The sequence below is a fragment of the Streptomyces sp. NPDC041122 genome, assembly GCF_055592445.1.
In genome coordinates this window covers 1153757-1210467 of the sequence record NZ_JBVIYQ010000002.1, presented here as the reverse complement: position 1 = coordinate 1210467, position 56711 = coordinate 1153757, and the positions used below count along the sequence as shown (strand labels likewise).

Sequence of the window (56711 nt, the reverse complement as noted above, 5' to 3'; positions counted from 1 at the left end):
CAAGATGATCACCGGGATCGGCGGCGCGATGGACCTGGTGCACGGAGCGCGGACGGTCATCGCCGTCATGACGCACACCGCGAAGGACGGCTCGCCGAAGATCGTGAAGGAGTGCTCGCTGCCGCTGACCGGCAGGGGCTGCGTCGACCGCGTCATCACCGACCTCGGCGTCCTGGCGGTGACCGGCCACGGCCTGGAGCTGGTCGAGACGGCGCCGGGCGTCACCGCCGCCGAGATCACCGCCAGGACGGCCGCGAAGGTGCACGTACCGGCTGGGTTCTCGCCGGGACACGCGGCCGGGACACGCGAAGGAAACGCGCCGGGAGACGCGTAGGAAGACCGCCCTGACCGACTCCTCCGAGGTTCGAACGGAGCCCGCAGACATGCCCCTCAGCACCGAACCCCCCGCCACCGGCCCGCTGCCCGACGGCCTCACCCAGGACGCGATCGACGCCGAGATCGCGAAGGCGCACACCGCGGCGGCCGGCGGACACCATCCGCCGCGCGACTACCCGCCGTACCGCAGCAGCCGGCTGCGCCATCCGAAGCGGCCGCTCGTGCCGGTGCGCGATCCGGAGGCGGTGGAGCTGACCGGGCCCGCCTTCGGTGCCACCGACGTCACCGCGCTGGACAGCGACCTGACCTGCCGGCATCCGGGCGAGCCGCTCGGCGAGCGCATCACGGTGACCGGCCGGGTCCTGGATCGCCGGGGCCGGCCCGTGCGAGGCCAGTTGATGGAGCTGTGGCAGGCCAACGCCTCGGGCCGGTACGCCCACCAGGTGGACCGGCACCCGGCGCCCCTCGACCCCAACTTCACCGGCTTCGGGCGCTGCCTGACCGACGACGACGGCGCGTACCGCTTCACCACCATCAAGCCGGGCGCCTACCCCTGGCGCAACCACGTCAACGCCTGGCGCCCGGCGCACCTGCACTTCTCGCTCTTCGGAACGGCGTTCACCCAGCGCCTGGTGACGCAGATGTACTTCCCCGGCGACCCGCTCTTCCCGTACGACCCGGTGCTGCGCTCGGTGACCGACGAGGCGGCGCGGCAGCGGCTCGTCTGCGCCTACGACCACACCCTGTCCGTTCCGGAGTGGTCGCTGGGCCACCGCTGGGACATCGTCCTGGACGGCCCGTCCGCGACGCTCTTCGAGGAGGACGAGCACCACTGATGCCTGCCACTCCGACGCCCCCGCGCCCGAGGCCCGCTCCGCCCGGTGCCACGGATTCCCCCACGTCCCCGCCCGGTCGGGCCCCCACGCCCTCCCAGACCGTCGGCCCCTTCTACGGGTACGCGCTGCCCTTCCCGCGCGGCGGCGAGGTGGCCCCGGCCGGACACCCTGAGACGATCACCCTGCACGGGTACGTGTTCGACGGCGCCGGGCAGCCCGTTCCGGACGCCCTGATAGAAACCTGGCAGCCCGCGCCCGACGGTTCGCGCGCGGGTGTGCCGGGGTCGCTGCGGCAGGATCCCGTGACGGGGCGGGTGGTGGGGCGCGACGGCGTCGCGTTCACCGGGTTCGGCCGGGTCCCGACCGACGCGGACGGCCACTGGGCCGTGCGGACGCTGCCGCCCGGCGGCGTCTCGTACCTCTCGATCGCGGTCTTCGCGCGCGGCCTGCTCCACCACCTGTACACCCGCGCGTACTTGGTGGACGAGCCCGGCGACGCGCTGCTCGGCTCCCTCGACCCGGAGCGGCGCGCCACGCTGCTCGCCCGGGGCGAGTCCTCGCACACCTACCGGTTCGACATCCGTCTGCAGGGCGCGGACGAGACGGTCTTCCTGGAATTCCCCGCGGAGCGCTCGTGAGCGGCCTGTTCTCGCCGGGGTCGGCCGGGTCCCCGGCCGAAGAGGCCACCTCCGACGAGGCCTTCCTCGCGGCGATGCTTCGGGCGGAGGCCGCGCTGACCCGCGCGCAGGCCGCGGTGGGCATGAGCCCGCGGGAGGCGGCGACGGCGGTGACGGCGGCGGCCGCGGACCCCGGCAGGTTCGACGCCCGGGAGATCGCACTGTGCGCACGGGACGGCGGGAATCCGGTGATCCCACTGGTGGCGCGGTTGACGGCGGCCGTGCCGGACGAGGCGGCGCCGTACGTCCACCGGGGTGCGACGAGCCAGGACATCCTGGACACGGCCCTGATGCTGCTCGCCGCCCGGACGTGCGACCTGATCCTGGACGAACTGGCGCGCACGGAGCGGGCGTTGGCCCGGCTCGCCGCCACACACCGGGACACCGCGATGCCGGGCCGCACGCTCACCCAGCACGCGGTGCCGACGACGTTCGGCCTGAAGGCGGCGGGCTGGCGGTCCCTGGTCCTCGACGCACGGGACCGGGTGGCGAGTGCCCGGGCCCAACTTCCGGTGCAACTGGGCGGCGCGGCAGGGACATTGGCCGCCTTCGAGGCGTACGGGGCCGATGAGGGAGCCTCCCGTGCCGAGGGCGGGCACGGGCTACCGGAAGCGGGACGGGAACCACCCGGCCAGTCCCTGGTCGCAGCGTTCGCCCACCAACTCGACTTGCTCGCACCCGTGTTGCCCTGGCACACCCTGCGCACCCCGGTCGCCGATCTCGCCTCCGCCCTCGCCTTCACCGCCGGAGCGCTCGGCAAGGCGGCGGCCGACGTGCTCACGCTGTCCCGTACCGAGATCGCCGAGGTCTCCGAGGGTGCGGGCGGCGGGTCGTCCGCGATGCCGCACAAGGCCAATCCCGTCCGCGCCACCCTGATAGCGGCGGCCGCCCGGCGTGCGCCGGCCCTCGCGGCGACCCTCTACGGTTCGCTGGCCGCCGAGGACGAGCGGCCCGCGGGCGCCTGGCACGCCGAGTGGGAGCCGCTGCGCGACCTGCTGCGGCTGACCGGCGGGGCCGCGCGGGACGCGGCGGAGCTCGCCGAGAGCTTGCGCGTACACCCGGAGGCGATGCGTGAACACCTGACCCTCACCGGCGGGTTGATCGTCTCCGAACGGCTGGTGGCCGCGCTCGCTCCGCTGCTCGGGCGGGCCCGCGCGAAGGAGGCGCTGACCTCGGCGGCCCGGCGCACCCGGGAGGAGGCGGGGCGGACGCTCGCGACGGTGCTCGGGGAGATCCTCACGGAGCTCGGCGTCGACGAACCCGCCCTGAAGGCCATCGACCTCACCGAACTCACCGATCCCGCCCGCTACACCGGCGCCGCCGCCGCACTCACCGACCGCGCCTTGGAGCGACGTTGACCACCGCACCGAGCGGCAGGATGCCGCACCACACCGACGAGGGCGCCACCACCGCTCCCCCACTCCTCCTCGGCCCCTCGCTCGGCACCTCCACCGCCCTGTGGGACGCCGTCGCGCCCGAACTCGCCACCACCCACCGCGTCGTGCGCTGGGACCTTCCCGGCCACGGCCGCTCCCCCGCCGACCTGATCGGCCCCGGCGCCACGGTCGACGACCTCGGTGCGCTCGTCCTCACCCTCGCCGACGCCCTCGGCATCGACCGCTTCGCGCACGCGGGGGTGTCGCTCGGCGGCGCCGTCGGGCTGTGGCTCGCGGCCCGGCACCCCGACCGGGTGACGTCCCTCGGCGTGGTCTGCTCCTCGGCCCACTTCGGTGGCGCCGAGCCGTGGCGGGAGCGGGCCGCGCTGGTGCGGCGCGAAGGACTCGCCGGGCTCGTGGAGTCGGCGCCGGGCCGGTGGTTCACGCCCGGCTTCACCGTGCCCGGCCTGGTCGCGGACCTCCGGGCCGCCGATCCAGGGGCGTACGCCGCGTGCTGCGACGCGCTGGCCGCGTACGACCTGCGGGAGGCGCTGGCGTCGATCGTGGCACCCACGCTGGTCGTCGCCGGGCGCGAGGACCCGGCGACACCGCCCGCCCACGCGCGGGAGATCGCCGACGCCGTGCCGGGCGCCTCGCTCCTGGAGCTGGCCGGCGCCTCGCATCTGGCGCCCGCCGAACGCCCCGAGGCGGTCGCGACGGCGCTGCGGGGCCACTTCGCCGGCACCGCCCCGGCGAGCGGCACGGCCGTACGGCGGGCCGTGCTCGGGGACGCGCACGTGGACCGCGCGCAGGCGAAGACGACGCCCTTCACCGCGCGCTTCCAGGACTTCATCTCCCGCTACGCGTGGGGCGAGATCTGGACCGACCCGACGCTGGCGCACCGAGAGCGCAGCATGATCACGCTGACCGCGCTGGTCGCCCACGGCCACCTCGACGAGCTGGCCCTGCACGTCCGCGCAGCGCGCCGCAACGGACTCACTCCGCAGGAGATCGGCGCGGTCCTGTTGCAGACGGCGGTCTACTGCGGGGTCCCCGCGGCCAACGCGGCGTTCGCGGTCGCGCAGCGTGTACTCGCCGAGGAGGACGCCGCCGCGGGGCCCGCGAGGTCCTAGAGCCCCGCGCGCGCCCTGAAGAGGGACCGCAGGTGGGCCAGGCCGCGCTCGGCCAGCGGTCGCAGGGCCGGGGCGACGGCGCGGGCGTCGGCCGCCAGCCGGTCCGTGGCGCCGGGGCCGAGCGCCTCGGCCGCCTCCGTGGCGAAGGACGGCTCGGCGAGCCAGTCGTCCAGCAGGCCGGGGGTGACCTCCAGGTGGAACTGCAGCCCCCAGGCCGCCGGCCCGGCCCGGAACGCCTGGCACTCGGTCGTGTCGGTGCGGGCGAGCACCTGGACACCGGCGGCGGGCGCGATGCGGTCGCCGTGCCAGTGGAGGACCGCGGGGGCGTCGGCCAGTGGACCGACGACGGGGTCGTCCCGGTCCACGTCGCGCAGCGGGGCCCAGCCGATCTCCTCGGCCTGCCCGAGCTCGGCGCCGGTCCGGACGGCCAGGCCCTGGGCGCGGGCCAGCAGTTGGGCGCCGAGGCACACGCCCAGGGTCGGGACGCCGGCCCGCAGCGCGTCGGCGAGCAGGTCGCGCTCCAGCTTCAGCGCCGGGTGGCCGGTGAGGTCGTCGGCGTTCATGGGGCCGCCCATCACGACGAGTCCCGCCAGGTCGGCCACGGGCGGCAGGTCGCGCGGCGATGCGCTCGGGGCGTCGAGCAGGTTCCGGATGTCGACGTCGAGCCCGCTGCCCTCCAGCGCCTCCAGGATCAGGCCGGGCTTCTCGACCTCGACGTGCTGGAGGATCAGGACGGTACGCGGCGCGGGCATGGCGGGGACTCCTCGGCGGGACGGATGCGGCCCTCCACACTAACCGCAGGTCACAGCGGCTCCGGAGCTCCCTGGCGAAGTCACCGGTGGACGGCACCGCGACCGCAGCGCCGGGCCGTCAGCGCGCCCCGTACACCGGCCGCGGCGGCTCCGCGTCGGCGAGCAGTTTCAGCGCGGCCTCCCCGGCCTCCGCAGGCGACCAACGGGCCCCCTTGTCCGCCGTCGGGCCCGCCCGCCAGCCCTCCATGACGGTGATCCGGCCCGCCTCCGCCTCGAAGACGCGGCCCGTGACCCCGGCGGATGCGGTGGAGCCGAGCCAGACCACGAGCGGTGACACGTTCTCCGGAGCCATCGCGTCGAAGCCGCCGCCCTCGGGTGCGGCCATGGTGTCGGCGAAGGTCTGTTCGGTCATGCGCGTGCGGGCGGCGGGGGCGATGGCGTTGACCCGCACTCCGTAGGAGCCGAGTTCGGCGGCCGCCACGAAGGTGAGGCCGAGGATTCCGGCCTTGGCGGCGCTGTAGTTGCCCTGCCCGACGCTGCCGAGGAGTCCCGCTCCCGAGCTGGTGTTGACCACGCACGCGTGCGGGGCGCGGCCGGCCTTCGCCTCGGCGCGCCAGTGCGCGCCCGCGTGCTTGAGGGGGAGGAAGTGCCCCTTGAGGTGCACGCGCATCACGGCGTCCCAGTCGTCCTCCCCCAGGTTGACGAGCATGCGGTCCCGCAGGAAGCCCGCGTTGTTGACGAGGGTGTCGAGGCGTCCGTACGCGTCGAGGGCGGTCCGCACCAGCGAGGCGGCGCCCTCGGACGTGGCGATGTCGCCGCCGTGCGCGACGGCTCGCCCACCCGCCGCGCGGATCTCCTCGACCACGTCGTGCGCGGGTCCGCCGGACTCCCCCGCTCCGTCGGGGCCCACGCCGAGGTCGTTGACGACGACCCGGGCGCCTTCGGCCGCGTACGCGCGCGCGTGCGCCCGGCCGAGGCCGCGTCCCGCGCCGGTGACGATCACGACCCGGCCCTCGCAGAGCCCGGACCCGGCAGCAGCTGACGTCATGACAGAGCTCCTAAGTGTGTGCGTGGTTGACGGGTGCCGCGGCCAGGAACGCGGGGCGTTCACCGCCGCCGTGCAGGCGGAGCGCGGCACCACTGATGTACCGCGCGCGGTCGGACGCGAGGAACACGCAGGCGTCGCCGACGTCGGCGGGCTCGGCGAGGCGACCGAGCGGGACGGTGCGGGCGACCTGTGCGACGCCGTCCTCGTCGCCGTAGTGCAGGTGGGCGCTCTCGGTGCGGGCAAGGCCGAGGACGACCGTGTTGACGCGGATGGCCGGGGCCCACTCGACCGCCATGGTGCCGGCGAGGTTCTCCAGGCCGGCCTTAGCCGCTCCGTACGCGCCGCTGCCGGGCGAGGGACGGGTACCGCTGACGCTGCCGATCATCGTGATGCTGCCGCCGCTCTCCTGACGGCACATCACCTCGTAGGCGGCGAGTGAGGCGTACAGCGGCGCGAGCAGGTTCAGCTCGACGATCTTGGCCTGGCGGGCCGGGGCGGTGTCGGCGAGCAGCCCGAAGGGGGTGCCGCCCGCGTTGTTCACGAGGGCGTCCACCGTGCCGTGGTCCGCGGCCACTTCGGCGAAGAAGGCACGGGTCGCCTCCGCGTCGCGCAGGTCGAGGGGCCTGAACTCGGCGGTGGCGCCCGCCGCTTCGACGGGTTCGGCCGGTGGCCTGCGGGCGCAGACGACGACACGGGCCCCGGCCGCGAGGAAGCTCCGGGCGATTCCGGCACCGACGCCACGGGTGCCGCCGGTCACCACGACCACCTGCCGACCGTCAGTCATCGCTCTGTCGTGTGTCAGTCATCGCTGCTACCTTTCCAACTAACAAATGTTTGGTTGAAGGCGTGTGGTCGAAAGGTAGCGGATCCTCTGATGTCTGTCTCCACCTCCGCCCCGGACAAGGGCGTCGCCGTCGTCACCGTCGACCACCCGCCGGTCAACGCCCTGCCCGTTCAGGGGTGGTTCGACCTGGCGGACGCGGTGCGCGCGGCCGGGCGCGACCCCGCGATCCGCTGTGTCGTGCTGGCCGCCGAGGGCCGCGGGTTCAACGCGGGCGTGGACATCAAGGAAATGCAGCGCGACACCGGCCACACCGCGCTGATCGGCGCCAACCGCGGGTGTTACGCGGCGTTCTCGGCGGTGTACGAGTGCGAGGTCCCCGTCGTCGCGGCGGTGCACGGCTTCTGTCTGGGCGGCGGCATCGGCCTGGTGGGCAACGCGGACGCGATCGTGGCGAGCGAGGACGCCACCTTCGGCCTGCCCGAGCTGGACCGCGGCGCGCTCGGCGCGGCCACCCATCTGGCGCGGCTCGTGCCGCAGCATCTGATGCGCGCCCTCTACTACACCTCGCGCACGGCGACCGCCGCCGAGCTGCACGCGCACGGCTCGGTGTGGCGGGTCGTCCCGCGCGAGGAACTGCGCGGGGCGGCAATGGAGTTGGCACGGGAGATCGCCCGCAAGGACGGCACGCTGCTGCGCTTCGCCAAGGCCGCGATCAACGGCATCGACCCCGTCGACGTGCACCGCAGCTACCGCTTCGAGCAGGGCTTCACCTTCGAGGCGAACCTCAGCGGCCTGGCCGACCGCATCCGCGAGGACTTCGGAACGCGAGAGGCGTCCGCGACGCACAGGGAGGGCGGGGCATGAGCGGCAGGACCGACAAGAGGATGACGCCGGACGAGATCGTGGGGCGCCTGGCGAGCGGCATGACGCTCGGCATCGGCGGCTGGGGATCGCGCCGCAAGCCGATGGCGCTGGTGCGCGCGCTGCTGCGGTCCGATGTCACGGACCTGACCGTCGTCTCGTACGGCGGCCCCGACATCGGCCTGCTCGCCGCGGCCGGCCGGATCCGCAAACTGGTCACCGCCTTCGTCACCCTCGACTCGATCCCCCTGGAGCCGCACTTCCGGGCGGCACGCGAGCGCGGCGCCTTCGAACTCGTCGAACTGGACGAGGCGATGTTCATGCAGGGGCTCACCGCGGGCGCCCAGCGGCTGCCGTTCCTGCCGATCCGCGCGGGCCTCGGCTCGGACGTCCTGCGGGTCAACCCCCGGCTGCGGACAGTCACTTCGCCGTACGAGGACGGGGAGGAGCTCGTCGCCGTGCCCGCCCTGCGGATGGACGCGGCGCTGGTCCACATGAACCGCGCCGACCCCGCGGGCAACGGACAGTACCTGGGCCCCGACCCGTACTTCGACGACCTGTTCTGCGAGGCCGCCGACACCGCGTACGTCTCGTGCGAGCGCGTCGTCGGTCCCGAGGAGCTCACCGCGCATGCCGCGCCGCAGACGATGCTGGTCTCCCGGCACGCCGTGACGGGGGTGGCCGAGACGCCCGGCGGGGCGCACTTCACCTCCTGCGTGCCCGACTACGGCCGCGACGAGCCCTTCCAGAAGGAGTACGCCACCGCGGCGGCGGACCCGGCGGCCTGGGACGCCTTCCGGGCCCGCTTCCTCTCCGGCGACGAGCGCGACTACCACCTGGCCGTCCGGACCTGGCACAAGGAGCAGCGATGACGTCCACCACCGCGCGGGCCGTCACCCGCGCCGAGTACTGCGTGATCGCCTGCGCGGAGGCCTGGCGCGGCGACGGCGAGATCCTCGCCTCCCCGATGGGCACGGTCCCGTCGGTCGCGGCCCGCCTCGCCAAACTCACCTTCTCCCCCGACCTGTTGCTCACGGACGGCGAGGCGCTGCTCATCGGCGACGTCCCGGCCGTCGGAGCCGCCTCGTCGGTGACCGAGGGCTGGCTGCCGTACCGCAGGCATCTGACGATGGTCATGGGCGGCCGGCGGCACGTGATGATGGGCGCGAGCCAGATCGACCGCCACGGCAACCAGAACATCTCGTGCATCGGCGACTGGGAGCGCCCCAGGCGCCAGCTGCTGGGGGTGCGCGGCGCCCCGGTCAACACGCTCAACAATCCGGTGAGTTACTGGGTGCCGAGGCACTCGACCCGGGTCTTCGTCGAGAAGGTCGACATGATCAGCGGGGTCGGGTACGACAGCGCGGCGGCGGCCGGGCCCTCCGCGACCCGCTTCCACGACCTGCGCCGGGTCGTCTCCGATCTGGGCGTCTTCGACTTCGGGACGCCCGACCGCTCCTTGCGCGTCGCCTCGCTGCACCCGGGCGTCACCCTCGACCAGGTACGCGAGGCCACCGGGTTCGCCCTGGCCGTGCCGGACGACGTGCCGTACACCCGTGAGCCGACGGCCGAGGAGCTGCGGCTGATCCGCGAGGTGGTGGACCCGCGCGGCCTGCGCGAGAGCGAGGTGCGCGCGTGACGCGAGAACCACCGGACCCGCTGTCCGGGACCCCCGTCCTGGAGACGGCGCTGACCCGGCTGGTCGGCGTCCGGCACCCGATCGTGCAGACCGGCATGGGCTGGGTGGCCGGGCCCCGCCTCGTCTCGGCGACCGCCGAGGCGGGGGCGCTCGGCATCCTCGCCTCCGCCACGATGACGGTCGACCAGCTGCGCGCCGCCGTGCGCGAGGTCAAGTCGCGTACGACGGCGCCCTTCGGGGTCAATCTGCGTGCCGACGCGGGTGACGCGCGGGAGCGTGTGCGGATCGTCGTCGAGGAGGGCGTGCGGGTCGCGTCGTTCGCGCTCGCGCCGTCCAGGGAGCTGATCGCCGAGCTCAGGGACGCGGGCGTGGTGGTCATCCCCTCCGTCGGAGCGCGCCGGCACGCGGAGAAGGTCGCCGCGTGGGGCGCGGACGCCGTGCTCGTGCAGGGCGGTGAGGGCGGCGGCCACACCGGCGAGGTCGCCACGACCGTGCTGCTCCCGCAGGTCGTCGACGCGGTGGACCTGCCGGTGATCGCGGCGGGCGGCTTCTACGACGGGCGCGGCCTGGTCGCCGCGCTCGCGTACGGGGCGGCGGGCGTGGCCATGGGCACCCGCTTCCTGCTCACCTCGGACTCGACGGTGCCGGACGCGGTCAAGGCCCGCTATCTGGCCGCCACCGTCAAGGACGTCACGGTCACCACGCGCGTGGACGGCCTCCCGCACCGGATGCTGCGCACGGAGCTGGTGGCGGACCTGGAGAGTTCGGGCCGGGTCACGTCACTGGCGCGCGCGGTGCGGCACGCGGCGGCGTTCCGGAAGATCTCCGGCATGGGCTGGCGCCAACTGGCCCGCGACGGCCTGGCGATGCGGCACGGCAAGGACCTGACGTGGAGCCAGGTCGTGCTGGCGGCGAACACCCCCATGATGCTCAAGTCGGCGATGGTGGACGGCCGTCCGGAGGTGGGGGTGATGGCCTCGGGCCAGATCGCGGGCCTCATAGCGGACCTGCCGTCGTGCGCGGAGCTGGTGGAGCGGGTGATGGCGGAGGCGGGGGAGGTACTGGGGCGCCTGAAGCGGGTGTGACGCACCCTGACGGCGGAGCAGGCCTGTTGCGCGTGACCTGGCGCGCGTGGCCTGGTGCGGGGGCCTCATGCAGGTGGCTGCGGGTGGCTGCAGCTGGCTTGACGCGGGTGGCGTACTCGGAACGCTCCCCGCCGCCCTCGCGGCCTCTCAGCCTCCCGAGGATCCCCCGGGCCGTGTCCCTGCCCGTTCCCCCTGAACTCCCCTAGCCCCTCCTCGCTCCGGACCACCCCTTGCCGCCCCACGGCCCCCGTCTCAGCGCCTGACCAGCGGCAAGTGGTCCAGCGCCCGGTCGGCGAGGCCGTCGGCGCCACATGAGCGGGCCAGGGTCAGGCCCCGTTCCAGCTCGGCCGCGGAGTCCGCGGCGATGCCGTACTCGACGCGGGCCACGGCGTGCTCGTACGCGCAGGGCGAGGCCTCCAGATAGCCGGCGGCCTGCCGGTACAGGGCGACGGAGCGCGGGCCGGTCTCCAGCGCCGCCGCGCACCGCAGGGCCTCACCGATCGCCGTGTCCGTGCCGAACCGCTCGGCCTGCCTGCGGGCGTCCGCGACCAGGTCGACCGCGCGCCGGGGGTCCTCGGTGGCCAGCGCGCGGGCGAGGTCGTACGCCCACGGGGCGAGCACGGTGTTGTACTGGCCGCGCGCGGTCAGCGCCTTCGCGGTCGCCTCCAGTACGTTCAGCCCCTCCTCCGCCCGTCCGAGGGCGAGCAGGAGCCTGCCGCGGACGGACGGCGCGTCCGGCACGTAGATCGTGGAGGCGGACGGCGGGGCGAAGCCGTACCGGTCGGCGACGGCGCCCGCCTCCTCGATGTGGCCGCGCGCCAGGAGCGTGTCGATGAGCATGCTGGCCGCCTCCCAGTGCATCGGCAGCCCCTCGCCGACGCGGTCGGCCAGCCGCAGGCTCTCGCGCAGCGAGCGCTCGGCGTCGGTCAGCCGGCCGCGCCTGCGGTACACATAGCCGAGGAAGGCGTGCGAGAGGGCGAGGTGCCCGCCGCTCCAGCCCGCGGTCTCGTAGGCGCGCACGGCCTCGGTGAACAGGCTCTCCGCGCGGTCGAGCCGGTCGGAGAAGGCGTACGACCCGCCGAGCATCAGCCGGAGTTCGAAGCTCCACTCGGGGTCGGTCCAGCCGAGGCCGGGCGCGAGACGGCCGTTGACGAGGGCGCGGTCGCAGAGCTCGACGACGAGTTCGGCGCTCTCTCCCCGGGTCATGGCGTCGAAGGCGCGCAGGATCAGCAGGGCGCGCTCGGAGTTGTCGCGGCCCCGGAGCGGACCGGCGAGCGCGGCGAGCCGCCGCGACCGGCCGGGCGAGTCCTCCTCACCCGCGTGAATGCCCTCCCACATGTAGTGCACGGCCTGGAGCCGCAGCCGCGCGGGCCCCTCGTCGAGCCGCCCCGCCTCCTCGACGATGACCCGCAGGCCCTCTTCGAGCTGGTCGTTGTGGACCAGGGCCTGGGAGAGGCGGCAGACCGCGTCGACCCGCAGCTCCTGGTCGAGGCCGGGCATGGAGAGCGCCTCGCGCAGATGGCCGATGGTGGTGACGGGCGAGGTGAGCAGGGTGGCGCAGCCCAGTTCGTAGCGCACGCGCGCGTGGATCTCGGGCAGCGGGGGTTCGGCGAGGGCGCGCTCCAGGCACCGGCGGGCCGCGTCGGGCGCGCCGACGGCCAGGTGTTCGGCGGCGGCCCGGCGCAGCTGCTCCACCAGCTCGGGGTCGTCGTCGGGGTGGACCTCCAGGAGGTGCCGGGAGGCGGCCGCGGCGCCACGGCCGTCGTGGGCGACGACGGAGGCGGCCTGGCCGTGCATCGCGGTGCGGGTGGCGGCCGGGATGGAGCGGTAGACCGTGGTGGCGATCAGCGGGTGGACGAACTCCATGCCGTCGTCGCCGTCGATCAGGATGCGCGCGGTGCACAGGCGCTCGGCGCACCGTTCGGCCTTCTCCGTGGTCATGCCGGCGAGCGAGGCGGCCAGTTCGACGGAGATGGCGCTGCCGAGGATGGCGGCGGCCCAGGCGAACCGGGTGGCGTCGGTGCCGAGCCCTTCGAGGCGGGCGACGAGGCCGCGGCCGCGGGCCGTGCGGTTGAGGGCGCGCAGCTCGTCGGCGGAGCTCTCCACCGGGTCGAGCTCGCTGTCCTGCACCTTGGCGAGGAGCTCCACGGATTCGTAGGGATTGCCGCCGGTGACCGCCCAGACCTCGCGGCAGAACGGGGAGTCGGCGTGCTCGCCGAGCGTGGCGCGGGTCAGGCCCGCCGCGGCGTCCGGGGTGAGCGCGCGCAGGGTGGTGAACGAGCGGGCCTTGGCGGTGACGGCGGTCAGGTGGCGGGCGCTCTCGCCGGTGGCCTCGCCGGGCCTGCGGGCGATCACGACGAGGACGGGCAGTTCGTCCAGGCGCTGGGCGAACGTGGCGAGCCAGTGCAGGGTCTCCTGGTCGGCCCAGTGCGCGTCGTCGATGAGCAGGACGAGCGGCCAGTGCAGCCGGGCGAGCCGGGAGACGGCCTCGACGAGGCCGTCGCAGACGCCTTGCGGATCCGGCTGGCGGCCGCCGGGCTCGGCTATGCCGAGGGCGGGGCCCGCGATCTCGTAGCAGTCGCCGAAGTACTCGCGGGCATCGTCGGGGGTGAGGTGGACGAGGGCCGGCTGCAGGAGCTGGCGCACGACGTTGAAGGGGACGGAGGTGACGGTCTCGCCGCCACGCGCCGACCAGACCGTGGCGCGGCCCTCCGCGAGACGGCGCACCTCGGCCAGGAGCGCCGTCTTTCCGATGCCCGCCTCGCCGCTGAAGGCGATGAGTCCGCCCGCGGTCGTCGCGTCGGCGCAGAGGTCCTCGACGGCCCGGGTCGCCGCGGCGAGTTCGTCGTCGCGCTCCCACAACGGGGTCCCGGCAGCTCCTCCGGGCCGTGCCTGCGTCATCGCGCTACCTCCCGGGGTCGCTCAATCGACGTACAGAAGTCGAGACTAGCCGGGTCGGGGCCGCGATGGAGCGCGGTCGGGGCAGGTACTCCCGCAAGGGGTGAGGAAGCGTCCAGTTCCCGGACGGACGACGGGAGTCCGGGGGTGCGTGCGCGAGGCGTCCGGGGGGGCCGCGCAGATCGTTCAGAGGCGTTCGATGATCGTCACGTTGGCCTGGCCGCCGCCCTCGCACATCGTCTGGAGTCCGAACCGGCCGCCGGTGCGCTCCAGTTCGTGCAGGAGGGTGGTCATGAGTTTCACGCCGGTCGCGCCCAGGGGGTGGCCGAGGGCGATCGCACCGCCGTTGACGTTGACCTTCTCCGGGTCGGCGCCGGTCTCCTTCAGCCAGGCCAGGACGACCGGCGCGAACGCCTCGTTGATCTCGACGAGGTCGATGTCGCCGATGCTCATGCCGGTCTTCTTGAGGGCGTGGGCGGTGGCGGGGATCGGCGCGGAGAGCATCCGGATGGGGTCCTCGCCGCGTACGGAGAGGTGGTGGATCCGGGCGCGGGGCGTCAACCCGTGGTCCCGGACGGCCTGTTCGCCCGCGATGAGCAGTGCCGCCGCGCCGTCGGACACCTGGGAGGAGCAGGCGGCGGTGATCGTGCCGCCGTCGAGGACGGGCTTGAGGCCGGCCATCTTCTCCAGCGTGGTGTCGCGCCGCGGCCCCTCGTCGGTGCGCACGCCCCGGCAGGTGGTCAGTTCGCGGTCGAAGCGGCCCTCGTCGATGGCGCGGACCGCCCGACGGTGCGAGCGGAGTGCGAACTCCTCCATGTCACGGCGGGATATCCCCCACTTCTCGGCGATCAACTGGGCGCCGTGGAACTGGTTCACGGGACGGTCGCCGTAGCGGGAGCGCCAGCCCTCGCTGCCCGCGTAGGGGCCCTGGGTGAGGCCGAGGGGTTCGGCGGCCTGCCGGGAGGCGAAGGCGATGGGGATCATCGACATGTTCTGGGTGCCGCCGGCGACGACGAGGTCCTGGGTACCGGAAAGCACGCCTTGTGCGGCGAAGTGCACGGCCTGCTGCGACGATCCGCACTGCCGGTCGATCGTCACGCCGGGCACCTCCTCGGGCAGTCCGGCCGCCAGCCAGCTGGTGCGGGCGATGTCGCCGGCCTGCGGTCCGACCGTGTCCAGGCAGCCGAAGACGACGTCCTCGACGGCGGCGGGGTCGACGCCGGTCCGCTCGACGAGCGCCTTCAGGACGTGGGCGCCCAGGTCGGCGGGGTGGACCTCGCTCAGTCCTCCGCCGCGCCTGCCGACGGGGGTGCGGACCGCTTCGACGATGTAGGCCTCGGCCATGGCTGCGTACTCCTCACTCGTGCGGCGCCGTCCGACGACGCGCCGCTCAGGTACGTACGGAGATGCCGTCCAGGACCATCGACAGGTACTGACGGGCGATCTCCTCGGGGCTGTGGCCGCCGCCGGGGCGGTACCAGGACGCGGCGACCCAGACGGTGTCGCGCACGAAGCGGTAGGCGAGCCGGATGTCCAGGTCGTCGCGGAAGGCGCCTTCCGCGACGCCGCGCTCCAGCGTGGTGAGCCAGGCCTTCTCGAAGCGCTGCTGCGAGTCCGACAGGTACTGGAAGCGCTGCTGGGCGACGAGGTGCCGGGACTCCTTCTGGTAGATCGCGACGGCGGCGCGGTGCCGGTCGATCTCCCGGAAGGACTCGGTGACGAGGGCCTCAAGGGTTTCCCGGGGGCCGAGCTGGGCCTGGAGCACGTGGTCGTACCCGTCCCAGAGCTCGGTGAGGAAGGTGCGGAGGATCTCTTCGAGCATCGACTCCTTGGAGTCGAAGTGGTAGTAGAGGCTGCCGGCGAGCATGCCCGCGGCGTCCGCGATCTTGCGGACCGTGGTGGCGTTGTACCCCTGTTCGGCGAAGACGTCGGCGGCGATGGCGAGGAGTTCACGGCGCCGCTCGGGTGACGGGCTCACCTGGGACTTCTTCGCGGCGCCCGCAGGGTTGCGCGGTGCGGCGCCGGACGGCTTCTGCCCCGCGCCCCCGTCCGGTGCCTTCCGTGCGGGTCCGGCCGTCTTGCTGGTGTTCTGGTTCGGTTTCGACACACGGTCATTCTCCGCCTAGGCGTGCTGGCTGCTGACCGAGACCGTCTCGCCCGTCATGTACGAGGAGTAGTCGCCGGCCAGGAAGACGATGACGTTGGCGATCTCCCAGGGCTGTGCGTACCGCCCGAACGCCTCGCGGGCGGTGAGCTCTTCGAGGAGCTCGGGCGAGGTGACCTTGGCGAGGTGGGGGTGCATGGCGAGACTCGGCGCGACCGCGTTGATCCGTATGCCGTGCGGGGCCGCCTCGAGCGCGGCGCAGCGGGTGAGGGCCATGACGCCCGCCTTCGCCGCGGCGTAGTGCGCCTGGCCGGCCTGGGCGCGCCAGCCGAGCACCGAGGCGTTGTTGACGATCACGCCGCCCCGGCCCGCCGCGCGCAGCCGGCGCAGGGCGGCGCGGGTCGAGCGGAACGTGCCGTTCAAGGTGACGTCGATGACCTTGTCCCACTGTTCGTCGGTCATCTCGGTGAGCTCGGCGGTCCCGCCGAGGCCGGCGTTGTTCACCACGATGTCGAGGTGGCCGTGGCACCGCTCGGCCAGGTCGAACAGGGCGTCGATCTGGGCCGGTTCGGTGACGTCGCACGGGATCCCGTCGACCCGCTCCGCGCCGAACTCCGCGGCGAGCTCCGCCACCGACTCCTTGGTCCGGCGCGCGTGGGCGTCGCCGATCACGATCCGGGCGCCTTCCTGCAGGAAGCGGCGCGCGGTGGCGCCGCCGATGCCGGCCCCCGCGGCGGCCGTGATGACGGCGGTGCGGCCCGCGAGCAGGTCGTGCGCGGGCACATGGGCGGGTGCGTCCATGGGCTGTCCCCCGATTCCGGCTCCGGGCCCTCGACTCGTCGGCTCCTCTCAGGTTAATCTACCAAACACTTGTTAGGGAAGGGTGGGCCACTGATGGACCTCGACTTCACCCCCGAGGAGGGGGATTTCAGACAGCGGGCGCGCGACTGGCTCGCCGCGCACGTGCCGACCGCTCCGCTCCCCTCCCTGGAGACGGCGGAGGGCTTCGCCGCGCACCGCGCGTGGGAGCGCACCCTCGCGGCGGACCGCTGGTCGGTGGTCTCCTGGCCGAAGGAGTACGGCGGGCAGGGCGTCGACATCGTCAAGTGGCTGGTGTTCGAGGAGGAGTACTACGCGGCGGGCGCGCCGGGCCGGGTCACGCAGAACGGCATCAATCTCCTCGCGCCCACCCTGTTCGACTTCGGCACCGAGGAGCAGCGGGCGCGCGTGCTGCCGTCCATGGCGACCGGCGAGGTCGTCTGGGCCCAGGCCTGGTCGGAGCCGGAGTCGGGGTCCGACCTGGCGTCCTTGCGCTCCACCGCCCGCCGTACGGACGGCGGCTGGCTGATCAGCGGGCAGAAGACCTGGTCGTCCCGGGCCGCGTTCGCCGACCGCGCGTTCGGCCTCTTCCGCAGCGGGTCGCCGGGGGGCGGTGACGGGCGGCCGGGCAAGCCGCACCAGGGCCTGACGTATCTGATGTTCCCGCTCGACGCGGACGGCGTGACGGTCCGTCCCGTGGGCCGCCTGGACGGCAAGCCCGCCTTCGCCGAACTCTTCCTGGACGACGTCTTCGTGCCGGACGAGGACGTGATCGGCGAGCCGGGCCAGGGCTGGCGCATCGCGATGTCCACCACGGGCAACGAACGCGGCCTCACCCTGCGCTCCCCCGGCCGTTTCCTCGCCTCCGCGGACCGCCTGGCCCGTCAGTGGCGCACCCGCGCGGACCCGGCCGACACCGCGCTGCGCGACCGCGTCGCCGATGCCGTCATCGGCGCCCGCGCGTACGCCCTGTTCACCTGGGCCAACGCCTCGCGGTTCCTGTCCGGCGAGACCATCGGCGCCGAGTCCAGCCTCAACAAGGTCTTCTGGTCGGAGTACGACATCGCCCTGCACGAGACGGCGCTCGATCTGCTCGGCCCGGACGGCGAGTTGGCCGACGGCCCGCCCACGGACGGCCCCGACTGGGCGGAGGGGTACGTGTTCTCGCTCGCCGGCCCGATCTACGCGGGCACCAACGAGATCCAGCGCGACATCATCGCCGAGCGGCTGCTCGGTCTGCCGAAGGGACGCCGCTGATGCCGAAGGGACGCCGCTGATGAGGTTCCTCCTCGACGACGAGCAGCGGGAGTTCGCCCGCTCCCTGGACGCGATGCTGACGGCGGCCGACACGGTGGCGGCCACGCGCGCGTGGGGGGCCGGTGATCCCGCGCCCGGGCGCGCGGTGTGGGCGCGCCTCGCGGACGCGGGCGTCTTCGCGCTGGCGGTGCCCGAGGAGTACGAGGGGGTGGGTCCGCTGCCCGTCGAAACGGCCGTCGCCTTCCTGGAGTTGGGGCGGCACGCCGTGCCGGGTCCGGTCGTCGAGACGGTGGCGGCGGCCACGCTCCTGGCGCGTCTCGCCGAGAAGGGCGAGCGGGGGCCCGCCAAACGCCTGCTGCCCGCCCTGGCCGCGGGGACAGCGAGCGCGACCCTGACCCTGCCGGACGGCGGCCCGCACGCCGTGGACGCGGACACCGCGGACCTCGTCCTGGTCGTGACGGACGAGACCGTGCGGCTCGCGCCCGGGCACGCGCGCGTGCGGCGGTCCCTGGACCCCGCGCGGCGCCTCGCCGCGCCGCTGCCCGGCGGCGAGTTGCTCGCCTCGGGCGCCGCCGTGGCCGCGGCCGCGCGGCACGCGACGCGATGGGCGGCCCTCGCCACCGCCGCGCAGGCTCTGGGCGTCGGTCTTGCGCTGCTCGAGCGGACCGTGGCGTACGCGAAGCAGCGCACCCAGTTCGGGGTGCCGATCGGGTCGTTCCAGGCGGTCAAGCACCGGCTGGCGGACGTCCTGGTAGGCCTGGAGTTCGCCCGGCCGCTGGTGTTCGGCGCGGCGACGACGCTGGCGCAGGCCGACGTGGCCGCCGCCAAGGTGGCGGCGTCCGAAGCCGCGTACGGGGCGGCCCGCGCCGCGCTCCAACTGCACGGGGCGATCGGGTACACGGCGGAGTGCGACCTGTCCCTGTGGCTCACGAAGGCACGGGCGCTGCGGAGCGCGTGGGGGGACCCGGGGGTGTGGCGGGAGAGGGCGCTCGCGGCGTACGGGGGAGGCGTGCGGGGCGGGTGAGGGGGGCGGCCGGACGGCCGGGGCGCGAAGATCTCGCCGAAGCGCACCGGGCGCGGGGCCGCGCCCGACGAGCCAAAGATGAGCCCGGGGTGCGGAGCCGCACCCCGGGCGCGCAGAACGCGCGAAGCACGCGGGCGGGCGCCCGGCGTGCGCCGCGCGCAACTGACGGACGCCCGCCGCGAGACGCACCCCCGGCGGCCCCCCGGAAGCCGAGGCTGACGGCCGCGCGGCAAGGCGTCAGGGCCGCGTTCACGGCCGCACAGCGGGACACCGGGCGCGCCTCACGGATACGCGACACAGCAGACCGTGAACGCGGCCGGCCGGACCCGAAGGGTGCGAAGGCGACCCGCAGGCGTCGGGCCCAGGAGCCGGCGAGCCACCGGCACGCCGGAGAACCCGCGCGCCCCCCGAACCGAAAACCGGCCAGCCGACCTCGCACCCCGTGCCGCTTTCCAGGAAGCCCGGCCGCCCGCGAGCCGCGGGATGCAATGATCAAGCGCAAGGGTGAGCCGACCGGGAAGGAGGCCCCACGTGCGCGTGATCGGGCTGATGTCAGGGACCTCGTACGACGCGATCGACGCGGCAGCCGCCGATCTGACCCTCGACGGCGACCGGCTGACCCTCACTCCCCTCGGCCTGATCAGCCGGGGCTACGACGCGGGCCTGCGCGCCGGCCTCGCCGCCGCGCTGCCACCCGCCGCCACCACCCTCGCCGAGGTCTGCCGGCTCGACACCCGGATCGGCCGGGCCTTCGCCGCCGCCGCGGTCGAGGCCGACCGTGAACTGTGCGAGGGCCGGGCCGAACTGGTCGCCTCGCACGGCCAGACCGTCTACCACTGGGTGGCGGACGGCCAGGTGCACGGCACCCTGCAGATCGGCGGGCCCGCCTGGATCGCCGAGGCGACGGGCCTGCCGGTGGTCGCCGACTTCCGCCCCCGGGACATCGCGGCGGGCGGCCAGGGCGCGCCGCTGGTCAGCCTGGTGGACCGGATGTGGCTGCGCGGCCGCCCCGGCGCCCCTGCCGCGCTGAACCTCGGCGGCATCGCCAACATCACGGCCGCCGACGGCACCGCCTTCGACACCGGCCCCGCCAACGCCCTGATCGACGCCGCCGTCCACGCGGCGACGGACGGGCGCCTCGCCTACGACCTGGACGGTGAGCTGGCGGCGCGCGGCACGGTCGACGAGGGGCTGCTCGCCCGGCTCCTCGCCGAGCCGTACTACGCCCTGCCCGCGCCGAAGACGACGGGCAAGGAACTCTTCCATCTGCCGTATCTGCGGACGGCGTTGCGGGGGTACGAGAAGCTGCCCGCCGAGGACGTCGTCGCCACGCTCACCCGGCTCACCGCCCGCACGGTCGCCGACGCGGTCCGTTCCGTCGGCGCCTCGGAGGTCCTCGTCTCGGGAGGGGGGACACGCAATCCGGCGCTGATGGCCGCCCTGCGCGCGGAGTTGGGCGCGGGCATCCCGGTGCGCGCCTCCGACGAGCTCGGCCTGCCCTCCGCGGCGAAGGAGGCGTACGCCTTCGCCGTCCTCGGCTTCCTGACCCTGCACGGGCTGCCGGGCACCGTCCCCGCGAGCACCGGGGCGCGGCACGCGAGCGTGCTGGGGTCGATCACCCCGGGGCGCCCGGGGACGCCGTGGCCGCGGACAGTGGCCGGCGCGGGCCCGTCGCAGCTCGTCATCAACGGCTACGGGAGCGGGAGTTGGCCCGCGGGCCGAGGCTGATCGCGGACGCCCTGGCGGAAGGCGCACGAAAGGGGCAGAACACGGGGAACCGGTTCATCACCGGGGGGCCCTCTCATCCCCCTTTCACGCGGGGCTCCTACGCTGGCGGCCATGACCCAGATGACTCCCCCAGGCTGGTACCCCGATCCCGGCCGGACCGCCGGCGGTCCTCCCACCGAGCGCTGGTGGGACGGGACCGTGTGGACGGACCAGGTGCGCGCCGCCGCGGGCACCGCGGCACACCCGACGCAGCCGGCGTTCCCGGCCTACCCCGGGCAGCCGCCCGCCCCCGCCCCGCGGCGCCGGCTGCGCATCGCGATAGCCGCCGGCGTGGTCCTCGTCGTCCTCGCCGGGATAGGCGGCGGCGTATACGCCCTGACCTCCGACGGCGACGGGGACGACGGCGTCTCCACGGCCAAGGAGCCCTCGGCCGGCGGCCCGCGCGAGCCCGGTCCGTCCGAGTCGCCGCGGTCGCCGGACGAGCGCGGCGGGCCGCAGGCGCCGGAGCAGGACCCGGGCTTCGCCGGCGATGTGGTGAACGGCCTCAAGATCCCGGTCCCGGACGGCTGGAAGGGCGGCAGCACGCAGTACGGCGCCGGGGTGCAGACCGACCCCATCCCCTGCCCCGGCAACACCTCGGAGCAGTGCACGCGCGGGAGCGCGTTCTCCCAGTCGGCCGAGCAGTTGAAGGTCGACGCGACGACGCCCGAGGCAGCCGCGAAGGCGGACATCGCGAAGAACGCCAAGTCGGGGTACGGCGGCAAGACCTACGGCAGGATCACCTCGCACAAGGTGCTGGCCTCGGAGCCGGTCACGGTCGCGGGGCAGAAGGGCTACCGCGTCCGCTGGAAGGCGGTCACGGAGAAGAGCGACGACGGCTACGTGGAGTCGCTCGCCTTCCCCTCCCCCGCCGACTCGTCGAAGATCGTCATCGTCCGGATGGGCATCGACGTCAACAAGGACGCCCCCTCGCAGTCCGCGATGGACAAGATCGCCGAGGGCATCAAGGCCGGTCCGGTCGGCGGTGGCGGCGCGGGCAAGAACGTATAGCCGCCGAGCCGCACCGGCGGATCCGGCAGCACCGCCGCACCCCGTGACGCAGCGGACCGAGCGGGGTTCCTCGCCGCTCAGGAGGAACCCCGTCCGGTCCGGGGGTGCGCGCCGCCCCCGTCCCCACGGTGCGGCGCGGGCAGGCCCGGGTCAGCCATCCAACAGCCCCGGGCCCACGATCAGGTGAGGCCGAGTGCGGGCAGCACGCAGGCCTCGACGAAACGGGTCAGATACTCCTCGTCGGCGTAGCTGCCCTCCAGGATCGGCCGGGCGCGCAGCACGCCGAAGAGCTGCACCGAGAGGAACTCCACCGCCGGGTGGCCCTCGACGATCTCGCCGCGCTCCACGCCGCGCCGGATGATCGCGGCCATGGCCCGGCGCTCCGGCTCGACCAGCGTCTCGCGCAGCGCCCGCCGCAGCTCCTCGTCCTGCAAAACCGCGTGGCTGAGCGCCTGGACCAGCATCGTGTCCCGCCCGGACTGCTCGCCGGCCGCCCGGGCCGCCTCCCGCAGGTCCCCGGCGAGGCTGCCGGTGTCGATGCCGGCGAATCGCACACAGCGGTTGGCGCGCAGCGCCGCGGCCACGAACTGGGGCTTCGTCTTCCACTGACGGTAGAGCGTGGACTTGCTGCACCGGGTGCGGGCGGCCACGCCCTCCATGGTCAGCGACTCGTAGCCGCACGCGCGGAGCTGGTCGAGGACGGCGTCGTAGAACTCCTGCTCACGCTCGGGCGTGATCTTCGAGCGGTTCGACGTCGACGTCATGGCTCTTCTCCTCGGTACGGCGGCCGACCGGCTGCGTCGACCCCTTTCGATACGCCAGTGTACCGGTACGCCTCCGTATCGGTACACTGGCGTATCGATGAGTGGGGCGATCCTCCGCTCAGCACCGCACCACCCAGTCGTCACGTAAAGGGGCCGGGGGATGGAATCCCGAACCGAGCCTGCCGAACGGGAGCCGGACATACGGGGCCGGGAGCCGGGCGCGACCGCCGTCCGGAAGCCGGACACATCTGCCCGACCGCCCCTCGTCCGCGAGCTCCTCCTCGTCGCAGGACTCTTCCTCGTCTACAAGTTCGGCAGGCAGCTCGCCAACGGCCACACCGGCGAGGCCTTCCGTAACGCACACCGTGTCTGGGACGCCGAGCGCGTCCTGCACCTGCCCGGCGAGGGCTCCGTGCAGCACGCCCTGCTCGGCAGTGAGACGCTGGTCCACATCGCGAACACCTACTACGCGACCGTGCACTTCCCGGCGACGCTGCTGTTCCTGGTCTGGCTGTATCTGCGCCGCCCCCGGCACTACGTGTGGACGCGCCGGGTGCTCGCCGCGCTGACCGCGACCGCCCTCGTGCTGCACCTCGGGTTCCCGCTCGCGCCGCCGCGCCTGCTGGACGCGGCGCACCTCGTGGACACCGCGCAGGTCTACGGGCCCTCGGTGTACGCCGCGAAGCCCGCCACCGACACCATGGCCAACCAGTTCGCGGCCATGCCCTCGCTGCACTTCGGCTGGGCCCTGATGCTCGCCGTCGGCATGATCGTCGCCACCTCGACCCGATGGCGCTGGCTGTGGCTGCTGCACCCGCTGCTGACCCTGCTCGTCGTGGTCGGCACCGCCAACCACTACTGGCTCGACGCGCTCGTCGCGACCGCGCTGCTCGGCATCGCCCTCGCGGTGATCCGGCTGCCCCGCGCAGGCCGGTCGCGCGTGGTACGCCGCTCGACGCCGGCACCGGCCCCGGCACCGGCCGCCGCGCCCGTACCCGCCGCACCGTCGGAACTGATCACCTCGGGGGCGGCCCGATGAGCGCCACACTTCTCGCCGTCGCCCTCTCGCTGGTCTCCGCCGCCGCGTACGCCGCCGCCGCGGTCGCCCAGGAGCGGCTCGCCTCGCGGGTCACCGAGGGCGAGAGCGGCGTGCTGCGCATGCTCGGCAGCGGGGTGTGGTGGTCCTCGGTCGGGCTGAACGCGTCAGCGGCGCTGTTGCACGTGGCGGCCCTGAAGTACGGGCCGCTCACCCTGGTCCAGCCGCTCGGCGCGCTCACCCTGGTCGCCGCCGTGCCCCTCGGCGCCCGGCTCGCGGGCCGCCGGGTGACGCGGCTGGAGTGGCGCGGCACCGGCCTGACCCTCATCGGTCTCGGCGCGCTGCTCCTGACCGCTTCGGGGCCCGCGCCCGACGACACGCTGACGGTGCCGGAGGCGCTGGTCGTGGCCGCGTCGACGATGGCGGTCATCGGTGTCCTGTCGCGGCCCGGCGCCCGGCCGGGGCTGCGCCACGCCACCGCGTCCGGCTTCGCCTCCGGGGTCGCGTCGGCCCTCACCCAGACCGTGACGGTCGCGGTGACGGACCGCTCGGGTCCGCTGTTCACCCCGCAGGTGGTGATCGTGGCGGTGCTGGTCGCGGCCTTCGCCGCCGGCGGCCTGCTGCTCTCCCAGACCGCCTACCGCGGCGGCCTCGGCGCACCGCTCGCCGTGGTGACCCTGACCAACCCGGTCGCCGCCTCGGTGATCGGCGTCGCGCTGCTCGGCGAGCGGCTCCAGGGCGGGGCCGGCGGAATCCTCCTGGCCGTGGCGGGCGCGGCGGTGGCGGCGTACGGCGTCGTGGTCCTCACGCGGTCGCCGCGCACCGTCCCGGTCGTGGCCCCGGTCACGGTGGAGACCGCGCCGGACTTCCTGCCGTCGATCCCCGGCCAGCCCGTGGAACCCGCCGCGTTCCATCTCTCGCGGCCCTAGGAAAGCCAGCCCGGGATCAGCCCTCCGCCGCTCCCGCCCCCGCCCTGCGGACATGCAGCACGCTCCCGTCCAGGGGCAGCGGGGAGCGGTCCACCAGGGTGAGGCCCGCTTCGGTGAAGAGCCGGGCGTAGTGGTCGGCGCGGCGTTCGCGGCCGCCCACGTTGCACATCATGTGCAGGTCCCAGGCCGTGGCCAGGGAGGCGGAGCCGTCGGCGGGCAGGACCCGTTCGACGACGAGCAGGTCGGCGGTGGGGGACATCGCGCGGGCGCAGTGCCGCAGGATCTCGCGGCAGCGGTCGTCGTCCCAGTCGTGCAGGACGCGGGACAGGACGTAGATGTCGGCGCCCGCGGGCACGTCCGCGAAGTCGCCCGCGCGGAAGGTGCACCGCCCCGCGTGCCCGGCCGCGCCGAGAAGGTGCCGGGCGGCCTCCACGGTGTGCGGGCGCTCCAGGAGGAGGCCCCGCAGCCGGGGGTGCGCGGAGAGGATGCGGCCGAGCAGTTCCCCGTTGCCGCCCGCGACGTCGGCCACGGTGGCGCCGGCCGCCGCCGCGGTGAGGACGGGATGGGCGGGCAGCGGGTCGAACATCCGCGACCCCGCGGCCATCGACCGGTCGAAGAGACCGGCGAGTTCGGGATCGCGCGCGAAGTGGTCGAAGTGGTTCTCGCCGAAGCGCCGCTCGAAGGCGACCTGCCCCGTGCGCACGGTGTGGTCGAGCCCGGCGAAGGACTCGTAGAACGGCCCCCCGTACATCAGCGCCAGTGACCGCATCGACCCTTCGGCGTCCGCGCGCAGCAGCACGCCGGTCTCCGTGAGCCGGAACCCGTCGCGGTTCTCGCGCACCACGCCGAGCATGGCGAGGTAGCGCAGCAGGGTGGCCAGGTTGGGCTCCAAGGCGCCCACGGCGCGCGCCAGTTCGGCGACTCCGGTAGCGCGCTCCACATCCATCGCGTCGGCCGCCTCCAGCCGCGCGAACGCGGCCAGGGCCTGTGTCGTCCACGCCCCGGTCAGCAGCCGCAGCAGCGTCTCGGCGGGCTGCCGCGCGCGGTGCGCGTCGAGGTGTCCCGCGAGGATGTCGCGGTGGTCGCCGGGGACGTACAACTCCACGCGCCGGTAACCGGCCTTGGCCGCGGCGGGTGCCGTGAGGTAGAACACCGTCCCGTTCTCGTGCGGGTTGTAGCCACCGCCGTCGGGGGCGGCGCCGTACCGCTCGAAGGCGGCGCAGAGCCCGCGCAGTACGAGCGGGTCGGGCGCCTCGACCTCGAAGGCGACGTGCGCCTCGTGCTGCCGCTCCCGCTCGTGCGCGGCGAGCGGAGCGAGGTCCGACCCCGGGGGCACGGTCAGCGCGAACACCTCCACCATGCGCCGCGCCCCGTCCCGGCACCGCACCGCGGGGCGCAGAATGCCGACGTCGAGATCCGCCGCGCACCGCCGGTGCCGCAGCGCGAGACGCTCGCGCACGACGACGCTCGGTCCCGGCGGCGCGTCCACGACGAGCCCGCAGTCGGCGAGCGCCCCGTGCAGCGCCGCCGCGTCGGGCGGGAAGACGAGCAGCGCGGCGTGCGAGAAGGCGCAGCACTCGGTCAGGGCCCGCAGCTCCGGTCCGTCGAGGCCGGGGAGCAGGAGCGGGAGAAGCGTGGCGGTGTCCTGGTCCTTGACGAAGTCGACCGTCGCGCGCAGACGGGACATATCGCCCGACAATGCCGTGATCATCGCGGGTGGTTCCTCATTCCGGGGTTTCAGGGGTATGCGGGGGAAGGCTCGGAGGTACGCGTGGCATCGGGAGGGGCACGCGTGGATTGGGGGGGGGCACGCACGAGCGTGGAGTCACGCGTGCGGTGGGATGCGTCCGCGTACGGAGGTACGCGGAGGGCGCTCGGGAGGGGGCTGGTTACACGCCGACGTAGTGCTCGGCGAACCAGTCCTGCCGGCTGCGCGATGTGCGCAGCGAGGCGAGGCGGGCGCGGCGCAGGGAGTTGTGGAAGAGCGTCTCGCCGTCCGTGCCGGTCGGGCCGTGCAGCAGCCCGATCATCCAGTGCGAGAACTCCTGCGCACGCCAGATGTGCGTCAGACAGCGTGCCGAATAGCCGTCGAGCCCTTCGGTGTTCCCGGTGGTGAGTTCGTCGATCAGGGCGCGCGCGAGGAGTTCGGCCTCCAGGACGGCGAGGTTGGCGCCCTTCGCGGCGGACGGGCTGATCAGGCCCGCGGCGTCGCCCGCGAGGAACAACGCGCCGTGGCGCAGCGGTTCGAGCACGTCGGACTCCAGCTCGACGACGGAGCGCTGGAGGATGCGGCCGCGGTTCAGCGGGCCGTACTTCCCCGCCCCCATCCGCAGTTCCAGCTCGTCCCAGATCCGCTCGTCGGACCAGGCGTCGGGCGGGGTGCCGGGCTCGCACTGGAGGTAGTAGCGGGTGACGTCGCTGGTGCGGGCCATGTGGCCGGCGAAGCCGCGCTCGTGCACCGCGTATCCGACGGCGTCCATGCTGGGCGGGGCCTCGGCGAGCAGCCCGAGCCAGGTGATGTCGAGGTCACGGTGGTGGCGGGTCGTGCCGGGCGGCAGCGAACGCCGGGCCGCGCCGTGCCGCCCGTCGCAGCCGGCCACGTACCGGGCCCGCCACCGGCCGGGCCGCCCGTCGGGCTCGCGCACGGCCACCTCGGGCCGCTCGCCGTCGGCGCCGCGCACCGCCAGGGCCTCGGTGCCGAAGCGGATCTGCCCGCCGCGCTCCAGGAACCGCGTCACGAGGTCGGTCACCAGGGCCTGTTGCGGATAGACGGTGTGCCGCTCACCCAGGCCGAGTCCGCTGTAGTCCAGCCGGAACCGGCCGTCCTCGGTGCGGAACTCGCAGGTGTGGTGGGTCTGTCCGTTCCGGAGCAGCCCGTCGGCGAGGCCGTGCCGCTCCAGGACGCGCACGGTGTTGGCGGCGAGGAACCCGGCGCGCGCCCGGGTCTGCACGTGCGCGCGCCCGGCCCGCTCCAGGACGACGCAGTCGATGCCCCGGTCCACCAGGATGTTGCCGAGCACGAGGCCGGCGGGGCCGGCCCCGAGGACGACCACATCGGTCACATGGTCGGCCGGCGTTCGCCGGTTCTTCCCGTCTGTCACGGAACGAGATCCTAAGGAGCACGGAATCCCGGACGTACCCGAATCACCTGAATGCCCGGTTCGAACGGTGTAGCGATCACCCCGGACCGGGGGAAACGATCATCCAAGGCCGCGGGAGTCCTGCTTCAGCGCCGTGTCGACCGTGAGGGCCGTCGCGACGACGAGGCTCAGCAGGGGCTCGGGCAGCTGGTAGTGGATCTGCAGGACGTAGTTGTCCGCGGTGGTGAACATGGTCTTGGCCAGGCCCTCCCACGTCTTCGTGATGCGGGCGACCTCGTTGTCGGCGTGGTCGACGATCGAGAAGTTCCAGGCGCGCCAGTTCTCCGCCTTGATCGCGCCGACCTGCTGGCCGTTCACCATCATCCCGAAGTTGATCTTGCCGATCATGTTCTGCTGGACGATCTCGCCGATCTGCTGGCCGTCCGGCCGCTCGACGATGACCCGCGACTTCATGAACTTGCGCGGGCGCGTCAGCAGCATCTGCGGCTGGCCGTACGCGTCACGGATCTCCAGCTTGTGCGTCATGAACTGGTCGACGCTGGAGACGAAGCGCGCGACCTTCTTCAGCGTGCTCTGACCGACCTGGACGACCGTGCCGAGCATGGTGCCCGCCTGGTCCATGACGCTGTACTCGTTCGTCAGCTCGATGAGCTTGGCCTTCTGGTTCACGACCAGGACCGGCTCCGTGAACAGCGTGCCGCCGCCCTGCGCGGACGGCGCGACGCCTGCCTGCTTCTGCACCTGGCGCTGCACCTTGGCCGGGTCGACCGCGGGCGCGGACTGCGCCTGCGGCTGGCCGAACTGACCCTGCTGCTGGGCGAAGTGGCCCTGCTGCTGGGGCTGCCCCTGGGCCTGCGGGTAGCCGTACTGCCCCTGCTGCTGCGCGGCGTGGGCCTGCTGGGCCTGGGCCTGCGGCTGCCCGAACTGACCCTGCTGCTGGCCCGCCGCGGCCTGGGCCGGCTGCTGCTGCTGCGCGGGCTGCGCCTGCTGCGGGACCTGCTGGGCCTGCTGGGCCTGGCCCTGCGCGGCCTGGCCCTGCGCGGCCTGGTCCTGGCCCGGGCTGGTGTGCTGGGTCCACTGGGAGCCGTCCCACCAGCGAAGGAGTTGGGGCGTGCCCTGGGGGTCCGGGTACCAGCCTGCAGGAGTGTTCGAATGCGTGGTCACCCGGGTGACCCTACCCCCCGTCCCTGGGCCGTCCGCCAGCCCCGTGCGAGGGTGTGACGTCCGACTCATTCCGGCGTCCGGAACTCCGCCCCGACCCGGACCGGAGCTCCACCTCGACCCGGAAGGGACCGTCCGCCTCGCGCAGTTCGACGGCGGCGACGCGCCCCGCCGCCCGCACGTCCCCCTCCGCCGCGGCGAGCAGGCCGAGGGTGGGGCGCGGGGCCGCGACGGTCATCCGGACCACCTCGGCCCGCATCGAGAGCCGCGCCCGTGACTTGGCCCCGCGGATCGCGGCGATGGCCTTCGCGGCCGCGCCGAGGACCGCCGCGTCGTCCGCCCGCTCCCGCAGCTCCCCGGCGACCGGCCAGGCCGCCCGGTGCACCGAGCCCTCGCGCCACCACGACCAGACCTCCTCCGTGACGAACGGCAGGACCGGGGCGAAGAGCCGCAGCAGGACGTCGAGGGCCGTGCGCAGCCCCGCCCGCGCCGATCCGGTCGCGGCCGCGTCGCCGTGGTCGCCGTACGCGCGGGCCTTGACCAGCTCGACGTAGTCGTCGCAGAACCGCCAGAAGAGCTGCTCGGTGCGCTCCAGGGCGCGTGCGTAGTCGAAGGATTCGAAGGCCCGCGTCGCCTCTTCGACGGTCGACGCCAGCTCGGCGAGGAGGGCGCGGTCGAGTGGTTCGGTGACGGCCGCGTCCGGCTCCGCCGCGCCGAGGCTCAGGACGAATCTGCCGACGTTCAGCAGCTTCGTGGCGAGGCGCCGGCCGACCTTCATCTGGCCGACGTCGAACGCCGTGTCCGTGCCGGGGCGTCCGCTCGCCGCCCAGTACCGGACCGCGTCCGAGCCGTGCCGGACCAGCAGGTCGTCCGGGGTGACGGCGTTGCCCTTGCTCTTCGCCATCTTCTTGCGGTCGGGGTCGAGGATCCAGCCCGAGATCGCCGCGTGCCGCCAGGGCAGCGCGTCGTGCTCGCCGTGGGCGCGGACGACCGTGGAGAACAGCCAGGTGCGGATGATCTCGTGGGCCTGCGGGCGCAGGTCCATGGGGAAGACCCGCGCGAACAGGTCCGGGTCGGCGAGCCAGCCGCCGGCGATCTGCGGGGTGAGCGAGGAGGTCGCCCAGGTGTCCATGACGTCGGGGTCGCCGATGAAGCCGTGCGGTGCGCCGCGCTGGTCCGCGTCGTAGCCGGGCGGGGTCTCGGCGCTCGGGTCGACGGGCAGGGCGGCGCGGTCGGGGACGATCGGACGGGCGTGGTCGGGCCGGCCGGAGCCGTCCAGCGGGTACCAGACGGGGATCGGGACGCCGAAGAACCGCTGACGGCTGATCAGCCAGTCGCCGTTGAGACCACCGACCCAGTCGTCGTAGCGGACCCGCATGTGCGGCGGGTGCCAGGTCAGTTCCGCGCCCCGGGCCAGCAGCCGCTCCCGCAGCCCGGCGTCCCGGCCGCCGTTGCGGACGTACCACTGACGCGTCGTGACGATCTCCAGCGGCTTGTCGCCCTTCTCGAAGAACTTCACCGCGTGCGTGCCGGTGCGCGGCTCGCCCCGCAGGTCGCCGCTCTCCTCGAGCATCTCGACGACGCGTTCTCGCGCGGTGTGCGCGGTGGCGCCGGCCAGCCGGGCGTACGCGGCGACGGCCGCCGGTGCGCGGACGCCGTCCGGCGGCCCGGCGAGGAGGCGTCCGTCCCAGCCGATCACCGGCCGGGTGGCGAGCCGCAGCTCCCGCCACCACGTCACGTCGGTGGTGTCGCCGAACGTGCAGACCATGGCGATGCCGGTGCCCTTGTCCGGCGTCGCGAGGCGGTGCGCGACGACGGGGACCTCGACGTCGAAGAGCGGGGTGCGGACCGTGGTGCCGATCAGGTCCCGGTGGCGCTCGTCGTCGGGGTGGGCGACGAGCGCGACGCAGGCGGGGAGCAGTTCGGGCCGGGTCGTCTCGATCAGGACGGTCCGGCCGGCGGGGCCGTGGAAGGCCAGCCGGTGGTGGGCGGCGGCCCGCTCGCGGTCCTCCAGTTCGGCCTGGGCGACGGCCGTGCGGAACGTGACGTCCCACAGCGTGGGCGCCTCGGCGACGTACGCCTCACCGCGCGCGAGGTTGTTGAGGAAGGCCAGCTGCGAGGCGGCACGGGCGTCCGCGCCGATGGTCCGGTAGGTGTGGGACCAGTCGACCGAGAGGCCGAGCCGCCGCCAGAGGTCCTCGAAGGCCCGCTCGTCGTCGGCGGTGAGCCGCTCGCACAGCTCGATGAAGTTCCGCCGGGAGATGGCGAGTTGCCGCCTTCCCGGCTCGGCCGGGGGCTCGAAGTCCGGGTCGTACGGCAGGGCCGGGTCGCACCGGACGCCGAAGTGGTTCTGGACGCGCCGCTCGGTCGGCAGGCCGTTGTCGTCCCACCCCATGGGGTAGAAGACTTCCTTGCCGCGCATGCGCTGGTAGCGGGCAACGGCGTCGGTGTGGGTGTACGAGAAGACGTGGCCGACGTGGAGCGAGCCGCTGACGGTGGGCGGCGGGGTGTCGACGGAGAAGACCTCCTCGCGCGTCCTCGTACGGTCGAAGGCGTACACACCCGACTCGTCCCATCGCCGGGACCACTTCTCTTCGAGCCCGTCGAGGACGGGCTTCCCGGGGATGCCTGCACGGCGATGGGTGGGTGCCATGCCTCTGGATGCTATCCAGTCGGCCCCGCCCCCGGCCTCCTCTTTTCCGGCGCGCACGGCCGCCCGCCCCCCGTGCCGGACGTGGCACGGGGGGGGCGGGTGACCAGGCCTGCGGCCGGGCGAGAGGTGGGGGTCAGCGCGTGATGATCGCCGGGTCGCTGACGCCCGCCGCGCCGGTCTCCACATGGCCCGCGAGGCGCCGCAGGAACCCGGAGTCCGCGTCGGACTTCACGCTCAGGTCGTACCAGCGCTTGCTCGCCCGCAGGTCGACGGTGTGCTGCACGGAGGCGCCCGCCTTGACCTTGAAGGTCTGGCTCGCGCCGCCGTAGGCGTTGGTCACCGTGAGGTTCACATCGGCGCTGCCCGCGTTCTTCAGGGTCAGCTGAATGTTGCCGCTCGTGGCGTCGTGGCGGGCGACGACCTCGGGGCCCGCCTTCTTGCCGGGGCTCTTGAAGGTGCGCAGGAAGCCGTTGGGGCCGAACACCGACAGGTCGTGCGCGCCGCCCGAGTACGCGGAGTTCCAGGCGTCGACGAGTGTCTTGCCCGCCTCCGTCGTGTACGTCCAGGGGCCGTCGGTGCGGTTGCCGGACCGGACGTGGAAGCAGACGCCGGCCTTGGCGCCGCCGCCGAAGGTGAGCGTGATCTTCCCGGTGGCGGGGTCCACGGCGCCGTCCACCACCGGGGCGTACGGCAGCGCGCGGGCGGGCCGGGAGCCGGACTCCTGCTTGGGCAGTGCCGGGTTCGCGGGGGCCTTCGGGACGTAGTCGGGGTGGCGCTCGTGGTCCGGCGGCTCGTAGCCGGCGGTGTCGGGGAGCTTCGCCGGGTCGGTGTCCTTGCCCGCGAAGTCGAAGGCGGAGGTGAGGTCGCCGCAGACCGCCCGGCGCCAGGGCGAGATGTTGGGCTCCTTGACACCGAAGCGCCGCTCCATGAACCGGATGATCGAGGTGTGGTCGAAGACCTCGGAGTTCACGTAGCCGCCGGTGCTCCACGGCGAGACGACGAGCATCGGGACGCGCTGGCCGAGGCCGTAGTGGCCGGCCGCGTAGGAGGCGTTGCCGGGGAAGTGGTCCAGCGTGGTGTCCACGGTCGACTTGCCTTGGTTGGCGTCCTTGGGGACGTACGGCGGCACGATGTGGTCGAAGTAGCCGTCGTTCTCGTCGTAGGTGATGAACACCGCCGTCTTCGCCCATACCTCCGGGTTGGAGGTGAGCGCGTCCAGGACCTGCGCGATGTACCAGGCGCCGTAGTTCACCGGCCAGTTGGGGTGCTCGCAGAAGGCCTCGGGGGCGGCGATGTAGGAGACCTGCGGGAGCCTGTCCGCCTTGACGTCGGCCTTGAGGATGTCGAAGTAACCGTCTCCCGCCTTGGCGTTGGTGCCGGTGCGGGCCTTGTCGTACAGCGGGTCGCCGGGCTTGGCGTTGCGGTACTTGTTGAAGTAGAGCAGCGAGTTGTCGCCGTAGTTGCCGCGGTACGCGTCGTCTATCCAGCCCCAGTGGCCGGCCTTGTCCAGGCCGTCGCCGATGTCCTGGTACACCTTCCAGGACACGCCCGCCTGCTCCAGGCGCTCGGCGTACGTCGTCCAGTCGTAGCCCGCCTCCTGGTTGCCGAGGACCGGGCCGCCGCCCTTGCCGTCGTTGCCCACGTGGCCGGTCAGCATGTAGTAGCGGTTGGGGTCGGTGGCCCCCATGAACGAACAGTGGTAGTCGTCGCAGACCGTGAAGGCGTCGGCGAGGGCGTAGTGGAAGGGGATGTCGTCCCGTTCGAGGTACGCCATCGTCCGCTCGCTCTTCGCGGGGATCCACTGGTCGTAGGCGCCGTTGTTGAAGGCCCTGTGGCCGCCCGCCCAGTCGTGGTCGAGGCCCGCGATGAACTGCATGCCGAGGTTCTCGGCGTCCGGGTGGAAGGGCAGGACCTCCTTGGCGCCGTTCGGCTGGTGCCAGACCGGCTTGCCGTTGGGCAGCGTCACGGGGCGCGGGTCGCCGAAGCCGCGCACGCCCTTGAGGGTGCCGAAGTAGTGGTCGAAGGAACGGTTCTCCTGCATGAGCACGACCACGTGCTCGACGTCCTTGATGGTGCCGGTGGCGCGGCTGGCCGGCAGCGAGGCGGCCCGGGCGATGCTCTCGTTGAGCACGGCGAAGGCCGCGGTGCCGCCGGCCAGTTGCATGAAGCGGCGCCGATTGAGTTCAGGCATGTGTGATCCGACCTCGTGGAGTGGGGGACGCGAGCGGGTGAAGTGTGCCAAGGGGAGCAAGCGTTAAGGAAGAGCCGGTGACCGGCGTGTGAAGAGAAGTCCAACCCCTGATGGGCGGGACACAAGGCCCGGACATTCCGGGACCAAGGTCCCATATTTGACAGATCGCACCGCGCGTGTCTGACTTGGCCGTGCGCCGGTCTGTGGCGTGTTCTTCGAGTTCCGCGACGGCAAGGAGGTGTTCGGGATGAGTCCCGAAGGAAGTCCTCGCGTCAGCGGTGCCCTTCGCTGAGGCCGCTCTCCGCCGCCTCTCCTTTCCCCCGCCGCCCCGTCCGGCACGGACGTCGCGGCACCTCGCGCCGTACCGCCATCGCGGCGTTCTTCGCTCGCCGCGCCGACACCTCGGCGCCCCGGGCCGCGCTGACGCCTCGGCAGCTCTCGCGGCACTGACACCGCGAGGGTCACGTCCGCCGCGCCGCCGGCTCTCCGCTCCGGCGCGTTCCGGGCTGCTTTCACAGCACTTTCACACCACATCTACGTCCTCGTGCGCGGCCTCGCTTCGTCGTGTCCGCGCACGGAGGGAGGTCTGCCATGAACAAGCTGATTCCCCGCGTACGCCTGGCCCCGCCAGGCGAGAACCCCACGCCCCGTCCGGCCCCGCGCGCCCGCAGGGCCGCCGAGCTGGACGCCCGCACCCGTGAAGTCGGCGCCAGGCTCGCCGAGTTCAGCGCCCGGCCCGCCCAGGACGTCCTGCGCGACCTCGGCACGTCCACCCGCGGACTGCGTCAGGACCAGGTCCTGGAGCGCGTCGAGCGGTACGGCGAGAACACCGTCGCCCGCGAGCGCGCTCCGCACTGGACCGCGACGCTCGCCAAGTCCTTCCGCAACCCCTTCATCGGCGTGCTCGTCGTGCTCGCCGCGGTCATGTACTGGCAGGACCCGGCCGACCCCGGCGTCTACATCCTCACCTCGATGGTGCTGATCAGCGCGCTCCTGCGGTTCTGGCAGGAGTTCCGCTCGACCCGGTCGGCCGAGGCGCTGCGGGCCCTGGTCACCACCTCCTGCGCGGTCCGGCGGCGCTGGAGCGAGACCGCGGCCACCGAGGAGATCCCGATGGAGCAGGTCGTCCCCGGCGACCTGGTCACGCTGGCCGCCGGCGACCTGGTCCCGGCCGACCTGCGACTCCTCACCGCCAAGGACCTGATGGTCGGTCAGGCTGCGCTGTCCGGCGAGTCGTTGCCGGTGGCCAAGGCCGATACCCGCGCCCACGACCTCGGGCAGCGGTCCACCACGGACCCCGTCGAGGCCGACAACCTCTGTCTGATGGGCACCACGGTGACCTCGGGCACGGCGACCGGCGTGGTCGTGGCGACCGGATCCCGCACGTACTTCGGCTCGATGGCGGGCGCCCTGACCGGCGACCGTCCGCAGACCGCGTTCGACCTCGGCGTGCGCCGGGTCAGCTTCCTGCTGATCCGCTTCATGCTGGTGATGGTCCCCGTCGTCTTCGCGCTCAACGGCCTCACCAAGGGCGACTGGGACCAGGCCCTGCTCTTCTCGGTCTCCGTGGCCGTCGGGCTCACGCCCGAGATGCTGCCGATGGTGGTCTCCGCCAACCTCGCGCGCGGCGCCGTCGCCATGTCGAGGCGCCAGGTCGTCGTCAAGCGGCTCAACGCGATCCAGAACCTCGGCGCGATGGACGTGCTGTGCACCGACAAGACGGGCACCCTCACCGAGGACCGCGTCGTCCTGGACCGCTTCCTCGGCACGCGCGGCGAGGAGAACCGCGAGGTCCTCGAATACGCCTACCTCAACGCCCACTTCCAGACCGGTCTGCGCAACCTCATGGACCGGGCGGTCATCGACCGGGTGGACGAGGCCGAGGAGGTCGTCGTCGACCACCTCTTCACCCTGGTCGACGAGATCCCCTTCGACTTCGCCCGGCGCCGGATGTCCGTGGTGCTGCGCCGCAACGAGCTCGCCGGGCCCGTCGCCGAGCACACGCTCATCACCAAGGGCGCCGTCGAGGAGGTCCTCGACCGGTGCGGCCACCTGATGGACCGGGGCGAGCGCGTCGAGCTCACCGACGAGCTGCGTGACCGGGTGGCGCGCCTGGGCGAGCGGCACAACCGGGCGGGCCTGCGGGTCCTCGCGGTGGCGACCCGGACGTTCCCCCTCACCCCCGGCGCACCGGAGCGCCGCACCTACTCCGTGGCCGACGAGACGGAGCTGACGCTGGTCGGCTTCCTCGCCTTCCTCGACCCGCCGAAGCGGGACGCGGCCGACGCCCTGCGCGCGCTCGCCGGGAACGGCGTCGCCGTCAAGGTCGTCACCGGCGACAACGAACTCGTCGCCGCGCGCGTCTGCGCAGACGTGGGCCTGGACGCCGGGGAGCTGATCACCGGCGCGACCGTCGACCTCGTCGACGACGCGGAGCTGGCCCGACTGGCCCGTACGACAACGGTGTTCGCGAAGGTCAACCCGGTCCAGAAGGCGCGGATCGTGCGCGCCCTGAAGGCCGGCGGCCACACGGTCGGCTTCCTCGGGGACGGCATCAACGACGCGGCGGCGCTGCGCGAGGCGGACGTGGGCGTCTCCGTCGACACGGCCGTCGACATCGCCAAGGAGTCCGCGGACATCATCCTCCTGAAGAAGGACCTGATGGTCCTGGAGCAGGGTGTGCTGACGGGGCGTCAGACCTTCGGCAACACCGTCAAGTACATCAAGATGACGGCGTCGTCGAACTTCGGCAACGTCTTCTCGGTCCTGGTGGCCTCGGCGTTCATCCCCTTCCAGCCGATGCTCGCCATCCACCTCCTGGTGCAGAACCTCTGCTACGACATCAGCCAGCTGGCGATCCCCTGGGACCGCATGGACGAGGAGTACCTGAAGAAGCCGCGCACCTGGGACGCCCGGGGCATCGGCCGCTTCATGGTCCGGATCGGGCCGATCAGCTCGCTCTTCGACATCACCACCTTCCTGGTCCTGTGGCACGTCTTCCACGCCGACACCCCCGCGGAGCAGACCCTGTTCCAGACGGGCTGGTTCGTGGAGGGACTGCTCTCGCAGACCCTCGTCGTGCACATGATCCGCACCCGGAAGATCCCGTTCATCCAGTCGCGGGCCTCGGTGCCGGTGCTGGTGATGACGGGAGCGGTGATGGTGTTCGGCCTCTGGCTGCCGTTCTCGCCGCTGGCCGCGGCGCTGTCGATGGAGCCGCTGCCGATGAGCTACTTCCCGTGGCTGTTCGGCACGCTGCTCGCGTACTGCGCGCTCACCCAGGCCGTGAAGGGCTGGTACATCCGGCGGTATCACGGCTGGCTGTAGCGGGCGTGGGGCGGCCGGGCCCCTTGCAAAGGTAGGTGCCGTGGGCAACCATGCGCGGAGGTGGGTCACCACCCTCCCCTTCCGCCCCCGAGGAGAGTCATGACTGTGCGCGTCCACGGCACCTGCGCCCCCGGATTCGAGGGCGTGCGCGAGGAGTTCGAGCGGAGCTTCGCCGAGCGGGACGAGCTCGGCGCGGCCGTCGCGGCCACGCTCGGCGGCGAGGCCGTCGTCGACCTGTGGGGCGGCGACGCGGACCGCTCCGGCACCCGCCGCTGGGAGCGGGACACGCTGGTCAACGTCTACTCCACGACCAAGGGCATGACCGCGCTCTGCGCCCATCTGCTGGCCGACCGGGGCGAGTTGGACCTGGACGCGCCGGTCGCGCGGTACTGGCCGCAATTCGCGCAGGCGGGCAAGGGCGACATCCCGGTGCGCTGGCTGCTGAGCCACCGGGCCGGTCTGATCGCGCCGGGCGAGCCGCTGGCGCCGGGCGCGGCGTACGACTGGGAGAAGGTGACCGAGGCGCTGGCGGCGACGGCGCCCTGGTGGCGGCCGGGCACGGCGCAGGGCTACCACGCGGTGACCTTCGGCTTCCTCGTCGGCGAGGTGGTCCGCCGGGTCAGCGGGCTCTCGCTCGGGGAGTTCCTGCGCGCCGAGGTGACCGGGCCGCTGGGCGCCGACGTCCACGTGGGCACGCCGGAGAGCGAGCACGGGCGGTGTGCGGACCTGGCACCGCCCGTCTCCGCCACCGGCGGGCCGGGGGCGGCCCGCAGCACGTTCGGGGACGCGCCGAAGCCCCCGGTCGGCGGCCTGAGCGCACACCCGATGGCCCCGGTCACGCTGGCCCTGCACTACGTGCCGCTCGGCGACGTGAACAGCGCGGCCTACCGCAGCGCGGAGCTCCCCGCCGCCAACGGCCACGCCACCGCGCGCGGTCTTGCCGCGGTCTACGCCGAGCTGGCCTGCGGGCGGCTCCTCTCCCCCGGCGCGCTGGAGCGGCTGCGCACCCGGCAGAGCGAGGAGGACGAGCCGGACCTGGTGCTGCGGGCGGGCACGCCGCTCGCCGAGACCTGGCCGTGGGGGCTCGGCTACATGCTCAACCAGTACGGGCAGGCCGGCCCCAACCCGCGGGCGTTCGGGCACGGCGGCATGGGCGGGTCGTACGCCTTCGCCGACCCGGAGAACGGCGTCTCGTACGCGTACACGATGAACCGGATGGGCGCCGGGACGTCGGGCGAGGATCTGCGCAGCGTCCACCTGGTCGGAGCGCTGTACCGGGCGCTGCGGGAGCAGGGCGCGGTCCCGGAACAGCCGTGACGCGCCCGCGTCAGCCGCGCGGGTGCTCTCCCGGCCCCCGGCCGTGGTCGGCGAGCTTGCTCGGCGACAGGTCCGTGGGGTCCTCGCCCGGCTCCAGGAGCGTGTTGGCGGCGCCGATGATCAACGGGTCCGCCTTGCCCACCGCTTCGGCGTCCTTGGCCTCGTAGTCGACCTGGAGCAGCAGGTGGCGCATGGCCTCGAGACGGCCGCGCCGCTTGTCGTTGGTCTTCACGACGGTCCAGGGGGCGTACGGGGTGTCCGTGGCGCGGAACATCTCCACCTTCGCGTACGTGTAGGCGTCCCACAGGTCGAGCGAGGCGATGTCGGTGGAGGACAGTTTCCACTGGCGGACCGGGTCGACCTGGCGGATCGCGAAGCGGGTGCGCTGCTCGGCCCGGGAGACGGAGAACCAGAACTTGATGAGCAGGATGCCGTCATCGGTGATCATCTTCTCGAAGAGCGGCGCCTGCTCCAGGAAGTGCTGGTGCTGGCGCGGGGTGCAGAAGCCCATCACCGGCTCGACGCCGGCGCGGTTGTACCAGGACCGGTCGAAGAAGACGATCTCGCCCGCCGACGGCAACTGGGCCACGTACCGCTGGAAGTACCACTGGCCCGCCTCCTGCTCGTTCGGCTTGTCCAGCGCCACGGTGCGCGCGCCGCGCGGGTTGAGGCGCTCGGTGAACCGCTTGATGGTGCCGCCCTTGCCGGCCGCGTCCCGCCCCTCGCACAGCACGACGACGCGCCGCCCCTGGTCGCGGACGGTCTTCTGCAGCTTCAGGAGCTCGATCTGCAGGATCCGCTTCTGCCGCTCGTACGTGGACCGGCTCAGCTTCGAGGCGTACGGATAGTTCTCCCGCCAGGTCCGCAGGGGCCGCCCCTCCTCGTCGAGGAGCACTGGGCGCTCCGGCCGGGAGTCGTCCACCGACAGCCCTGCCAGCAGGTCGTCCTCGTTCCCGTCGCTCGGCACCACCGCGCAGCCCTCTCCTTCGCCCGTCGTCTCTTCCGTCAGCTTGCCCCGGAGATCGCGGGTCAGCACCTGTGGTCCGTACGGAAGCCACAGACATCGTTCGTCACGGCCTTGTGAACACCGCGTGGGCCCGGGAACAGCAGGGCGATCTTGACCGTCGTCCCCTATGGAAGGCCACAGTCGACGGAAGGTCGACCTGAGCGAGGGAGCGGCCAGATGCCGAAGGCGTACGTATTCACCGAACACGGCGGTCCGGAGGTCGAGGCCTTACTCGACCTGGCGAAGCCCGAGCCGGGCCCGGGGCAGCTGCTCGTCGCGGTCCGTGCGGCCGGGGTCAATCCGGTCGACTGGAAGCTGCGCGCGGGCAAGCGCCGGCCCGGTCAGGCGCCCCTGGCCGGCCACGAGGTGCTCGGCAGCGAGATCGCCGGTGTCGTGGAGCGGGTCGGGCCCGGCGTGACGGGGTTCGCGGCCGGGGACGCGGTCTTCGGCAACCCGGTGACCGGCGGGTACGCGGAGTTCACGCTGCTCCCGGCCGACATCGCCGCGCACAAGCCGGACGCCCTCTCCTACCCGGACGCGGCGGTGCTGCCGGTCGCGGCGGCGACGGCGTACGACGGGCTGCGCCAGCTCGGCCTGCCCGCCGGGGCGACGCTGCTCATCACCGGGGCGGGCGGCGGGGTCGGCGTGGCCGCGACGCAGCTGGCCCGGCATTTCGGGCTCCACGTGGTGGGCACGGCGAGCGCCGGAAAGAAGGAGTTCGTCGAGTCGCAGGGCGCCTTCCACGTGCCGCCCGGCCCCCGCCTCGCCGAGCGCGTCCGGGAGGCGGCGCCGGAGCACCGTATCGACGCGGTCTTCGACCTGGTCGGGGGCGCGGACCTGGTGGAGGTCGCGGAACTCCTGACCGACCGCGGGAAGCTGATCACGGCGGCGGCCAAGGAGACCGTGGCCGAACTGGGCGGCGCCCCGGTCGCCCGGGCCCGCACGTCGGCGGTCCTCGACGAGGTGGCGCTCCTTGCCGCGGCGGGCGTGCTGCGTCCGCACGTGACGGCGACGTACCCGCTGGACCGCGCGGACGAGGCGCTCCGCGCGGTGGAGAGCGGTCACGTCCGCGGGAAGGTCGTGATCGAGGTGAAGGGGTGAGAGTGAGAGTGGGAGTGAGACCTTGCCTAGGTGGACGGGCGGGATCTTCCGGCCCCTCGGCGCCGGAAGCCGGGGCGATCCGCGTCCCTCGCGCGCCGCGTTCCCCAGCGGCCCCGGGCATGGATCTCCGACCGGCCCGCCCTCTTCTCACCGTCGCCCCTGACGGCGGCCCCCACGGGGTGGGAGGTGGCGTTCGTGGCGCCCGGCGTGCAGCACGTGGACGGCAGGGACGACGCGTCTCGCTCTCGTCGGTCAGTCGGGGGTGACACCGGCCAGGACGGCCAGGACCGCCAGGCGGATGCGGTTGTCCCGGCCCGTCTTCGTCATCAGGCTCGCCACATGCGTCTTGACCGTGGTCACGCCCAGGTGCAGCCGGTCGGCGATCTCCGGATTGGACAGGCCCGCACCGAGAAGACCGAGGACCTCCCGTTCCCGGGGCGTGATGGCCGGCACCGGGGCCGGCGCGTCACCCCCGGCGGCCGAACGCGTGTGGAGCGCCTGGGCCACGAGGCGGTCCAGGGCGGCCCCGCTGAAGGGGGAACCGCCGGTCGCGGCGCGGCGGACGGCGTCGAGGAGTTCGGGGGGCGGGGCCTCCTTGACGAGGAACCCGCAGGCTCCGGCTTCGAGTGCCGGGTAGAGGTGATCGTCGTCGTCGAACGTGGTGAGGGCGACGATGCGCGTGGCGGGGCGGGCGGCCAGGATGCGGCGAGTGGCCGTGATGCCGTCCACGCCCGGCATTCTGAGGTCCATCAGGACGACGTCGGGGCCGAGGCGCTCCGCGCTTCGTACGGCGTCCGCGCCGTTGTCCGCCTCCCCCAGGATCTCGATGTCCGCGGCCTGGTCGAAGAGCATGCGCAGCCCCATGCGGACGAGCGGCTGGTCGTCGACGACGAGAACGCGAATCATGTGTGTACCTCCAACACGCTCGCGGAGAGCGGCAGTTCGGCTGTCAGGCGCCAGCCCTGCCCCTCGGGCCCGGCGTCCAGACGACCGCCGAGCAGGTCCACGCGTTCGCGCATGCCGGTGAGGCCGTGCCCGGCGGGGTCCTCGGCCGGCCCCTGGGTCCGTGCGTGGCCGCCGCCGTCCTGGAGCGTCACGTGTACGGCCCCGTCGGTCACTCGTACCGTCAGTTCGGCGGACGCCCCGGGGCCAGCGTGTTTGGCCGAGTTGGCCAGGCCTTCCTGGACCAGGCGCAGCACCGCGAGGCCACGGACCGCGTCGAGCAGCGCGACGGCGGGGTCCACCGAGGCGGCGACGGTGAGGCCGGTCCGCCGACTGCGCTCGACGACCGCGTCCAGGGCGGCCGGCAGCGCTCCCGGCGTGACCAAGGAGGAGGCGTCCACGCCCGCGGCGTCCGGGGCGCGCAACACGGCCACCAGCCGGCGCAGGTCGGCCAGTGCCGCGCTGCCGGTGGCGTGCAGGTCGTCCAGGACGCCGGTGAGCCGAGGGTCGATGCCGGGGGCGGGGTCGGCGCCGCCGGCAGCTGCGGGGCCCGCACCTCCCGCACCTCCCGTGGGACCCGCAGCTCTCATGGAACCCGCAGCTCCCGTCGGACCCGCACCGCTCGTGGCTCCCGTGGCTCCCGCTGTAGTGATGACGTGCCGGGCGACGCCGACGCGCAGCACCATGGACGACACGTGGTGGGCCACCAGATCGTGCAACTCCCGTGCAATAGCGGTTCGTTCAGCCACGTTCGCGGCCACCAACCGCTGCTCCGCCTGGAGTTCCTGCTGGCGCACGCGTTCCCGGGCGTGCGCTGCCGCGTCGCGGGTCGCCCGCACATAGGCACCCAGGAGCAGAGGGACCCCCGCTACGACGCCCATCTTGTACAGCACCTCCGGGAGTTCGCCGGGCAGATCCGCCACCCGGTTGGCCAGGACGGCGAACGCCAGCGCTCCGGCCCCGGCCAAGGGGCGCCGCCCGGACTCCCGTACCGCGAGTTCGAAGAGCGTGAGAGCCGCCAGCACCTTCACCGAGGCGACGGGACCCGCGCCCAGCGCATGGGCGACGACGAGCAGAGCCGACTCGGCGAGGAGCGCGCCGAACACCCACCGGGCGGTGGCCAGGCACAGCACGCCCGCGGCAGCTGCCACCCCCCAGTCCCGCGGACCGGCGGGCCTCTGCACCCAGAGGAGGTCACCGGCCAGGACTCCGGTGAGCAGCAGGGCCCGCAGGAGGGCGAATCGCCCGTCGAAAGCCAGCTCGATCCGTGGTCGGTTCACGCGGACCAGGTTAAGAGGTTGCTTCCGCCCGTGCAGGGGCAGGTCGGAGCCGTCCAGGCAGCGGCCACGGCAACGATTCGCCGAACCGAGCCGAAATCGCTGCAGCGGGAGGAGAGTTCGGGGTCGAATACTGGCGTGCCTCCGTCTCCTGCCCGTCACCCACGGCTACGTCACAGCACCCGCCTCCTCCGTCCGGACCCTCTCACTGAGGGGCGCGGTCCTGGGCGGGCGGACCTGAGGGGGGCGGACCTGCGCCGCACGTGGAGCTGACGAAGCGACAGGTTGACTCGGCCCGTATCAACAGCAGGACACAGCTGATGGATGTCGGGTCCTGCCGTGGGAGGAGGGCGCCTCCTCCCACCAGCCACTCTGTGCGGCCCACCGGTGGAGTCGCGCACCCGCCTCGGACTGCCAACGTGACCGGCATGAACTCCAACCCGATCTTCACCTCCCACCCGAGCACGGGCACCGGCCCGGATGCCGCAGCGGACACCGGCACGGACACCCGTGCGGAAGCCGACGAGCACTCGGACACGCCTCCGAAGGAGGAGACCGCTCAGCCTGCGGGCATGAGGCGCCGGGCCCTCGTCGGTGGCGCGGCCGTGCTCGGTGTGGCGGGCGCCGCCCTGGGAAGCACCACCGCCCGGGCCAGCGCACGGGCCGACGCACGGCCCGCCTCCCGGACCACGCCCCGGCGCGGCACCGGCCGCTTCCAGGGAAAATCCGTGCTCATCACCGGGGCCACCTCCGGCATCGGGGAGGCGGCCGCCGTGGCCTTCGCGGCGGCCGGAGCCCACGTCGGATTCTGCGGCAGGCGTGCCGAGTCGGGGCGCCAGGTCGAGCGGCGGATCCGCGACGCGGGCGGCGAAGCGACGTACATACAGGCCGATGTCCGCGTGGCGGCGCAGGTCCAGAAGTTCGTGGACCGGGTGGCCGGCCGCTACGGCGGCATCGACATAGCCTTCAACAACGCCGGGATCGGCAGCGCCAAGCTCCCCCATGAGCTGAGCGTCGAGGAATGGGACGACGTCCAGGACACCAACGCCCGCGGTACGTTCCTCGCGCTCAAGTACGAGATCCCGCACATGCTCGCGGCGGGGCGCGGCGTCATCATCTGCACCTCCTCGTCGGCGGCCGAGCAGGCCAGGCCGAACGGCGCCGCGTACACCGCGAGCAAGCGGGCCGTCCAGGGCATCGTGAAGGCGGCGGCGCTCGCGTACGGCCCCAAGGGGATCAGGGTCAACGCCCTCCTGCCGGGCACCACCGACACCGCCTTCGTCCGTCCGCCGGGCATCCCGGACGCGGACTGGGCCGCGTACAAGAAGGCGTTCGGGCCGCTCAACGTCGACGGTCTGGAGCGTATGGCCGAGGCCGCGGAGATCGCGAGCGCGGTGCTCGGGCTCGCCTCGGACGACTTCCCCTATATGACGGGCGCGTCCGTCGCCGTGGACGGGGGCAGCACCGCGGGCCGGAAGATGATCCGGCCGGGCGGCGCCTGACCGGCCGGGCGGCACGCCCCGCCGAAGGCGCGTACGGCGTCCCGCGGCACGCGTCCGGCATCCCGCGCCCGGTGTCCGGTGTCCGGTGTCCGGTGTCCGGTGTCCGGTGTCCGGTGTCCGGTGGAAGAAATTGACACGACGCCGCGCGCACCCCGTTGATACCTTCCGGATCATGCAGCCCGTCAGTGAGAACGAGATCCGTACGTCCTTCGTGAACTGTTCCAAGGGCGAGGCGCGCAGACTGGCTCTCCCCGCGGGCTTCGCCGAGACCTCCTGGTCCGACCTGGACTTCCTCGGGTGGCGCGACCCCAAGGCGCCGGACCGCGGCTACGTGGTGACCTGGCGGGACGGCGAGCCCGTGGGCATCGCCCTGCGCGCCTCGACCGGCGTGCGCAAGAGCCTGTCCAAGTCCAGCATCTGCTCGGTCTGCGTCACCCCGCAGTCCGGCTCCGGCATCACCCTGCTCGTCGCCCCGAAGGCGGGCGCGGCGGGCCGTCAGGGCAACTCGGTGGGGCTGTACGTGTGCGCGGACCTGGCCTGCTCCCTGTACGTACGGGGGAAGAAGACCTCGGCGATGGCCCGCCGCCTGGAGGAGAGCCTGACCCTGGAGGAGCAGAACGCCAGGACCGTGCGGAACCTGCACGGCTTCCTGGACCAGGTCATCGCGGAGGGCTGAGGCCCGTCCGGTGGTGGACCGGCTCTACACCGCCCGGGGATCCACCAGCTGGAGCGCCAGCGTGGCCGACGGTTCGGCCACGCCGGGGCCGCCCGCCTCGGCCCAGGCGAGTATCTCGTCGATGGACTCGTCGTCCATGGCGAAGCCGACCCAGGAGGCCCGGCCGCCCTTCCTGCGCCCCTCCGGCGAGGGCTGGACGACGACGATGTTCGCCTGGCCGCACGGCCCGAGGCAGTCGCTCGTGCGGACCGCGAACCGGCCGCGCGAGGCCGCCGCGGCGGCCCGCAGCCGCTCCAGCTGCCAGGCGTGGTCGACGCCGGGGTGCTTGCGCGCGTCGCCGCAGCAGCACCCCCGGCACACGACGAGTGTGCAGGGGCGGCGGGCGGCGGCACCGATGGAGACGACGGGACTCATGTCGTGATCATCTCAGGTGCGGGAGACGGTCTGTCCATCGCGGGTGGCAGAGGGGCTGCGTGATCACCGCAGGTACGCGAGACCCGGATGCGCACCCCGGTACCCCTCCACGAGCCGCCGCGCCACCGACACCGAGTCGACCAGCGGATGCAGCGCGAACGCCTTGACCGCGGTGGCCGACGAGCTGCTCTCGGCGGCGGCGAGCACCTCGCGCTCGACGGCCTTGACCGAGCAGACGAGGCCGGTGGCGTGACCGGGCAGCGGGGCCACCGACATCGGGTGGGCGCCGTTGGCGTCGACGGAGCACGGCACCTCGATGACCGCGTCCGCGTCCAGGGCGGCGAGGGTCGTGCTGTTGCGGACGTTGAGGATCAGCGTGGCCCGCTCGTCGCGCGCGATGGCCCGCATCAGGGCGAGGGCCACCTTCTCGTACCCGCCGGACTCCAGGTCCTCCTCGGTCCGCTCCCCCACGCCGGCCGCTTCCCTGTTCTCCGCCATGTACGCCGCCTCGCGCTCGGCGAGGGTGTCGTTCCACGCCTGGAGGGCGGGGGTGCCGGGATGGCGCATGCCGTCGTAGAAGCGGGCCTGCTGGTGGTGGAGGAAGGCGCCGCGGGTCCGTTCGGCCCGCTGGTAGGCGCGGACGGTGTCGCGGTTGAAGTAGTAGTAGTGCAGGTATTCGTTGGGGATCGCGCCGAGCGACTGGAGCCACTCGGCGCCGAAGAGCCTGCCCTGCTCGAAGGAGACGAGGAGCCCGGGGTCGGCCAGCAGCCGCGGCAGTTCGTCGCGGCCCGCGATGTGCAGGCCGCGCAGCCAGCCGAGGTGGTTGAGGCCCACGTAGTCGATGAAGGCCTCGTCGGGGTTGCCGCCGAGGACCTGCGCGACCCGGCGGCCGAGCCCCACCGGCGAGTCGCAGATGCCGATGACGCGGTCGCCGAGGTGACGGGACATCGCCTCGGTCACCAGTCCCGCGGGGTTGGTGAAGTTGATGACCCACGCGCCCGGCGCGAGCCGTGCGACGCGCCGCGCGATGTCCACGGCGACAGGCACCGTCCGCAGCCCGTACGCGATGCCGCCCGCGCCGACCGTCTCCTGCCCGAGGACGCCCTCGGCGAGGGCCACGCGCTCGTCGGCGGCGCGCCCCTCCAGGCCGCCGACGCGGATCGCGGAGAACACGAAGTCGGCGCCGCGCAGCGCCTCGTCGAGGTCGGTGGTCGCGGTGACGGAAGGCGCGTCGGGCACGCCGTCGGCCTGCTCGGCGAGGACCCGGGCGATGGCGTCGAGGCGGGCCGCGTCCAGGTCGTGCAGGACGACGTCGGTGACGCGGCCCTCGGCGCGGTCGCCGAGAAGGGCCCCGTACACGAGGGGCACACGGAATCCGCCGCCGCCGAGAATTGCCAGCTTCACGTCTGAACCGCCTTCTGTCGTACCGGTGTCGCCGGGGTTCACGTTACGTACTGCGCCTGGCTTCCCGTTACGCGCGTCGCCGGGACGCGGGTTACGTACGATGACGCGGCAGCGTTCCGACCCCCACGGAGGTAGCGCCCGATGACCGTCTGGAAGACATCCACCGCCCTGTTCGGCGCCGTCACGCTGGCGGTGATGACCGGCGGGGCCGCCTCGGCCGCGCCCGCCGCGCCCGGCGGCTGGCAGGAGTCCGGCACCTCGTACGTCAACTCCCTCACCGGCAGCCAGGGCCTGGCGAGCCGCGCGGACGGCAGCATCCTCTACCGCGGCCTCGGCTCCATACCGCTGGACCTGCGCATCAAGGGCTGGGGCCACATAGGCGACCCGGACGTCGCGGACGGCCACACCTTCGACGCCTACCAGGGCGGCGACACCGCGCAGTCCAAGATGTACGCGGTCACCACGCCCGCCGGGAAGCGCTACCTCTACGAGCACAAGCTCGACCCCGGCGAGAAGCTCAACAACTCCTTCGCGGCCGTCTCGCCCGACCACCAGTGGCTGGTGTCCGGCGAATGGGGCGACCAGAACCGCCTCCAGGTCTTCCCCGCCCCGCTCCTCAACGCCTCGACCCCGCCTACCGGCGGCGCGCTGCCGCAGGCCGGACAGATCTCGCTGGACAAGCCGGTGCGCGACATCCAGGGCTGTGATTTCGCCACCGAGACCCGTCTGCTGTGCGCCTCCAACGACGCGTCCAAGGAACTGTTCCCCGAGGACCGCCCGGTCCTCCAGGTCGACTTGGCGCGACCGCTCGACGGCGAGCCCGTGACCGGCCACGTCAGCAGCCTCTTCGCCGCGCCGCAGCGCAGCATCTGCTCGGGCACCTTCGAGACCGAGGGCATCGACTACGACGCCGCGCGCCGCAGCCTGCGCGTCCAGGTGGTGCCGCCGGCGCCGTGTCTGGTGACGACGGCGGTGCACGCGTACCGGCCGACGACCGGCTGAGGCGCACGCCCCGTCCGCCTTTCGGACAGCACGTGTGGGGCGCCGCACCGGAGGGGAGGGTCGTGATCATGACACAGTACGACCAGCAGGTGGCCGACACCGTCCGCTCCCCCGCGCGGCGCCCGATCCGGCAGTTGCTCGCCGCGTCGGTCGGCAACGCCGTGGAGTGGTACGACTGGTACGCGTACACCTTCCTCGCCACGTACATCGCCGACCAGGTCTTCCCCAAGGGGTCCGGCAACTCCCTCGTCCCGCTGCTCTCCACCTTCGCCGTCTTCGCGGTGGGCTTCTTCATGCGGCCCGTCGGCGGGCTGCTCATGGGCGCGGTCGCCGACCGGCGGGGCCGGCGCGCCGCGCTGACCGTCACGATCCTGCTCATGGGCGGCAGCAGCCTGCTGGTCGCCCTGACGCCCACGTACGCGTCCGTCGGGGTGCTCGCGCCGGTCGTGCTGGTGCTCGCCCGGCTGCTCCAAGGGCTGTCCGTGGGAGGTGAGTTCGCCGCGTCGACGACGTTCCTCGTGGAGTCGGCGGGTCCCGGCCGGCGCGGGCTCTTCTCCAGTTTCCAGTACGTCTCCACCAGTGCGGGCCAGCTCGCCGCGTCGGGTGTCGCGGCCCTGCTCGTCGCCACGCTCTCCGAGGGGCGGATGGACGGCTGGGGCTGGCGGGTGCCGTTCGTGCTCGGGGCGCTGCTGAGCCTGGTCGGGTTCTGGATCAGGCAGGGCGCGCACGAGACGCGCCGGGTGCCCGTCGAGCGGGGCGAGCGGCCGGGCCTGTTCGACGCGCTGCGGCACCACCCGCGCCAGTCGCTGCTGATCTGCGGCATCACGGCGGGCGGCACGCTCGCCTACTACACCTGGACGTCGTACCTGCCGACGTACGCCGAGCTGAACACCGACATCAGCAAGGGCCAGGCGCTCCTCGCCGGCACCCTCTCGCTGGCGTTCTTCGCGCTGCTCCAGCCGGTCGGCGGACTGCTCTCGGACCGGTTCGGCCGCCGTCCGCTCCTGCTCTTCTTCGGCATCGGCTTCGCCGTCCTGAGCGTGCCGCTGCTCAAGTCCCTCACCGGGTCGTTCGGTTCACTGCTGTTCGTGCAGTGCGCGGGCATGGTGCTGCTGACGGGCTTCACGTCGATCTCGGCGGCGGTGAACGCGGAGGTGTTCCCCGCGCGGGTACGGGCCGCCGGGATCGGCTTCCCGTACTCGCTGACGGTCGCGCTGTTCGGCGGCACGGCCCCGTACATGGGCACCCTGTTCAAGCAGATCGGCTCTCCCGGGCTCTTTCCCGTGTACGTGGCCGTGCTGTGCGTCGTCTCCTCCGCGGTGTACCTGCGGTTGCCGGAGACGGCGCACCGGGAGCTGGACCGTTAGGCCGCGACCCTCGGCACCTCCGTGATCGCGCGGCCCGCCCACGCGGGGGCCGGTTCCGTGAGGGCCGCGAGGCGTTCGCGGATCGGGTCCGGGAAGGGCGTCGCGCGGCCCGCGTTCTGGTCGACGTGGAGCGCGAGCAACTCCGTCGTCGCCACGGGGGCCGTGTCCGGGGCCGGTTCGGTGCCCTCGTCCTCGACCACGTACATCTCGTGGGTGAACCGGGCCTTCTTGGCGTCGGTGCCCAACAGGCGGGTGCGGACGGCGAGGTGGGCGCCCTCGGGGACGTCGTCGAGGTACCGGACGTGGGCCTCGACCGTGTAGAGGGAGCAGCCGGTGGACTCGCGGTAACCGGCGTGCAGGCCCGTCTCGATCATCATGGCGTCGGTCGCGTACCCGAAGACGAGGACGTAGAAGGCCTCGCTCATATGGCCGTTGTAGTCGATCCACTCGGGCCGGACGGTCCGGTGGAACAGGGGCAGCGGATTGCTCGCGGGGAGGGCCTCGGCCACGAGCAGCGGCTCGCTCGTCGGCAGGGGCTGGTTCAGGGGCCGGGCCTCGTTCGCGGGCAGGGGCTCGTTCGCGGGGGCGGGCTCGTTCGCGGGGGCGGACTCGCTCACTTCTTTCCTCCGTTCAGGCGGCCGGTCGCGCGCAGCACGTCGATGACGCCCTGGTCGCGTTCGGCGACGAGGTCGGCGATGGTGCGGTCGCCCGCCTCCTCGTCGCAGCCCGCGACCACCGCGTCGTACAGCTTCCTGTCGAGCTCGGGGGCCTCCAGACGCGTCCACGGCGACTTCAGGGACGGGCCGAAGTGGTCGAGCATGTGGGCCATCCCGCCCTCGCCGCCCGCGAGCGCGAAGGTGAGCATCGGGCCCATGAACGCCCACCGCAGGCCGGGGCCCTCGGTGATGGAGTCGTCGATCTCCTGGACGGTGGCCTCGCCGTTGGCGACCATGTGCAACGCCTCACGCCACAGGGCCTCTTGGAGGCGGTTGGCGATGAAGCCCGGCACCTCGCTCTTCATCGTGATCACGGACTTGCCCGCGATCTCGTAGAAGCGGGACGCCCAGGCGACGGCCTCGGCGTCGGTCCGCTCGCCGCCGACGACCTCGACGAGGGGTATGAGGTACGGCGGGTTGAAGGGGTGGCCGACGACGAGGCGGCCCGGGGTCGCGGCCTCGGTCTGCATGTCGGTCATCGGGTAGCCGGAGGTGGAGGACGCGATGACGACGCCGGCAGGCGCCGCGGCGTCCAGTTCCGCCAGCAGACCGCGCTTGAGCTCCAGCTTCTCCGGGGCACTCTCCTGCACGAACTGGGCGTCGGCGACGGCCTCTTCGAGGGTGGCGGTGACCGTCAGGCGGTCCTGCGAGGCGCCTTCGGCGAGACCGAGCTGGGTGAGCGCCGGCCAGGCCGCCTCGACGAGGCGGCGCAGCCGCGGCTCGGCGTCGGGTGCCGGGTCCCAGGCGCTCACGTCGTAGCCACGGGCCAGGAAGTGGGCGACCCAGCCACCGCCGATCACCCCGGCACCGACACAGGCGACGCGGCGGACTTCTTCGGGAGAGGTGGTCATAGGGGTGGGGGTTCCTTTCGTTGCTGCGTGTGAGGGGAAGCCGGATAGTGGCGCGCGCCGACGGTGTCCTAGGGGCGCGGGGAACGGTGCGACCAGCCACAGCCCGCCCGCACCGAAGACACCCCGGACACCGCCCGATCCAGCGAGGCGCTACCGCTTGAGGCCGAGCTTCTGCCGCGCCTCGTCCGGCGTGGCGACCCGCGACCCGAGGTTCTCGGTGATCTGGACGGCGCGCTCGACGAGCTGCCCGTTCGTGGCCTTGTTTCCCTTGCCCAGGTAGAGGTTGTCCTCCAGGCCGACGCGGACCTGGCCGCCGAGCAGGATGGACTGCGCGACCCACGGCATCTGCATGCGGCCGAGCGCGAAGCTGGCCCACTGGGCGCCCTCGGGCAGCATGTTGACCATGGACTGCAGGACGCCGGGGTCGGCGGGCGCGCCCCACGGGACGCCCATGCAGAGCTGGAAGACGGTGGGGTCGTCGAGCAGGCCCTCGGCGAGCAGCTGCTTGGCGAACCAGAGCTGGCCGGTGTCGAAGATCTCCAACTCGGGGCGTACGCCCAGTTCCTGGATGCGCCTGGCGCCCTGGCGGAGCATGTCCGGGGTGGAGATGTAGAGGTTGCTGCCGTCGCCGAAGTTGAGCGAGCCGCAGTCGAGGGTGCAGATGTCGGGGAGCAGATCCTCGACGTGCGGGAGCCGGTCGAGGCCGCTGACCAGGTCGGTGCCGGGCAGGTGCTTGAGCGGCTCGTCGGGGTCGATGACGAGGTCGCCGCCCATGCCCGCTGTCAGGTTGATGACGACGTCGGTGCCGGTCTCCTTGATGCGCTCGACGACCTCGCGGTACAGCCGCGGGTCGCGGGAGGGGTCGCCGGTCTCGGGGTCGCGGACGTGGATGTGCACGACGGCGGCGCCCGCCTCGGCGGCCTCGACCGCGGAGGCGGCTATCTGCTCGGGCGTCACGGGCACGTGCGGGCTCTTGCGCACGGTGTCGCCCGCGCCGGTCAGGGCGCAGGTGATGATGACGTTATCGTTCACGGGCATGCGGAACTCTCCCTCGGGGGTGGGGTGTTGTGGAGGTGGGGGCTGGAGCGGTTCGAAAAGTGGGGCCGCCACGCGGGGAGTACGCGGCGTGCGACACGTGCCATGCGTACGAGAGGTCTACGAGAGGTCAGCGGGCGGTCAGCGTCGCGTCGACGTAGGCGGTGAGGGCCTCGTGCATGTCGTCCGGGCCGGTGCCGGGGCCGTCCGGCGTCGAGGCGAGCACCTGGGTGGCGAGGCCGTCGATCAGCGCGGTCAGCCGCAGGGCCGCCGCTCCCGGATCGACGGGGCGGAAGGCGCCCTCGGCGACGCCGCGCCGGATGACGTCGGCGACGGTGCTGCGCCACTGCCGGTAGTAGTCGGCGTGCAGCCGGCCCACGGCGGTGGAGCGGGCCGCCTCCGCCCACAGGTCGAGCCACACGCTCCACTGCCAGCGCTGCTGCGGGGTGCGGGGGATCTGCAGCGCGATGAGCTGCCGCAGCTCGTCGGCGGTGTCGGCGGCGTCCGCGATCCTGGCGGCCCGGCGCGCGGTGTCCTCGTCCATGCACCAGCGCACGGCGGCCTCCAGGAGGTCGTCGCGGCCGGGGAAGTGGTAGTGGATGGCGGCGGTGCTGGTGTCGCAGGCCGCGGCGATGTCCTGGACCCGGACGGCGTGGAAGCCGCGCTCCGCGATGAGGCGGACGGTCTCGCGGACGATCTGCAGAGGCCGGCCGCCCTCGGGGGACGGCCCGCCGCCGCGCGGCCGCCGGGCCCGCGGGGCGACGGTGTCGGACCTCCCGGACCCCGCTGACCCCGCGGGCCCGGCGGGCTCCGTGCCGAGGAGCCAGCCCGCGTCGACGTGTCCGATGGCCGCGACCCGGGCCAGCTCGGCCGCGGTGAACCGGCGCGTGCCGCCCAGGGAGCGGGACAGCTTCGACGGGTCCATGACGATCCGCCGGGCGAACTCCCGCTGGGTCACCCCGGCGTCGGCGATGACCTCGCGCACCCGCTCGGACACGTCGTCCCGCTGCTCTGACTGCATGGTGAGCCACCGTACCCATGCGTTGCGATGAGCACAACATGGCGTCACGAGAATCCGGCATTCCCCGTACGCCTACTGGAGCGGCGGCGGAATTGCGATACTGACTGATGCATCAGTCACATCCGGATGCCCCCTTCGAGTTCGGGCGGGAAGGCGCCTTCTCGGCGCGCTTCCCGGCCGGAGCGACGCGCGACGAGACATGCGGGGCGGCGATTGGGGCCCCGGCAAGGCAGCGGACAACACGCAGATGGCGCGGCACGTCGCCGATCCCCTCTTGGCGCGCGGCGGACTCGGCCCTCGCCGCCGTCACCGGCGCCCGGTACGGGCTCGACGGCCTCGTGGAACTCGCCGGGCGGCTCGACTGCGGGAACCAGCGCCTCACTTGAGGCACTCTTCTGTCTGTGTCGCACGCATCTTCGCTTCCCCCGCAGCGTCCGCCGCTCGCCGCACCCGGCCACATGGTCGTGTGCGGCGGCGACAACGCCCTGGCCCATCGGCTCGCCGCCGAACTCCGCGGTGTCTACGGCGAACAGGTCGTCCTCGTCGTCCCGCCCGCGGGACGCGACGAGCGCCGGCCGTCCGGCCGGGCCATGACCACGGCGCTGCTCGGGCGCATCACGGCCGCCGTCTCGCGCACGACGGGCAACGGGAACGGGAACGGCGAGGGCGGCGGCGTCCCGGGGCTGCCGCGGACCCTGGAGTCCGCCGACTTCACCGACGACGTGCTCACCGAGGCGGGCATCCCACAGGCCACCGCGCTGGCCCTCATGCACGACGAGGACGAGACCAACATCCGCACCGCGCTGGCCGCCCGCCGGCTCAACCCCCGGCTGCGCCTGGTGATCCGGCTGTACAACCGCAAGCTGGGCCAGCACCTGGAGGAGTTGCTCGACCAGGCCGCCGCCGTGGCGGGCCTCGCCACCACCGACGCCAGCGTCACCGTCCTGTCCGACGCCGACACCGCGGCACCGGCCCTCGCGGCCACCGCGGTCGCCGGGACCAGCAAGGTCGTGCACGCCTACGGGCTGCTGCTGCGCGCCGTGGAGCGCACGCCTCCGGCACCGGGCCAGGTGGCGCCGCGCGGTCTCGCCACTCTCGCGCTGCTCTCGGCGACCGCCAACGACCCGGCGGGCGCGGAGGGTTCGGACGACTCGGGAGCGGGCGCGGGGCCGCGGCTGCTGCCGGACGACGCCGCCGTGGCGGCCGCACCGGGGCGGGGCGCGCTGGTCCTGGAGACCGTCTCCTACTCGGGGGCCGCCGCGGGGTCCACGCCGCCGCCCGGCTTTCTCGCCGGTCTGGGCGTCCCGCTGCGCCAGCTGTTCTCGCGCCGGCTGCGCTGGTCGGTGGCCGGCTTCGCGGCGGCCGTCCTCGGCATGGCCATCGCGTCGATCGTCACCACCGACGACACCCCGCTGCACGCCACGTATCTGACGCTGCTCGACCTGTTCTCCCTCAACGACCCGGCCACGGACGGTCCGACGAGCCGCCAGATCCTCCAGCTCCTCGCCGGCCTGGTCGGCCTGCTGCTCCTGCCGATCCTTTTCGCCGCCGTCCTGGAGGCCCTCGGCACCTTCCGCACCGCCTCCTCACTGCGCCGCCCGCCCCGCGGCCTCTCCGGCCACGTCGTCCTGCTCGGTCTCGGCAAGATCGGCACCCGGGTGCTCGCCCGGCTGCGCGAGCTGGACATCCCCGTGGTGTGCGTGGAGGCCGACCCAGAGGCACGCGGCATCTCCCTGGCGCGCCGCCTGCGGGTGCCCACCGTGATCGGCGACGTCACGGAGGAGGGCGTCCTGGAGGCGGCCAAGGTGCACCGCGCCCATGCGCTGCTCGCCCTGACCAGCGCGGACACCATAAATCTGGAGGCGGCCCTGTACGGCCGTTCGGTCAAGCCCGATCTGCGGGTGGCCTTGCGGCTGTACGACGACGAGTTCGCGACCGCCGTCTACCGCACCCTGCGCGCCGCGCACCCGGGCGCGCTGACCCGCAGCCGCAGCGTGTCCGCGCTGGCCGCCCCCGCGTTCGCCGGGGCGATGATGGGCCGGCAGATCCTGGGCGCGCTGCCGGTGGAACGCTCCGTGCTGCTCTTCGCCGCCCTCGACGTCTCACTCCAGCCGCAGCTGACGGGCCGCACGATCGCCGACGTGTTCCGGCCCGGGGCGTGGCGGGTCGTCGCGCTGGAGCGCGGCTCGGGCGGGGGGCCCGGCCTGTCGTCGGGCCTGGAGTGGGAGCTCGACCCGGACTACGCGCTGCGGCCCGAGGACCGGGTGGTCCTGGCCGCGACCCGTCAGGGCCTGGCCGAACTCCTCGCCCGCAGACCGCTCCCCGCCCGCCCCTGAGGGGACGCCGCCGGCCCCCGTCCGGCGCGCGTCAGCCCTCGTCCGACACGGGCAGGACCTGCCGCAGGTGCGGGTCGGGGTGGAAGTCCCTGCGCCACTCGCGCGGATAGCCGACGGACGCCTCGATGTGCGGCACCCCGTCGTGCACGGTGGTCCGCGGGATGTGCAGATGGCCGTAGACGACGGCCGCCGCCCCGTACCGCACGTGCCAGTCGGCGGTCCGCTCGGTGCCGCACCAGAGCGCGAACTCCGGGTAGCGCAGGACCCTGGTGGGCTCGCGCAGCAGTGGCCAGTGGTTGATCAGGACGGTGGGCATGCCCTCGGGCCGCTCGGCCAGCCGCTCCTCGGTGTGCTTGACGCGGGCGCGGGACCAGTCGTCGCGGGTCGCGTACGGGTCGGGGTGCAGGAAGTACTCGTCCGTGCAGACGACACCCGCCTCGTGGGCGGCCTCCAGCGCCGCCTCCTTCGTGTGCGTCCCCGCCGGGCGGAACGTGTAGTCGTACAGCAGGAACAGCGGTGCGACGACGACGGGTCCGCCCGCGCCGCGCCACACGGGGTAGGGGTCCTCCGGCGTGGAGACCCCCAACTCCCGGCAGCGTTCGACGAGATGCCGGTAGCGGTGCTCGCCGCGCAGCTGGACCGGATCGTCCTTGGGCGTCCACAGCTCGTGGTTGCCCGGCGACCACACCACCTTGGCGAAGCGGCCGGCGAGCGTGCGCAGCGTCCACTCGATGTCCGCCATGCGCTCGCCGACGTCGCCGGCGACGATCAGCCAGTCCTCGTCGGTGTCGGGCCGGATGGCCTCGACGTACTTCCTGTTCTCCGCATAGGCCACGTGCAGGTCGCTGGTCGCGAGCAGCTTCGGAGTCTTCTCGGATGCCATCACCTTGCGAGGCTAACCGAGCCGCCCCCTCAGTGGTGTTCGCCCTCTCAGTGGTGTTCGCCCTCTCCACGCCGGATCGCGAGGTACTCCTCCGGGGTCGCCTTCGGCACCTGCGCCTTGGGGCCGTACATGGCGCGGGCGAGCCGGGCCCGGATCCGGTCGGAGGTGCGCGCCTTGCGGCGCACGCCGTTCGCGTCGACCAGCGGGCCGATCTCGTAGGGGCGGGGTTGTTCGTGGGCGGTCAGCCGGTAGAGCTCGGACTGCGGCAGCGGTTCGTGGATCTCCACGTACTCGCCGTGCGGCAGTCGCTTGATGGTGCCGGTCTCCCGGCCGTGCAGCACCTTCTCCTGGTCCCTGCGCTGCAGCCCGAGGCAGATCCGGTGGGTGACGAAGAAGGCGACGACGGGCGCGACGAAGAAGCCGATCCGCACCATCCAGGTGATGGTGTTGATCGAGAGGTGGAAGTGGGTCGCCCACAGATCGTTGCCGCCGCCGACCATCAGCACGCCGAACAGCGCGAGCCAGGCGACGCCGAGCCCGGTGCGCACCGGCGCATTGCGCGGCCGGTCCGCGATGTGGTGTTCCCGCCGGTCCCCCTTGACCCAGGACTCGACGAACGGATAGACGCCGATGGCCGCCAGGATGACCGGGAAGAGCGTGAAGGGGATGAAGACGCCCAGTTGGAGCGTGTGCCCCCAGGCGTTGATCTCCCAGCTGGGCATCACCCGGATCAGCCCCTCGGAGAAGCCGAGGTACCAGTCGGGTTGAGCGCCGGTGGAGACCAGGTCGGGCCGGTAGGGGCCGATCGCCCAGACGGGGTTGATGGAGGCGACCGCGCCCATGAGGGCGAGCACGCCGAAGACGAGGAAGAAGAAGCCGCCCGCCTTGGCGATGTAGACGGGCAGGAGCGGCGCGCCGACCACGTTCTTCTCGGTCTTTCCGGGCCCGGCGAACTGGGTGTGCTTGTGGTAGAAGACCAGGATCAGATGGGCCACCACGAGCCCCAGCATGATCCCCGGGAGCAGCAGGACGTGGATGGGGTAGAGCCGCGGGATGATGTCCTCGCCCGGGAACTCGCCGCCGAACAGGAAGAAGGACAGGTACGTCCCCACGACCGGGGTGGCGAGGATGGCGCCCTGCGCGAAGCGGATGCCGGTGCCGGACAGCATGTCGTCGGGCAGCGAGTAGCCGGTCAGGCCGGTGATGATGCCGAGGAACAACAGGGTCCAGCCGAACAGCCAGTTGAGCTCGCGCGGCTTGCGGAACGCGCCCGTGAAGAAGACCCGCATCAT

47 protein-coding genes (2 of these 47 running past the window's edge) are annotated in these 56711 nt (G+C 73.3%); 23 read left to right on the top strand and 24 right to left on the bottom strand.

The features are described 5' to 3' along the window. The 5 genes in view from ACZ6B8_RS11585 to pcaDC are tightly spaced (at most 49 nt apart) and all read left to right on the top strand, a layout consistent with a single transcriptional unit that may run on beyond the window. A protein-coding gene (locus tag ACZ6B8_RS11585; RefSeq protein ID WP_471607085.1) for a CoA transferase subunit B crosses the window boundary here: on the top strand, window positions 1-334 show its end. 359 nt of this gene lie to the left of the window's left edge; only the last 334 of its 693 coding nucleotides appear in the window; its start codon lies beyond the left edge, outside the window; it ends in the stop codon at window positions 332-334. A gap of 49 nt (window positions 335-383) precedes the next feature. Further along, window positions 384-1172, top strand: a complete 789-nt coding sequence (pcaH, locus tag ACZ6B8_RS11580; RefSeq protein ID WP_471607084.1) for a protocatechuate 3,4-dioxygenase subunit beta — start codon at window positions 384-386, stop codon at window positions 1170-1172. Beyond that, window positions 1172-1810 (top strand): protocatechuate 3,4-dioxygenase subunit alpha, encoded by a 639-nt coding sequence (pcaG, locus tag ACZ6B8_RS11575; protein WP_471607083.1) that lies wholly within the window; start codon window positions 1172-1174, stop codon window positions 1808-1810. The genes pcaH and pcaG overlap by 1 nt, the downstream gene beginning before the upstream one ends. After that, the gene (gene pcaB, locus ACZ6B8_RS11570; protein WP_471607082.1) at window positions 1807-3207 is read left to right on the top strand and encodes a 3-carboxy-cis,cis-muconate cycloisomerase; all 1401 of its coding nucleotides are present in this window, start codon (window positions 1807-1809) and stop codon (window positions 3205-3207) included. Before pcaG ends, pcaB begins: the two co-directional genes overlap by 4 nt. Before the next feature lie 20 nt (window positions 3208-3227). Continuing rightward, on the top strand, window positions 3228-4358 hold the full coding sequence (pcaDC, locus tag ACZ6B8_RS11565) for a bifunctional 3-oxoadipate enol-lactonase/4-carboxymuconolactone decarboxylase PcaDC (RefSeq protein WP_471607196.1): 1131 nt from the start codon (window positions 3228-3230) through the stop codon (window positions 4356-4358). On the opposite strand, the gene ACZ6B8_RS11560 is transcribed toward pcaDC, so the two are convergent. The 3 genes from ACZ6B8_RS11560 to ACZ6B8_RS11550 form a co-directional block, all read right to left on the bottom strand. Next, entirely contained in the window at window positions 4355-5110 is a 756-nt protein-coding gene (locus ACZ6B8_RS11560; RefSeq protein ID WP_471072659.1) for a type 1 glutamine amidotransferase, read from the bottom strand. The two genes, pcaDC and ACZ6B8_RS11560, sit on opposite strands and share 4 nt — an antisense overlap. Before the next feature lie 118 nt (window positions 5111-5228). After that, entirely contained in the window at window positions 5229-6158 is a 930-nt protein-coding gene (locus ACZ6B8_RS11555; RefSeq protein WP_471607081.1) for an SDR family oxidoreductase, read from the bottom strand. A 10-nt stretch (window positions 6159-6168) separates the two neighbouring features. Next, the gene (locus ACZ6B8_RS11550) at window positions 6169-6942 is read right to left on the bottom strand and encodes an SDR family oxidoreductase (RefSeq protein ID WP_471607080.1); all 774 of its coding nucleotides are present in this window, start codon (window positions 6940-6942) and stop codon (window positions 6169-6171) included. Between the two features lie 90 nt (window positions 6943-7032). On the opposite strand from ACZ6B8_RS11550, the gene ACZ6B8_RS11545 reads away from it, so the two are divergent. From ACZ6B8_RS11545 to ACZ6B8_RS11530, 4 genes are read left to right on the top strand one after another with little or no spacing between them, the layout of a single operon-like run. Next, on the top strand, window positions 7033-7806 hold the full coding sequence (locus ACZ6B8_RS11545) for an enoyl-CoA hydratase family protein (protein WP_471072668.1): 774 nt from the start codon (window positions 7033-7035) through the stop codon (window positions 7804-7806). After that, window positions 7803-8675 (top strand): CoA transferase subunit A, encoded by an 873-nt coding sequence (locus tag ACZ6B8_RS11540; RefSeq protein WP_471607079.1) that lies wholly within the window; start codon window positions 7803-7805, stop codon window positions 8673-8675. The genes ACZ6B8_RS11545 and ACZ6B8_RS11540 overlap by 4 nt, the downstream gene beginning before the upstream one ends. Next, window positions 8672-9442: a CoA-transferase subunit beta gene (locus tag ACZ6B8_RS11535; protein WP_471607078.1), complete on the top strand. Its 771-nt coding sequence runs from the start codon at window positions 8672-8674 to the stop codon at window positions 9440-9442. The genes ACZ6B8_RS11540 and ACZ6B8_RS11535 overlap by 4 nt, the downstream gene beginning before the upstream one ends. A 38-nt stretch (window positions 9443-9480) precedes the next feature. Further along, entirely contained in the window at window positions 9481-10527 is a 1047-nt protein-coding gene (locus tag ACZ6B8_RS11530; protein WP_471607195.1) for an NAD(P)H-dependent flavin oxidoreductase, read from the top strand. 252 nt (window positions 10528-10779) lie between these two features. On the opposite strand, the gene ACZ6B8_RS11525 is transcribed toward ACZ6B8_RS11530, so the two are convergent. The 4 genes from ACZ6B8_RS11525 to ACZ6B8_RS11510 form a co-directional block, all read right to left on the bottom strand. After that, complete coding sequence (locus tag ACZ6B8_RS11525) at window positions 10780-13428, bottom strand: ATP-binding protein (RefSeq protein WP_471607077.1); 2649 nt, start codon at window positions 13426-13428, stop codon at window positions 10780-10782. Window positions 13429-13611: 183 nt separating this feature from the next. After that, window positions 13612-14769 carry an acetyl-CoA C-acetyltransferase gene (locus ACZ6B8_RS11520; protein WP_471072680.1) on the bottom strand — a complete coding sequence of 386 codons (1158 nt, stop codon included), beginning with the start codon at window positions 14767-14769 and terminating at the stop codon, window positions 13612-13614. A gap of 46 nt (window positions 14770-14815) precedes the next feature. Next, on the bottom strand, window positions 14816-15403 hold the full coding sequence (locus ACZ6B8_RS11515; RefSeq protein WP_471073550.1) for a TetR/AcrR family transcriptional regulator: 588 nt from the start codon (window positions 15401-15403) through the stop codon (window positions 14816-14818). A gap of 144 nt (window positions 15404-15547) precedes the next feature. Next, window positions 15548-16330 carry an SDR family oxidoreductase gene (locus ACZ6B8_RS11510; RefSeq protein ID WP_471607076.1) on the bottom strand — a complete coding sequence of 261 codons (783 nt, stop codon included), beginning with the start codon at window positions 16328-16330 and terminating at the stop codon, window positions 15548-15550. A gap of 93 nt (window positions 16331-16423) precedes the next feature. Between ACZ6B8_RS11510 and ACZ6B8_RS11505 the strand changes: the two genes are divergently transcribed. The 4 genes from ACZ6B8_RS11505 (at window position 16424) to ACZ6B8_RS11490 (ending at window position 21407) form a co-directional block, all read left to right on the top strand. Continuing rightward, window positions 16424-17605 carry an acyl-CoA dehydrogenase family protein gene (locus ACZ6B8_RS11505; RefSeq protein WP_471607075.1) on the top strand — a complete coding sequence of 394 codons (1182 nt, stop codon included), beginning with the start codon at window positions 16424-16426 and terminating at the stop codon, window positions 17603-17605. Window positions 17606-17624: 19 nt separating this feature from the next. Further along, a complete protein-coding gene (locus tag ACZ6B8_RS11500; RefSeq protein WP_471607074.1) occupies window positions 17625-18629 on the top strand; it encodes an acyl-CoA dehydrogenase family protein in 1005 nt (334 codons plus the stop codon). A gap of 531 nt (window positions 18630-19160) precedes the next feature. Beyond that, window positions 19161-20357: an anhydro-N-acetylmuramic acid kinase gene (locus tag ACZ6B8_RS11495; protein WP_471072693.1), complete on the top strand. Its 1197-nt coding sequence runs from the start codon at window positions 19161-19163 to the stop codon at window positions 20355-20357. Window positions 20358-20468: 111 nt separating this feature from the next. Continuing rightward, the gene (locus tag ACZ6B8_RS11490) at window positions 20469-21407 is read left to right on the top strand and encodes a DUF2510 domain-containing protein (protein WP_471072696.1); all 939 of its coding nucleotides are present in this window, start codon (window positions 20469-20471) and stop codon (window positions 21405-21407) included. Window positions 21408-21586: 179 nt separating this feature from the next. On the opposite strand, the gene ACZ6B8_RS11485 is transcribed toward ACZ6B8_RS11490, so the two are convergent. After that, the gene (locus tag ACZ6B8_RS11485) at window positions 21587-22171 is read right to left on the bottom strand and encodes a TetR/AcrR family transcriptional regulator (RefSeq protein WP_471072699.1); all 585 of its coding nucleotides are present in this window, start codon (window positions 22169-22171) and stop codon (window positions 21587-21589) included. 160 nt (window positions 22172-22331) lie between these two features. Here ACZ6B8_RS11485 and ACZ6B8_RS11480 point away from each other — a divergent pair, with 160 nt between their 5' ends. Further along, entirely contained in the window at window positions 22332-23210 is an 879-nt protein-coding gene (locus ACZ6B8_RS11480) for a phosphatase PAP2 family protein (RefSeq protein ID WP_471607073.1), read from the top strand. Further along, a complete protein-coding gene (locus ACZ6B8_RS11475) occupies window positions 23207-24136 on the top strand; it encodes a DMT family transporter (RefSeq protein ID WP_471607072.1) in 930 nt (309 codons plus the stop codon). Before ACZ6B8_RS11480 ends, ACZ6B8_RS11475 begins: the two co-directional genes overlap by 4 nt. A gap of 16 nt (window positions 24137-24152) precedes the next feature. On the opposite strand, the gene ACZ6B8_RS11470 is transcribed toward ACZ6B8_RS11475, so the two are convergent. The 5 genes from ACZ6B8_RS11470 to ACZ6B8_RS11450 form a co-directional block, all read right to left on the bottom strand. Further along, window positions 24153-25847, bottom strand: a complete 1695-nt coding sequence (locus ACZ6B8_RS11470; protein WP_471607071.1) for a methyltransferase — start codon at window positions 25845-25847, stop codon at window positions 24153-24155. Between the two features lie 178 nt (window positions 25848-26025). Further along, window positions 26026-27189, bottom strand: coding sequence for a 4-hydroxybenzoate 3-monooxygenase (locus ACZ6B8_RS11465; RefSeq protein ID WP_471073553.1), 1164 nt, complete (start codon window positions 27187-27189; stop codon window positions 26026-26028). A gap of 147 nt (window positions 27190-27336) precedes the next feature. Continuing rightward, window positions 27337-28401, bottom strand: coding sequence for an LURP-one-related family protein (locus tag ACZ6B8_RS11460; protein WP_471607070.1), 1065 nt, complete (start codon window positions 28399-28401; stop codon window positions 27337-27339). Between the two features lie 10 nt (window positions 28402-28411). Further along, window positions 28412-31051, bottom strand: a complete 2640-nt coding sequence (valS, locus tag ACZ6B8_RS11455; protein ID WP_471607069.1) for a valine--tRNA ligase — start codon at window positions 31049-31051, stop codon at window positions 28412-28414. A gap of 133 nt (window positions 31052-31184) precedes the next feature. Then, on the bottom strand, window positions 31185-33242 hold the full coding sequence (locus ACZ6B8_RS11450; protein ID WP_471607068.1) for a phosphocholine-specific phospholipase C: 2058 nt from the start codon (window positions 33240-33242) through the stop codon (window positions 31185-31187). 591 nt (window positions 33243-33833) lie between these two features. Between ACZ6B8_RS11450 and mgtA the strand changes: the two genes are divergently transcribed. Then, window positions 33834-36569 carry a magnesium-translocating P-type ATPase gene (gene mgtA, locus ACZ6B8_RS11445; RefSeq protein WP_471607067.1) on the top strand — a complete coding sequence of 912 codons (2736 nt, stop codon included), beginning with the start codon at window positions 33834-33836 and terminating at the stop codon, window positions 36567-36569. A 99-nt stretch (window positions 36570-36668) separates the two neighbouring features. Then, on the top strand, window positions 36669-37886 hold the full coding sequence (locus ACZ6B8_RS11440; protein ID WP_471607066.1) for a serine hydrolase domain-containing protein: 1218 nt from the start codon (window positions 36669-36671) through the stop codon (window positions 37884-37886). A gap of 10 nt (window positions 37887-37896) precedes the next feature. On the opposite strand, the gene ppk2 is transcribed toward ACZ6B8_RS11440, so the two are convergent. Beyond that, window positions 37897-38856, bottom strand: a complete 960-nt coding sequence (gene ppk2, locus ACZ6B8_RS11435) for a polyphosphate kinase 2 (protein WP_471607194.1) — start codon at window positions 38854-38856, stop codon at window positions 37897-37899. Between the two features lie 213 nt (window positions 38857-39069). Here ppk2 and ACZ6B8_RS11430 point away from each other — a divergent pair, with 213 nt between their 5' ends. Beyond that, window positions 39070-39993 carry an NADP-dependent oxidoreductase gene (locus ACZ6B8_RS11430; protein ID WP_471607065.1) on the top strand — a complete coding sequence of 308 codons (924 nt, stop codon included), beginning with the start codon at window positions 39070-39072 and terminating at the stop codon, window positions 39991-39993. 252 nt (window positions 39994-40245) lie between these two features. Here ACZ6B8_RS11430 and ACZ6B8_RS11425 read toward each other — a convergent pair whose 3' ends face one another. Together ACZ6B8_RS11425 and ACZ6B8_RS11420 are read right to left on the bottom strand one after the other, a co-directional pair. Next, a complete protein-coding gene (locus tag ACZ6B8_RS11425; protein WP_471607064.1) occupies window positions 40246-40899 on the bottom strand; it encodes a response regulator transcription factor in 654 nt (217 codons plus the stop codon). Next, on the bottom strand, window positions 40896-42215 hold the full coding sequence (locus ACZ6B8_RS11420) for a sensor histidine kinase (protein ID WP_471607063.1): 1320 nt from the start codon (window positions 42213-42215) through the stop codon (window positions 40896-40898). The genes ACZ6B8_RS11425 and ACZ6B8_RS11420 overlap by 4 nt, the downstream gene beginning before the upstream one ends. Before the next feature lie 425 nt (window positions 42216-42640). Between ACZ6B8_RS11420 and ACZ6B8_RS11415 the strand changes: the two genes are divergently transcribed. Both ACZ6B8_RS11415 and ACZ6B8_RS11410 read left to right on the top strand, forming a co-directional pair. Further along, window positions 42641-43714, top strand: a complete 1074-nt coding sequence (locus ACZ6B8_RS11415) for an SDR family NAD(P)-dependent oxidoreductase (protein ID WP_471607062.1) — start codon at window positions 42641-42643, stop codon at window positions 43712-43714. Window positions 43715-43886: 172 nt separating this feature from the next. Then, window positions 43887-44390, top strand: a complete 504-nt coding sequence (locus ACZ6B8_RS11410) for an FBP domain-containing protein (protein WP_471607061.1) — start codon at window positions 43887-43889, stop codon at window positions 44388-44390. 24 nt (window positions 44391-44414) lie between these two features. On the opposite strand, the gene ACZ6B8_RS11405 is transcribed toward ACZ6B8_RS11410, so the two are convergent. Both ACZ6B8_RS11405 and ACZ6B8_RS11400 read right to left on the bottom strand, forming a co-directional pair. Then, entirely contained in the window at window positions 44415-44804 is a 390-nt protein-coding gene (locus ACZ6B8_RS11405) for a (2Fe-2S) ferredoxin domain-containing protein (protein ID WP_471607060.1), read from the bottom strand. Window positions 44805-44867: 63 nt separating this feature from the next. Beyond that, the gene (locus ACZ6B8_RS11400; protein WP_471607059.1) at window positions 44868-46208 is read right to left on the bottom strand and encodes a 6-phospho-beta-glucosidase; all 1341 of its coding nucleotides are present in this window, start codon (window positions 46206-46208) and stop codon (window positions 44868-44870) included. Window positions 46209-46349: 141 nt separating this feature from the next. Here ACZ6B8_RS11400 and ACZ6B8_RS11395 point away from each other — a divergent pair, with 141 nt between their 5' ends. Both ACZ6B8_RS11395 and ACZ6B8_RS11390 read left to right on the top strand, forming a co-directional pair. Further along, the gene (locus tag ACZ6B8_RS11395; RefSeq protein ID WP_471607058.1) at window positions 46350-47210 is read left to right on the top strand and encodes a hypothetical protein; all 861 of its coding nucleotides are present in this window, start codon (window positions 46350-46352) and stop codon (window positions 47208-47210) included. A 68-nt stretch (window positions 47211-47278) separates the two neighbouring features. Continuing rightward, window positions 47279-48577, top strand: coding sequence for an MFS transporter (locus ACZ6B8_RS11390; protein ID WP_471072767.1), 1299 nt, complete (start codon window positions 47279-47281; stop codon window positions 48575-48577). On the opposite strand, the gene ACZ6B8_RS11385 is transcribed toward ACZ6B8_RS11390, so the two are convergent. From ACZ6B8_RS11385 to ACZ6B8_RS11370, 4 genes are all read right to left on the bottom strand, one after another. Next, window positions 48574-49086 (bottom strand): thioesterase family protein, encoded by a 513-nt coding sequence (locus ACZ6B8_RS11385; RefSeq protein WP_471073559.1) that lies wholly within the window; start codon window positions 49084-49086, stop codon window positions 48574-48576. The two genes, ACZ6B8_RS11390 and ACZ6B8_RS11385, sit on opposite strands and share 4 nt — an antisense overlap. Before the next feature lie 104 nt (window positions 49087-49190). Beyond that, window positions 49191-50144, bottom strand: a complete 954-nt coding sequence (locus ACZ6B8_RS11380) for a 3-hydroxyacyl-CoA dehydrogenase NAD-binding domain-containing protein (RefSeq protein WP_471607057.1) — start codon at window positions 50142-50144, stop codon at window positions 49191-49193. A 150-nt stretch (window positions 50145-50294) separates the two neighbouring features. Further along, window positions 50295-51182: a beta-keto acid cleavage family enzyme gene (locus ACZ6B8_RS11375; protein ID WP_471607056.1), complete on the bottom strand. Its 888-nt coding sequence runs from the start codon at window positions 51180-51182 to the stop codon at window positions 50295-50297. 127 nt (window positions 51183-51309) lie between these two features. Then, window positions 51310-52200, bottom strand: coding sequence for a TetR/AcrR family transcriptional regulator (locus ACZ6B8_RS11370; protein WP_471607055.1), 891 nt, complete (start codon window positions 52198-52200; stop codon window positions 51310-51312). 458 nt (window positions 52201-52658) lie between these two features. On the opposite strand from ACZ6B8_RS11370, the gene ACZ6B8_RS11365 reads away from it, so the two are divergent. After that, window positions 52659-54536: an NAD-binding protein gene (locus tag ACZ6B8_RS11365; RefSeq protein WP_471607193.1), complete on the top strand. Its 1878-nt coding sequence runs from the start codon at window positions 52659-52661 to the stop codon at window positions 54534-54536. A 31-nt stretch (window positions 54537-54567) separates the two neighbouring features. Here ACZ6B8_RS11365 and ACZ6B8_RS11360 read toward each other — a convergent pair whose 3' ends face one another. Together ACZ6B8_RS11360 and qcrB are read right to left on the bottom strand one after the other, a co-directional pair. Continuing rightward, window positions 54568-55419: a metallophosphoesterase family protein gene (locus ACZ6B8_RS11360; RefSeq protein WP_471607054.1), complete on the bottom strand. Its 852-nt coding sequence runs from the start codon at window positions 55417-55419 to the stop codon at window positions 54568-54570. Between the two features lie 47 nt (window positions 55420-55466). Beyond that, on the bottom strand, window positions 55467-56711 hold the 3' portion of the coding sequence (gene qcrB / locus ACZ6B8_RS11355) for a cytochrome bc1 complex cytochrome b subunit (RefSeq protein WP_471072782.1). The gene runs 411 nt beyond the window's last position; the window shows 1245 of its 1656 coding nt (coding positions 412-1656); the start codon falls outside the window, past its right edge — the gene reads right to left on this strand; it ends in the stop codon at window positions 55467-55469.

Bases quoted from the DNA above. Each gene is read 5' to 3' on its own strand.
- ACZ6B8_RS11425 (WP_471607064.1), bottom strand. From the start codon at position 40,899: ATGATTCGCGTTCTCGTCGTCGACGACCAGCCGCTCGTCCGCATGGGG.
- ACZ6B8_RS11480 (WP_471607073.1), top strand. From the start codon at position 22,332: ATGGAATCCCGAACCGAGCCTGCCGAACGGGAGCCGGACATACGGGGC.
- ACZ6B8_RS11370 (WP_471607055.1), bottom strand. From the start codon at position 52,200: ATGCAGTCAGAGCAGCGGGACGACGTGTCCGAGCGGGTGCGCGAGGTC.
- ACZ6B8_RS11395 (WP_471607058.1), top strand. From the start codon at position 46,350: ATGACCGTCTGGAAGACATCCACCGCCCTGTTCGGCGCCGTCACGCTG.
- ACZ6B8_RS11520 (WP_471072680.1), bottom strand. From the start codon at position 14,769: ATGGCCGAGGCCTACATCGTCGAAGCGGTCCGCACCCCCGTCGGCAGG.
- ACZ6B8_RS11405 (WP_471607060.1), bottom strand. From the start codon at position 44,804: ATGAGTCCCGTCGTCTCCATCGGTGCCGCCGCCCGCCGCCCCTGCACA.
- ACZ6B8_RS11470 (WP_471607071.1), bottom strand. From the start codon at position 25,847: ATGATCACGGCATTGTCGGGCGATATGTCCCGTCTGCGCGCGACGGTC.
- ACZ6B8_RS11545 (WP_471072668.1), top strand. From the start codon at position 7,033: ATGTCTGTCTCCACCTCCGCCCCGGACAAGGGCGTCGCCGTCGTCACC.
- ACZ6B8_RS11390 (WP_471072767.1), top strand. From the start codon at position 47,279: ATGACACAGTACGACCAGCAGGTGGCCGACACCGTCCGCTCCCCCGCG.
- pcaH (WP_471607084.1), top strand. From the start codon at position 384: ATGCCCCTCAGCACCGAACCCCCCGCCACCGGCCCGCTGCCCGACGGC.
- ACZ6B8_RS11555 (WP_471607081.1), bottom strand. From the start codon at position 6,158: ATGACGTCAGCTGCTGCCGGGTCCGGGCTCTGCGAGGGCCGGGTCGTG.
- ACZ6B8_RS11365 (WP_471607193.1), top strand. From the start codon at position 52,659: ATGGTCGTGTGCGGCGGCGACAACGCCCTGGCCCATCGGCTCGCCGCC.
- valS (WP_471607069.1), bottom strand. From the start codon at position 31,051: ATGGCACCCACCCATCGCCGTGCAGGCATCCCCGGGAAGCCCGTCCTC.
- ACZ6B8_RS11380 (WP_471607057.1), bottom strand. From the start codon at position 50,144: ATGACCACCTCTCCCGAAGAAGTCCGCCGCGTCGCCTGTGTCGGTGCC.
- ACZ6B8_RS11505 (WP_471607075.1), top strand. From the start codon at position 16,424: ATGGACCTCGACTTCACCCCCGAGGAGGGGGATTTCAGACAGCGGGCG.
- ACZ6B8_RS11550 (WP_471607080.1), bottom strand. From the start codon at position 6,942: ATGACTGACGGTCGGCAGGTGGTCGTGGTGACCGGCGGCACCCGTGGC.
- ACZ6B8_RS11525 (WP_471607077.1), bottom strand. From the start codon at position 13,428: ATGACGCAGGCACGGCCCGGAGGAGCTGCCGGGACCCCGTTGTGGGAG.
- ACZ6B8_RS11450 (WP_471607068.1), bottom strand. From the start codon at position 33,242: ATGCCTGAACTCAATCGGCGCCGCTTCATGCAACTGGCCGGCGGCACC.
- ACZ6B8_RS11510 (WP_471607076.1), bottom strand. From the start codon at position 16,330: ATGGACGCACCCGCCCATGTGCCCGCGCACGACCTGCTCGCGGGCCGC.
- mgtA (WP_471607067.1), top strand. From the start codon at position 33,834: ATGAACAAGCTGATTCCCCGCGTACGCCTGGCCCCGCCAGGCGAGAAC.
- ACZ6B8_RS11560 (WP_471072659.1), bottom strand. From the start codon at position 5,110: ATGCCCGCGCCGCGTACCGTCCTGATCCTCCAGCACGTCGAGGTCGAG.
- ACZ6B8_RS11475 (WP_471607072.1), top strand. From the start codon at position 23,207: ATGAGCGCCACACTTCTCGCCGTCGCCCTCTCGCTGGTCTCCGCCGCC.
- pcaDC (WP_471607196.1), top strand. From the start codon at position 3,228: ATGCCGCACCACACCGACGAGGGCGCCACCACCGCTCCCCCACTCCTC.
- ACZ6B8_RS11375 (WP_471607056.1), bottom strand. From the start codon at position 51,182: ATGCCCGTGAACGATAACGTCATCATCACCTGCGCCCTGACCGGCGCG.
- ACZ6B8_RS11535 (WP_471607078.1), top strand. From the start codon at position 8,672: ATGACGTCCACCACCGCGCGGGCCGTCACCCGCGCCGAGTACTGCGTG.
- ACZ6B8_RS11485 (WP_471072699.1), bottom strand. From the start codon at position 22,171: ATGACGTCGACGTCGAACCGCTCGAAGATCACGCCCGAGCGTGAGCAG.
- ACZ6B8_RS11540 (WP_471607079.1), top strand. From the start codon at position 7,803: ATGAGCGGCAGGACCGACAAGAGGATGACGCCGGACGAGATCGTGGGG.
- ACZ6B8_RS11490 (WP_471072696.1), top strand. From the start codon at position 20,469: ATGACCCAGATGACTCCCCCAGGCTGGTACCCCGATCCCGGCCGGACC.
- ACZ6B8_RS11500 (WP_471607074.1), top strand. From the start codon at position 17,625: ATGAGGTTCCTCCTCGACGACGAGCAGCGGGAGTTCGCCCGCTCCCTG.
- ACZ6B8_RS11415 (WP_471607062.1), top strand. From the start codon at position 42,641: ATGAACTCCAACCCGATCTTCACCTCCCACCCGAGCACGGGCACCGGC.
- pcaG (WP_471607083.1), top strand. From the start codon at position 1,172: ATGCCTGCCACTCCGACGCCCCCGCGCCCGAGGCCCGCTCCGCCCGGT.
- ACZ6B8_RS11430 (WP_471607065.1), top strand. From the start codon at position 39,070: ATGCCGAAGGCGTACGTATTCACCGAACACGGCGGTCCGGAGGTCGAG.
- ACZ6B8_RS11440 (WP_471607066.1), top strand. From the start codon at position 36,669: ATGACTGTGCGCGTCCACGGCACCTGCGCCCCCGGATTCGAGGGCGTG.
- ACZ6B8_RS11360 (WP_471607054.1), bottom strand. From the start codon at position 55,419: ATGGCATCCGAGAAGACTCCGAAGCTGCTCGCGACCAGCGACCTGCAC.
- ACZ6B8_RS11410 (WP_471607061.1), top strand. From the start codon at position 43,887: ATGCAGCCCGTCAGTGAGAACGAGATCCGTACGTCCTTCGTGAACTGT.